Source organism: Rhodococcus sp. ARC_M12, from assembly GCF_022810385.1.
Classification (GTDB): domain Bacteria; phylum Actinomycetota; class Actinomycetes; order Mycobacteriales; family Mycobacteriaceae; genus Rhodococcoides; species Rhodococcoides navarretei.
Map to the genome: position 1 here is coordinate 115,344 of NZ_JALGQI010000001.1, position 57,671 is coordinate 173,014.

The 57,671-nt window shown below is 65.8% G+C and carries 54 protein-coding genes (2 of these 54 cut by a window edge); 12 read left to right on the forward strand and 42 right to left on the reverse strand.

Going from position 1 to position 57,671, the window contains the following annotated elements:
• The 5 genes in view from MTX35_RS00500 to MTX35_RS00520 are tightly spaced (at most 39 nt apart) and all read right to left on the reverse strand, a layout consistent with a single transcriptional unit that may run on beyond the window.
• On the reverse strand, nt 1-9 hold the start of the coding sequence (locus MTX35_RS00500; RefSeq protein WP_243593095.1) for a cysteine desulfurase. The gene continues 1,284 nt to the left of window position 1, outside the view; 9 of the gene's 1,293 nt are visible here — the first part of the coding sequence; the start codon lies at nt 7-9; the stop codon falls past the left edge of the window.
• A 2-nt stretch (nt 10-11) separates the two neighbouring features.
• On the reverse strand, nt 12-788 hold the full coding sequence (sufC, locus tag MTX35_RS00505; RefSeq protein ID WP_243593096.1) for a Fe-S cluster assembly ATPase SufC: 777 nt from the start codon (nt 786-788) through the stop codon (nt 12-14).
• 39 nt (nt 789-827) lie between these two features.
• On the reverse strand, nt 828-2,018 hold the full coding sequence (gene sufD / locus MTX35_RS00510; protein ID WP_243593590.1) for a Fe-S cluster assembly protein SufD: 1,191 nt from the start codon (nt 2,016-2,018) through the stop codon (nt 828-830).
• Between the two features lie 24 nt (nt 2,019-2,042).
• Nucleotides 2,043-3,488 (reverse strand): Fe-S cluster assembly protein SufB, encoded by a 1,446-nt coding sequence (gene sufB, locus MTX35_RS00515; protein WP_243593097.1) that lies wholly within the window; start codon nt 3,486-3,488, stop codon nt 2,043-2,045.
• Nucleotides 3,485-4,330 (reverse strand): metalloregulator ArsR/SmtB family transcription factor, encoded by an 846-nt coding sequence (locus tag MTX35_RS00520; protein ID WP_243593098.1) that lies wholly within the window; start codon nt 4,328-4,330, stop codon nt 3,485-3,487. Before MTX35_RS00520 ends, sufB begins: the two co-directional genes overlap by 4 nt.
• 236 nt (nt 4,331-4,566) lie before the next feature.
• Here MTX35_RS00520 and mptB point away from each other — a divergent pair, with 236 nt between their 5' ends.
• Genes mptB through MTX35_RS00540 form a run of 4 tightly spaced genes read left to right on the forward strand, consistent with a single transcriptional unit; the run spans nt 4,567 to nt 9,017 of the window.
• Nucleotides 4,567-6,219, forward strand: a complete 1,653-nt coding sequence (gene mptB / locus MTX35_RS00525) for a polyprenol phosphomannose-dependent alpha 1,6 mannosyltransferase MptB (RefSeq protein WP_243593591.1) — start codon at nt 4,567-4,569, stop codon at nt 6,217-6,219.
• Complete coding sequence (locus MTX35_RS00530) at nt 6,216-7,160, forward strand: ABC transporter ATP-binding protein (RefSeq protein WP_243593099.1); 945 nt, start codon at nt 6,216-6,218, stop codon at nt 7,158-7,160. The genes mptB and MTX35_RS00530 overlap by 4 nt, the downstream gene beginning before the upstream one ends.
• Nucleotides 7,157-7,957, forward strand: coding sequence for an ABC transporter permease (locus MTX35_RS00535; RefSeq protein WP_243593100.1), 801 nt, complete (start codon nt 7,157-7,159; stop codon nt 7,955-7,957). Before MTX35_RS00530 ends, MTX35_RS00535 begins: the two co-directional genes overlap by 4 nt.
• Before the next feature lie 55 nt (nt 7,958-8,012).
• Nucleotides 8,013-9,017 (forward strand): heme A synthase, encoded by a 1,005-nt coding sequence (locus MTX35_RS00540; RefSeq protein WP_243593101.1) that lies wholly within the window; start codon nt 8,013-8,015, stop codon nt 9,015-9,017.
• A gap of 139 nt (nt 9,018-9,156) precedes the next feature.
• Here the strand turns inward: MTX35_RS00540 and MTX35_RS00545 are convergent, their stop codons facing one another.
• Nucleotides 9,157-9,528, reverse strand: a complete 372-nt coding sequence (locus MTX35_RS00545) for a hypothetical protein (protein WP_243593102.1) — start codon at nt 9,526-9,528, stop codon at nt 9,157-9,159.
• A gap of 136 nt (nt 9,529-9,664) precedes the next feature.
• Here MTX35_RS00545 and MTX35_RS00550 point away from each other — a divergent pair, with 136 nt between their 5' ends.
• Nucleotides 9,665-10,630 (forward strand): quinone oxidoreductase, encoded by a 966-nt coding sequence (locus tag MTX35_RS00550; RefSeq protein ID WP_243593103.1) that lies wholly within the window; start codon nt 9,665-9,667, stop codon nt 10,628-10,630.
• 24 nt (nt 10,631-10,654) lie between these two features.
• Here the strand turns inward: MTX35_RS00550 and MTX35_RS00555 are convergent, their stop codons facing one another.
• Nucleotides 10,655-11,662, reverse strand: a complete 1,008-nt coding sequence (locus tag MTX35_RS00555; RefSeq protein WP_308198091.1) for a heme o synthase — start codon at nt 11,660-11,662, stop codon at nt 10,655-10,657.
• A 410-nt stretch (nt 11,663-12,072) separates the two neighbouring features.
• On the opposite strand from MTX35_RS00555, the gene tkt reads away from it, so the two are divergent.
• The 5 genes from tkt to pgl are packed head-to-tail and all read left to right on the forward strand — an operon-like array spanning nt 12,073 to nt 18,507.
• A complete protein-coding gene (gene tkt / locus MTX35_RS00560) occupies nt 12,073-14,172 on the forward strand; it encodes a transketolase (RefSeq protein WP_243593104.1) in 2,100 nt (699 codons plus the stop codon).
• 3 nt (nt 14,173-14,175) lie between these two features.
• Nucleotides 14,176-15,300 (forward strand): transaldolase, encoded by a 1,125-nt coding sequence (gene tal / locus MTX35_RS00565; protein WP_243593105.1) that lies wholly within the window; start codon nt 14,176-14,178, stop codon nt 15,298-15,300.
• Nucleotides 15,301-15,306: 6 nt separating this feature from the next.
• On the forward strand, nt 15,307-16,863 hold the full coding sequence (gene zwf, locus MTX35_RS00570) for a glucose-6-phosphate dehydrogenase (RefSeq protein WP_243593106.1): 1,557 nt from the start codon (nt 15,307-15,309) through the stop codon (nt 16,861-16,863).
• The gene (gene opcA, locus MTX35_RS00575) at nt 16,860-17,768 is read left to right on the forward strand and encodes a glucose-6-phosphate dehydrogenase assembly protein OpcA (protein WP_243593107.1); all 909 of its coding nucleotides are present in this window, start codon (nt 16,860-16,862) and stop codon (nt 17,766-17,768) included. Before zwf ends, opcA begins: the two co-directional genes overlap by 4 nt.
• Entirely contained in the window at nt 17,761-18,507 is a 747-nt protein-coding gene (gene pgl, locus MTX35_RS00580) for a 6-phosphogluconolactonase (protein WP_243593108.1), read from the forward strand. The genes opcA and pgl overlap by 8 nt, the downstream gene beginning before the upstream one ends.
• Nucleotides 18,508-18,723: 216 nt before the next feature.
• Here the strand turns inward: pgl and ppc are convergent, their stop codons facing one another.
• The 15 genes from ppc to rpe all read right to left on the reverse strand — a co-directional run bounded on the left by ppc (nt 18,724) and on the right by rpe (nt 34,849).
• On the reverse strand, nt 18,724-21,555 hold the full coding sequence (ppc, locus tag MTX35_RS00585; RefSeq protein ID WP_243593109.1) for a phosphoenolpyruvate carboxylase: 2,832 nt from the start codon (nt 21,553-21,555) through the stop codon (nt 18,724-18,726).
• Between the two features lie 51 nt (nt 21,556-21,606).
• Complete coding sequence (gene secG, locus MTX35_RS00590) at nt 21,607-21,840, reverse strand: preprotein translocase subunit SecG (RefSeq protein WP_032398009.1); 234 nt, start codon at nt 21,838-21,840, stop codon at nt 21,607-21,609.
• A gap of 119 nt (nt 21,841-21,959) precedes the next feature.
• The gene (tpiA, locus tag MTX35_RS00595; RefSeq protein WP_243593110.1) at nt 21,960-22,745 is read right to left on the reverse strand and encodes a triose-phosphate isomerase; all 786 of its coding nucleotides are present in this window, start codon (nt 22,743-22,745) and stop codon (nt 21,960-21,962) included.
• A gap of 3 nt (nt 22,746-22,748) precedes the next feature.
• Nucleotides 22,749-23,960 carry a phosphoglycerate kinase gene (gene pgk, locus MTX35_RS00600; protein WP_243593111.1) on the reverse strand — a complete coding sequence of 404 codons (1,212 nt, stop codon included), beginning with the start codon at nt 23,958-23,960 and terminating at the stop codon, nt 22,749-22,751.
• A gap of 5 nt (nt 23,961-23,965) precedes the next feature.
• Entirely contained in the window at nt 23,966-24,985 is a 1,020-nt protein-coding gene (gene gap / locus MTX35_RS00605; RefSeq protein ID WP_032365753.1) for a type I glyceraldehyde-3-phosphate dehydrogenase, read from the reverse strand.
• Between the two features lie 120 nt (nt 24,986-25,105).
• Nucleotides 25,106-26,089, reverse strand: coding sequence for a DNA-binding protein WhiA (gene whiA, locus MTX35_RS00610; protein WP_032398005.1), 984 nt, complete (start codon nt 26,087-26,089; stop codon nt 25,106-25,108).
• On the reverse strand, nt 26,080-27,105 hold the full coding sequence (yvcK, locus tag MTX35_RS00615; RefSeq protein ID WP_243593112.1) for a uridine diphosphate-N-acetylglucosamine-binding protein YvcK: 1,026 nt from the start codon (nt 27,103-27,105) through the stop codon (nt 26,080-26,082). The genes whiA and yvcK overlap by 10 nt, the downstream gene beginning before the upstream one ends.
• Nucleotides 27,102-27,968 carry an RNase adapter RapZ gene (gene rapZ / locus MTX35_RS00620; protein WP_243593593.1) on the reverse strand — a complete coding sequence of 289 codons (867 nt, stop codon included), beginning with the start codon at nt 27,966-27,968 and terminating at the stop codon, nt 27,102-27,104. Before rapZ ends, yvcK begins: the two co-directional genes overlap by 4 nt.
• Nucleotides 27,969-28,051: 83 nt before the next feature.
• Nucleotides 28,052-30,139 carry an excinuclease ABC subunit UvrC gene (gene uvrC / locus MTX35_RS00625; protein WP_243593113.1) on the reverse strand — a complete coding sequence of 696 codons (2,088 nt, stop codon included), beginning with the start codon at nt 30,137-30,139 and terminating at the stop codon, nt 28,052-28,054.
• A 70-nt stretch (nt 30,140-30,209) separates the two neighbouring features.
• Complete coding sequence (locus MTX35_RS00630; protein WP_243593594.1) at nt 30,210-30,668, reverse strand: PH domain-containing protein; 459 nt, start codon at nt 30,666-30,668, stop codon at nt 30,210-30,212.
• Nucleotides 30,669-30,697: 29 nt separating this feature from the next.
• Nucleotides 30,698-31,195, reverse strand: a complete 498-nt coding sequence (ribH, locus tag MTX35_RS00635) for a 6,7-dimethyl-8-ribityllumazine synthase (RefSeq protein ID WP_243593114.1) — start codon at nt 31,193-31,195, stop codon at nt 30,698-30,700.
• Nucleotides 31,192-32,445, reverse strand: a complete 1,254-nt coding sequence (locus MTX35_RS00640; protein ID WP_243593115.1) for a bifunctional 3,4-dihydroxy-2-butanone-4-phosphate synthase/GTP cyclohydrolase II — start codon at nt 32,443-32,445, stop codon at nt 31,192-31,194. The genes ribH and MTX35_RS00640 overlap by 4 nt, the downstream gene beginning before the upstream one ends.
• An 86-nt stretch (nt 32,446-32,531) precedes the next feature.
• A complete protein-coding gene (locus MTX35_RS00645) occupies nt 32,532-33,143 on the reverse strand; it encodes a riboflavin synthase (RefSeq protein ID WP_243593116.1) in 612 nt (203 codons plus the stop codon).
• Nucleotides 33,144-34,175 (reverse strand): bifunctional diaminohydroxyphosphoribosylaminopyrimidine deaminase/5-amino-6-(5-phosphoribosylamino)uracil reductase RibD, encoded by a 1,032-nt coding sequence (gene ribD / locus MTX35_RS00650; protein ID WP_374230207.1) that lies wholly within the window; start codon nt 34,173-34,175, stop codon nt 33,144-33,146. It lies immediately after the preceding gene.
• On the reverse strand, nt 34,175-34,849 hold the full coding sequence (rpe, locus tag MTX35_RS00655) for a ribulose-phosphate 3-epimerase (RefSeq protein WP_243593118.1): 675 nt from the start codon (nt 34,847-34,849) through the stop codon (nt 34,175-34,177). Before rpe ends, ribD begins: the two co-directional genes overlap by 1 nt.
• Nucleotides 34,850-34,885: 36 nt before the next feature.
• On the opposite strand from rpe, the gene MTX35_RS00660 reads away from it, so the two are divergent.
• A complete protein-coding gene (locus MTX35_RS00660; RefSeq protein ID WP_243593119.1) occupies nt 34,886-35,275 on the forward strand; it encodes an MmcQ/YjbR family DNA-binding protein in 390 nt (129 codons plus the stop codon).
• A gap of 17 nt (nt 35,276-35,292) precedes the next feature.
• Here the strand turns inward: MTX35_RS00660 and MTX35_RS00665 are convergent, their stop codons facing one another.
• The 3 genes from MTX35_RS00665 to MTX35_RS00675 form a co-directional block, all read right to left on the reverse strand.
• The gene (locus MTX35_RS00665; RefSeq protein WP_243593120.1) at nt 35,293-36,762 is read right to left on the reverse strand and encodes an RsmB/NOP family class I SAM-dependent RNA methyltransferase; all 1,470 of its coding nucleotides are present in this window, start codon (nt 36,760-36,762) and stop codon (nt 35,293-35,295) included.
• A complete protein-coding gene (gene fmt, locus MTX35_RS00670) occupies nt 36,759-37,682 on the reverse strand; it encodes a methionyl-tRNA formyltransferase (protein WP_094741971.1) in 924 nt (307 codons plus the stop codon). Before fmt ends, MTX35_RS00665 begins: the two co-directional genes overlap by 4 nt.
• An 87-nt stretch (nt 37,683-37,769) precedes the next feature.
• The gene (locus MTX35_RS00675; RefSeq protein ID WP_374230225.1) at nt 37,770-38,450 is read right to left on the reverse strand and encodes a PadR family transcriptional regulator; all 681 of its coding nucleotides are present in this window, start codon (nt 38,448-38,450) and stop codon (nt 37,770-37,772) included.
• 320 nt (nt 38,451-38,770) lie between these two features.
• On the opposite strand from MTX35_RS00675, the gene MTX35_RS00680 reads away from it, so the two are divergent.
• Nucleotides 38,771-40,480 (forward strand): GGDEF domain-containing protein, encoded by a 1,710-nt coding sequence (locus MTX35_RS00680; protein WP_243593121.1) that lies wholly within the window; start codon nt 38,771-38,773, stop codon nt 40,478-40,480.
• Here the strand turns inward: MTX35_RS00680 and MTX35_RS00685 are convergent.
• The 17 genes from MTX35_RS00685 to MTX35_RS00765 form a co-directional block, all read right to left on the reverse strand.
• A complete protein-coding gene (locus MTX35_RS00685; protein ID WP_243593122.1) occupies nt 40,396-41,247 on the reverse strand; it encodes a cyclase family protein in 852 nt (283 codons plus the stop codon). The genes MTX35_RS00680 and MTX35_RS00685 overlap by 85 nt on opposite strands.
• A gap of 80 nt (nt 41,248-41,327) precedes the next feature.
• Nucleotides 41,328-43,295, reverse strand: coding sequence for a primosomal protein N' (locus MTX35_RS00690; RefSeq protein WP_243593596.1), 1,968 nt, complete (start codon nt 43,293-43,295; stop codon nt 41,328-41,330).
• A 147-nt stretch (nt 43,296-43,442) separates the two neighbouring features.
• A complete protein-coding gene (gene metK / locus MTX35_RS00695) occupies nt 43,443-44,657 on the reverse strand; it encodes a methionine adenosyltransferase (RefSeq protein WP_243593123.1) in 1,215 nt (404 codons plus the stop codon).
• A 181-nt stretch (nt 44,658-44,838) separates the two neighbouring features.
• Nucleotides 44,839-46,089: a bifunctional phosphopantothenoylcysteine decarboxylase/phosphopantothenate--cysteine ligase CoaBC gene (gene coaBC, locus MTX35_RS00700; protein ID WP_243593124.1), complete on the reverse strand. Its 1,251-nt coding sequence runs from the start codon at nt 46,087-46,089 to the stop codon at nt 44,839-44,841.
• Between the two features lie 23 nt (nt 46,090-46,112).
• On the reverse strand, nt 46,113-46,418 hold the full coding sequence (gene rpoZ, locus MTX35_RS00705; RefSeq protein WP_032377808.1) for a DNA-directed RNA polymerase subunit omega: 306 nt from the start codon (nt 46,416-46,418) through the stop codon (nt 46,113-46,115).
• 72 nt (nt 46,419-46,490) lie between these two features.
• Complete coding sequence (gene gmk / locus MTX35_RS00710) at nt 46,491-47,102, reverse strand: guanylate kinase (RefSeq protein ID WP_243593125.1); 612 nt, start codon at nt 47,100-47,102, stop codon at nt 46,491-46,493.
• A gap of 5 nt (nt 47,103-47,107) precedes the next feature.
• Nucleotides 47,108-47,428, reverse strand: coding sequence for an integration host factor, actinobacterial type (gene mihF / locus MTX35_RS00715; protein WP_243593126.1), 321 nt, complete (start codon nt 47,426-47,428; stop codon nt 47,108-47,110).
• Between the two features lie 202 nt (nt 47,429-47,630).
• Nucleotides 47,631-48,458, reverse strand: a complete 828-nt coding sequence (gene pyrF / locus MTX35_RS00720; RefSeq protein WP_243593127.1) for an orotidine-5'-phosphate decarboxylase — start codon at nt 48,456-48,458, stop codon at nt 47,631-47,633.
• On the reverse strand, nt 48,455-51,796 hold the full coding sequence (gene carB / locus MTX35_RS00725; RefSeq protein ID WP_243593128.1) for a carbamoyl-phosphate synthase large subunit: 3,342 nt from the start codon (nt 51,794-51,796) through the stop codon (nt 48,455-48,457). Before carB ends, pyrF begins: the two co-directional genes overlap by 4 nt.
• Nucleotides 51,796-52,926: a glutamine-hydrolyzing carbamoyl-phosphate synthase small subunit gene (gene carA / locus MTX35_RS00730; RefSeq protein ID WP_243593129.1), complete on the reverse strand. Its 1,131-nt coding sequence runs from the start codon at nt 52,924-52,926 to the stop codon at nt 51,796-51,798. The genes carB and carA overlap by 1 nt, the downstream gene beginning before the upstream one ends.
• Complete coding sequence (locus MTX35_RS00735) at nt 52,923-53,429, reverse strand: transporter (protein WP_243593130.1); 507 nt, start codon at nt 53,427-53,429, stop codon at nt 52,923-52,925. Before MTX35_RS00735 ends, carA begins: the two co-directional genes overlap by 4 nt.
• 4 nt (nt 53,430-53,433) lie before the next feature.
• Nucleotides 53,434-54,750, reverse strand: coding sequence for a dihydroorotase (locus tag MTX35_RS00740; RefSeq protein WP_243593131.1), 1,317 nt, complete (start codon nt 54,748-54,750; stop codon nt 53,434-53,436).
• Nucleotides 54,747-55,694, reverse strand: a complete 948-nt coding sequence (locus MTX35_RS00745) for an aspartate carbamoyltransferase catalytic subunit (RefSeq protein WP_243593132.1) — start codon at nt 55,692-55,694, stop codon at nt 54,747-54,749. Before MTX35_RS00745 ends, MTX35_RS00740 begins: the two co-directional genes overlap by 4 nt.
• On the reverse strand, nt 55,691-56,278 hold the full coding sequence (gene pyrR / locus MTX35_RS00750; RefSeq protein WP_279395529.1) for a bifunctional pyr operon transcriptional regulator/uracil phosphoribosyltransferase PyrR: 588 nt from the start codon (nt 56,276-56,278) through the stop codon (nt 55,691-55,693). The genes MTX35_RS00745 and pyrR overlap by 4 nt, the downstream gene beginning before the upstream one ends.
• A gap of 116 nt (nt 56,279-56,394) precedes the next feature.
• Complete coding sequence (nusB, locus tag MTX35_RS00755) at nt 56,395-56,949, reverse strand: transcription antitermination factor NusB (protein ID WP_243593133.1); 555 nt, start codon at nt 56,947-56,949, stop codon at nt 56,395-56,397.
• Nucleotide 56,950: 1 nt separating this feature from the next.
• Complete coding sequence (efp, locus tag MTX35_RS00760; protein WP_008716608.1) at nt 56,951-57,514, reverse strand: elongation factor P; 564 nt, start codon at nt 57,512-57,514, stop codon at nt 56,951-56,953.
• A 76-nt stretch (nt 57,515-57,590) separates the two neighbouring features.
• On the reverse strand, nt 57,591-57,671 hold the end of the coding sequence (locus tag MTX35_RS00765; protein ID WP_243593134.1) for a Xaa-Pro peptidase family protein. The gene runs 1,023 nt beyond the window's last position; only the last 81 of its 1,104 coding nucleotides appear in the window; the start codon falls outside the window, past its right edge; the stop codon is at nt 57,591-57,593.

Sequence of the window (57,671 nt, forward strand, 5' to 3'; positions counted from 1 at the left end):
TGCAGCCATGCTCATGCTCCGGTGGTCGCGGCCTGCGTGTAGCCGACGTATCCGTTGGCTTCCAGCTCGTCGGCCAGCTCGGCACCGCCGGACTTGACGATTTCACCGTTGACGAAGACGTGGACGAAATCTGGCTTGATGTACCGCAGGATGCGGGTGTAGTGCGTGATCAGCAGCACTCCGCCCTCTTCGCGCTCCTTGTACTTGTTGACGCCCTCGGACACCACTCGCAGAGCGTCGACGTCGAGGCCGGAGTCGGTCTCGTCGAGGATGGCGATCTTCGGCTTGAGCAGTCCCAGCTGAAGAATCTCGTGACGCTTCTTCTCGCCTCCGGAGAAGCCTTCGTTGACGTTGCGCTCGAGGAAGTTGGCCTCGATTTCGAGCTCGCTCATGGCGGTCTTGGCTTCCTTGACCCAGTGCCGCAGCTTGGGGGCCTCACCGCGCACAGCGGTTGCGGCGGTACGCAGGAAGTTCGACATCGAGACGCCGGGCACCTCCACCGGGTACTGCATCGCCAGGAAGAGGCCGGCGCGGGCGCGCTCGTCGACGCTCATCTCGAGCACGTCTTCACCGTCGAGGGTGATGGTGCCGGAGGTCACCGTGTACTTCGGGTGGCCTGCGATGGCATACGACAAGGTGGACTTGCCGGAACCGTTGGGTCCCATGATCGCGTGCGTCTCGCCGGACTTCACGGTCAGATCGACACCCTTGAGGATGTTGATCGGCTCGGCGGACGAATCGGTGTTGGCGACGCTGACGTGCAGATCGCGGATTTCGAGTGTGGACATCACAGTTCCTTTGTGCAGTCGAGAAAAGTTCGGGTGGACCTACGCGCCGACGACGGCGAGTTCGGTCTCGATGGCGGCGTCGAGACGCTCGCGTACGGCGGGGACCGGAATCTTGTCGATGATCTCGTGGAAGAACCCGCGCACGACGAGTCGACGAGCGACTTCCTCCGAGATGCCACGAGCGCGGAGGTAGAACAGCTGCTCGTCGTCGAAACGGCCGGTGGCGCTGGCGTGGCCTGCTCCGACGATCTCGCCGGTCTCGATCTCGAGGTTGGGTACCGAGTCGGCGCGAGCGCCGTCGGTGAGCACCAGGTTGCGATTGAGCTCGTAGGTCTCGGTTCCCTCGGCCTCGGCTCGAATCAGCACGTCTCCGATCCACACGGTGTGCGCGTCGACGGTGCCGGGTCCGGTTTCGCCCTGCAGTGCGCCCTTGTACATCACATTGGACTTGCAGTGCGGTGCCGAATGGTCGACGAGCAGACGCTGCTCGAGGTGCTGACCGGCGTCGGCGAAGTACACACCGAGCATGTTCGCATCGCCGCCGGGGGCGCTGTAGCGCACGGTCGGGCTGATGCGCACCAGATCTCCACCGAGACTGACGTTGTAGTGCCGCAACACGGCGTCGCGTCCGAGCAGCGCATGATGCGCCGCGACGTGCACGGCGTCGGACTGCCAGTCCTGAATCAGCACGACGTGCAGCTGCGAGCTGTCACCGAGAACGAACTCGACGTTCTCGGCGTACGTGCCGCTGCCCCGCTGGTCGATCACGACGGTGGCGCGAGCGAACGTGCCGAGCCTGATCTGCACGTGCCCGTAGGCGACGTGGTCGACACCGGGGCCGTCGACGGTGATCTCGATCGGATCGGCCACCTCGACCTCGTTCGGCACGGAGACGATCGTGGCCTCGGTGAACGCCGAGAATGCCTGAGCGGCAATACGATCGGCCGGAACGCCGGCCTTGCCCAGTCGCTCGTCGTCACGGCCTACGGTCTCCACGACCACCGATTCCGGGGCCCCGACGGTGACCTGAGCGGCCCCGTCGGCGACGGCGGAACCGTCGTGCAAGCCGCGCAGCCGACGCAGCGGCGTGAAACGCCACAGCTCGTCACGACCGGACGGGACCTCGAACGCATTCACGTCGTAGGACGTGAACTGAGTGCCCTTGTTCTCGACCAGCTTCGACTTGTCTTCTTTGGCCGCTTCGGGGTTTTCGGATGCCACGGCACCCATCACTCCGGTGAGAGGGTTGTTCACTTATCCGACCGACCCTTCCATCTGCAGCTCGATGAGCCGGTTGAGCTCGAGCGCGTATTCCATCGGCAGTTCGCGAGCGATCGGCTCGACGAAGCCACGCACGACCATTGCCATGGCCTCGTCCTCGGTCAAGCCGCGGCTCATCAGGTAGAACAACTGATCGTCGCTGACCTTCGAGACGGTGGCCTCATGGCCCATCGATACGTCGTCCTCGCGGATGTCGACGTACGGGTACGTGTCGGAACGACTGATCGTGTCGACGAGCAACGCGTCGCACTTGACCGTCGAACGCGAGCCGTGCGCACCCTTGTTGATCTGGATCAGACCGCGGTAGGACGTGCGCCCACCGCCGCGGGCGACCGACTTGCTGACGATGTTCGAGGACGTGTGCGGCGCGAGGTGCAACATCTTCGAGCCGGTGTCCTGGTGCTGGTCCGGGCCTGCGAAGGCGACCGAGAGAACCTCGCCCTTGGCGTACTCACCGGTCATCCAGACGGCCGGGTACTTCATGGTGACCTTGGAGCCGATGTTGCCGTCGACCCACTCCATCGTTGCGCCTGCCTCTGCCTTGGCGCGCTTGGTGACGAGGTTGTAGACGTTGTTGGACCAGTTCTGGATGGTCGTGTAGCGGCAACGACCACCCTTCTTGACGATGATCTCGACCACGGCGGAGTGCAGCGAATCCGACTTGTAGATCGGTGCCGTGCAACCCTCGACGTAGTGCACGTAGGCACCCTCGTCGACGATGATCAGCGTCCGCTCGAACTGACCCATGTTCTCGGTGTTGATTCGGAAGTAGGCCTGCAGCGGGATGTCGACGTGGACGCCCGGCGGGATGTAGATGAAGGATCCACCGGACCACACCGCGGTGTTCAGTGCGGAGAACTTGTTGTCGCCTGCGGGGATGACGGTGCCGAAGTACTCGCGGAACAGCTCCGGCTGCTCCTTGAGGGCGGTGTCGGTGTCGAGGAACAACACTCCCTGAGCCTCCAGATCCTCACGGATCGAGTGGTAGACCACCTCGGACTCGTACTGAGCGGCGACACCGGAGACGAGGCGCTGCTTCTCCGCCTCGGGGATGCCGAGCTTGTCGTACGTGTTCTTGATGTCCTCCGGCAGGTCTTCCCACGTTGCAGCCTGCTTCTCACTGGACCGCACGAAGTACTTGATGTTGTCGAAATCGATGCCGTCGAGGTTGGAACCCCAGTTCGGCATCGGCTTGCGCTCGAACGTCTTGAGCGCCTTGAGGCGCGCCTCGAGCATCCACTCGGGCTCGCTTTTCTTCTGCGAGATGTCCCGGACGACAGCCTCGGAAAGGCCGCGCTTGGCACTTTCACCGGCTACGTCCGAGTCGGCCCAGCCGTATCCGTAGGTGCCGAGCGAGGCGATGGTCTCGTCCTGGGTCAGCGGCGCGGTGGGTGTCACCTGGTCTGGTGTGACGGTCATGCGGGCTCCTTCCGGAGGCGTGGGCGTTCTCCGACGCGTGGCTGCGCGTCGGGAGTCTTCTTGTCGGAACTATCGGTGTTCGAGTAACGCGTCGATGACAGCGGTACGTGTGTCGTACAAGCGCAATTACCGTTGGCGATGGTGGCCAAACGCTGTACGTGCGTGCCGAGGATCTCGGCGAACGCGGTCTGCTCGGCCTCGCACAGCTCCGGAAACTCGGAGGCGACGTGCGACACCGGGCAGTGGTGCTGGCAGATCTGCACACCGTTGCCCACCTGACGGGTGGTGGCAGAGAATCCCGCCGCGCTGAACGCGTCGGCGATTCGGTCCGCGGCATCCTCCACGTCGTGCGCATCGGATCCCGTCGCCGGCTCGACGTCGGCCACGATGGTGTTGACGCGCTGTCGGGCGAACGCCTCTATGGCCGCGTCTCCACCGATCATGCGTAGCTGCCGCATGGCAGCACCGGCGAGATCGTCGTAGGTGTGGCCGAGACGGTTGCGTCCGGCTGCGGTCAGCTGGAAATACTTGGCCGGCCGACCCCTACCCCGTTGCTGAGCACCTGCTGGGGTGGTGATGCGGGCCTCGCCCGCGTCGATGAGTGCGTCGAGGTGACGTCGGACACCCGCTGCGCTCAATCCCAGCCGTGTACCGATATCGGAGGCGGTGATGGGGCCCTCTTCGAGCAACAGAGTGACCACTGCGCTCCGCGTCTGCCCCTCGGGGGCGGAGGCAGGTCGCACCGACGGAACGCCTGCGCCGGCGGCCGAGGACACGACACTTCCCGGACGCACGAGCGAGCTTTCGGTTGTTTTCACAACACCAGTGTGACGGAATTGCATGACCCGGTCCAGCAAGGGTGCCCTTTGCCGACCATGCGGCCGGTACCGGTGCCGAGCCGTGAAGCGGAGTCGAGCACGGTGCGGGTCGTGCGCGAGTGCACCGCTACGCTCCCACTGTGCCATCGACAGACAGTGAGCCCAGTTCCCAGAGCTCACCTCTCGCGAGCGGTCCGGGTTCATCCTCGGGGTCCGGCACCTCGAAAGCCGCCTCCGCTGCGTTCGTCCGCCGATTCGTCCTGGCCCCCGCACGTCGCCTCATCGGCCTCGAACCCACGCCTCCCGGCGGTGGCGTCGCGACCCTGCACGGAGACGAGCAGGAGGCACCGGGGCTGAATCCGTCGGAGACGAACCAGCTTCGGAACATTCGCCGTTTCGGGGCCGCGGGTGCCTTGCTGATGGCGATCGGTGCCCTCGGCGCGGGCGCGCAGCCGGTGCTGCAGAATCCCGTCTTCGGCGTTCGACTACTGAGTCTGCCGTCCCGAATGGCCACCTCCGCGCTGACCGTCACGATGACCGGCACCGTCATCGTGGTCATCGCCTGGTTGCTCCTGGGCCGATTCGCTCTCGGACAGACGCGGTCCGGGGCCACTCCGCGTCGGCTCACCCGTTCCCAGATGGACCGCACATTGCTGCTGTGGATCCTGCCCTTGTGTGTCGCACCGCCGATGTTCTCGCGCGACGTCTACTCCTACCTGGCGCAGAGCGAGATCACGGCGCGCGGACTCGACCCCTACGAGGTCGGCCCTGCGACGGCCCTCGGCGTCGACAATGTGCTGACCCGAACCGTTCCCACGATCTGGCGCGATACGCCTGCGCCGTACGGTCCGCTGTTCTTGTGGATGGGCCGTGGAATCACGTACTTGACCGGCGAGAACATCGTCGCCGGCATCTTCCTCCATCGGCTGCTCGCGCTGGTGGGCGTGGCACTGATCGTCTGGGCACTGCCACGTCTCGCACGCCGATGCGGGGTCGCGTCCGTGACTGCACTCTGGCTCGGCGCCGCGAACCCGTTGCTGCTGTTCCACCTGGTTGCCGGTATCCACAACGAGGCTCTGATGATCGGGCTGATGCTCGCAGGCACCGAGTTCGCACTGCGTGCCGTGGAACGCGCGGGAGCGCTGCGAAAGACCGACATCGCATTCCTCATCGGCGGTGCCGCCCTGATCGCCCTGTCTTCGACCGTGAAGATCCCGTCTCTCATCGCACTGGGCTTCGTGGGAATGGCGCTGTCCAAGCGATGGGGTGGCACTCTCCGGTCCGTGGTGTACGTGGCGGTACTGCTCGGCACGGTCGTCATCGCCGTGCAGGTCGCCGTCAGTCTGAGCAGCGGGCTCGGCTTCGGCTGGATCAACACTCTGGGTACCGCGGGGGTGGTGCGCAGCTGGATGTCCATTCCGACGATTCTCGGGCTCGGCACCGGATTCGTCGGCGTGCTGCTCGGCCTCGGTGATCACACCACGGCTGTGTTGAGTCTCACTCGACCGATCGCTGCCGTCGTCGCGGGAATCATCGTCGTACGCATGCTGATCGCAGTTCTGCGCGGCCGCCTGCATCCGGTCGGCGCACTCGGAGTTGCGCTCGGGGCCGTCGTTCTGTTGTTCCCGGTGGTGCAACCCTGGTACCTGCTGTGGGCGGTGATTCCGCTGGCCGCGTGGGCCACGACTCCCTCGTTCCGGCGTCCTGCCATCGCCTTCTCGTCGTTGGTGAGCGTGATTCTCATGCCGAACGGTAGTGAGTATCAGCCGTTCCAGATAGTGCAGGCCGCAGTGATGACAATCCTGACGGTCGCGGTGCTGTACCTGTTCACGCGAAACCGGATGCCGTGGCCCACCCGCACCGGACCACCGGCACGCGAGCGCAGCGCCGACGAATACGCTGGGTCCTCGTGACCTCCGGGACGTCGAATACGACGCAACCTGTCGTGCAGTTGACCGACGTACGCAAGTCGTACGACGGCGTGACTGCCGTCGACGGTCTCAGCCTCGACATCGGTCCCGGCGAGGTTCTCGCACTGCTGGGCCCCAACGGTGCCGGGAAGACCACCACCGTCGAGATGTGCGAGGGATTCGTGGCACCCGACAGCGGCTCCGTTCGGGTACTCGGGCTGGACCCCATTGCGCAGTCGGCGCAGCTGAGGCCACGAATCGGCGTCATGCTCCAGGGCGGCGGCGCGTATCCAGGATCCAAGGCAGGCGAGATGCTCCAACTCGTCGCCTCGTACTCGGCCGACCCACTCGATCCGGCATGGCTGCTCGACTGCCTCGGTCTCACGTCGGCCGTCCGCACGCCGTACCGACGGCTCTCCGGCGGGCAACAGCAGCGGCTGGCTCTGGCCTGCGCCATCGTCGGGAGACCCGAGCTGGTGTTCCTCGACGAACCGACTGCAGGGCTCGACGCGCAGGCCCGACTTCTGGTGTGGGAACTGATCGACGCCTTGCGCCGCGACGGTGTCGGGGTACTGCTCACCACACATCTGATGGACGAGGCGGAGCAGCTGGCCGACCGGTTGACGATCATCGACAACGGCCGCGTCGTCGCCTCGGGTACCCCGTCGGAATTGACCAAGCAGGGCGCAGAGGGCCAACTGCGGTTCGCCGCTCCCCCGGGCCTCGAGCTGTCTCTGCTCGACGCGGCACTCCCCCCGGGTTACGTACCGTCGGAACCGACGCCGGGTTCCTATGTGGTCTCCGGCGTGATCGAGCCGCAGATTCTGGTGATCGTGACGTCCTGGTGTGCGCAGCAGGACGTGTTGGCCACCGAATTGCAGGTCGACCAGCGCCGCCTCGAGGACGTCTTCCTCGAGCTGACCGGCAGAGAATTGAGGAAGTGACCGTGCGCAGAGAAGCCCGGCTCGCCGACAACCGATTCGAGACAGGCCTGTTCGCGCCGCGCCCGCAGGCCGCGTCGGCTGCGCGCATGCTGCTCGCGCAGACCCGACTCGAACTGAAGTTGCTGCTGCGCAACGGCGAACAGTTGCTGCTGACGATGTTCATCCCGATCACACTGTTGATCGGCTTGACCCTGCTGCCCTTCGGCGAGCTCGGGGACGACCGAGTAGGCCGAGTGGTTCCGGCTGTGATGATGGTGGCCATCATGTCGACGGCGTTCACGGGGCAGGCGATCGCCGTCGGGTTCGATCGTCGCTACGGTGCCCTCAAGAGGCTCGGGGCAACACCGCTCCCTCGGTGGGGCATCATCGGCGGCAAATCCGCTGCAGTGGTGATCGTGGTGATTCTGCAGTCGGTTCTGCTCGGCTCGATCGGTGCCGCACTGGGCTGGCGTCCGAGCGCGACGGGCCTGTTGCTCGGCGCCGTCGTCATCGCGCTCGGAACCGTGACTTTCGCGTCGATGGGTCTGCTGCTCGGCGGCACCCTGCGGGCGGAGATCGTGTTGGCGCTGGCGAACATCGCCTGGTTCGTGATGCTGGGCATCGGCAGCGTGGTGTTCGTGGACGACCAGATTCCGCAGGGCCTGCAGAACGTGGCGCGCATCGTTCCGTCGGGCGCGCTGGGCGAGGCGTTGAGCCGAGGTGTCTCGTCGTCGTTCGACGTGTTCGGCGTCGTCGTACTGCTGGTCTGGGCTGCGGTGTGCAGCACGCTCGCCGTGCGCACGTTCAAGTTCACCTGAGCCACGCTCGCTACCCAACGACGCTGTGTAGTTGATCGGCGTTTACCATCGTGGAGTGCCCTCCCTCCTACGGAAGCTCTATGGCGTATTCCTGCGCGTCCTCGATCTCCTGCCACTGCCGTCGCTTCGAGTGCAGCGGGTGCTGGCATTCATCGCAATCCTGACCCAGGGTGGCATCGCGGTCACCGGTTCCGTCGTTCGCGTGACGGGATCCGGTCTCGGCTGTCCCACCTGGCCGCAGTGCTTCCCGGGTAGCTTCACTCCCGTCGGGGTGTCCGAGGTACCGGTCTTGCACCAGGCCGTCGAGTTCGGCAATCGTCTGCTCACCTTCGTCGTCGTTCTCTCGGCCGCCGCTGTCGTCATCGCCGTCACCAGGGCGCGGCGTCGTCGCGGAGTGCTGTTCTTCGCGTGGCTGATGCCACTCGGTACCGTCGTGCAGGCCGTGATCGGCGGATTCACCGTGCTGACCGGACTGCTGTGGTGGACGGTCGCCGTTCACCTCGTCGTGTCGATGGCGATGGTGTGGCTGGCCACGCTGCTGTACGCCAAGGTCGGTGAAAGCGATGCGCCATCGGAGTCGACGCCCACGGTGCCAGCTGCGCTGCGAGCGCTGACGGGGCTGTCCGGGATCGCGCTGGCAGGCGTACTGATCGCGGGCACCATGGTGACCGGGGCCGGGCCGCACGCGGGCGACAAGAGCATCGAAGAACCGGTACCGCGCCTCGGTATAGAGATCGTGACGCTGGTGCACGCACACTCTCAATTCCTGGTCGGCTACCTTGCCCTGCTGGTCGGTCTGGTATTCGCCCTGTATGCAGTTCGGGCTCCGAAGGCCGTCACGTTTCGACTCAATGTCCTGATCGTCCTGGTGCTCGCACAGTCTCTGATCGGACTGGTCCAGTACTTCACCGGGGTTCCGGCCGTACTCGTCGCCTTCCACGTGGCCGGTGCGGGCGCATGTACCGCCGCCACCGCAGCCGTGTGGGCGGCCTGCCGCACCCGTGGCCCGGCCGTATCCGAGAAGATCGAGACCGCCGAGGACGTCGCAGTTCGCTCGTGACGATCGGTCGAACTTCGAACAGGGTGGAGGGGCAGCCGACCTCCCCCTCAGATGGCCGACTGCCCCTCCACTGACTTCGACGCACCGAGTACCGAGATGGTTCCCGTCGAATCGAACAATTTTCTCGACTTTTCTCCGCTCAGACGATCGCCTGGTTGCGCGCCTTCGGGAACTTCTTCTGACCGGCTACCCAGCCGGCCATCTTCTCGTGGTGCCCGGGGGCCGGATTGACCGAACTGACCAGCTCGCGGTCCCATTCGGCCTCGGTCAACTCGTCCAGACCGTCGACGATCGCGCGGGCGATTGCAGTCGTCGGCACCACCTGGTCCCCCAGGACGCCGTCGGCACCGACCATGGTGAGCCGAGTCCCGGCCCGACCGACCGGCTGGATCACCACACTCGCGGAGTTGCCGTGATCGGCGAGGAAGCTCTTCACTGCCGCGAGCGTTCCCTTGGGAACGTCGTTCGACTCGTTCTTCTCGATGCCCGCACTGTCGATTTCGGTAGCCATGCCGTCACGATACCGAGGTCGCCCATCGCGCCCACAACGACCCGTCGAGTCGTTACTGATCGGTAACTTCGACTCCCCGCCCGCATCCACCGGATTTGTGCACTCGGGCGCGGCCGGTCCGTGTACAACGGTGTTCATGCGTGCCATTCGAGTAGAAAACATCGGCGGACCCGAGGTCATGAAAGTCGTCGACATTCCGATACCGACGCCAGGGCCCGGGCAGCTGCTGGTCCGCACCGACGCCATCGGCATCAACTACATCGACACGTACTTCCGACGCGGCCTGTACCCACGCGCGCTTCCGTACGTTCCCGGCGACGAGGGATCGGGGGTGATCGAACAGATCGGATCCGACGTCACCGGCTTGTCACCAGGCAACCGCGTCGCCTGGGCTGCGGCACCGAGTAGCTACGCCGAATACGTCCTGGTCGACGCCTCGGCGGCCATTGCGGTTCCCGACGGCGTTCCTGCCGATCGAGCCGCCTCAGCACTGCTGCAAGGGATGACTGCGCACTATCTGATCGAATCCACCTACGCGGCTCAGCAGGGCGACACCGTCCTGGTGCACGCAGGCGCAGGTGGCGTCGGACTGTTGTTGACGCAGATGGCGGTGGCGAAGGGCGTGAACGTGATCACCACGGTCTCCACGGATGCGAAGGCCGAGCGGTCGAGTCATGCCGGTGCAGCCCACGTGGTGCGCTACGAGGAGGACATCGCCGCGCGCGTGCGTGAAATCACCGACGGCGAGGGTGTGCATGCGGTGTACGACGGCGTCGGTGCCGACACGTTCGAGGCAAGTCTTGCGTCGCTTCGGATCAGAGGGACGCTCGCTCTGTTCGGTGCCGCGAGCGGTCCGGTGCCGCCCATGGATCCGCAGCGGTTGAACGGCGCAGGGTCTCTGTTTCTGACCAGGCCCACGCTTGCTCATCACATACGAGACCGGGCCGAGTTGGAATGGCGCGCCGGGGACGTCTTCGCGGCGATGTCGAGCGGCGCTCTGACGGTGGAGATCGGTGCGCGGTATGCGTTGGCGGACGCGGCGACTGCCCACACCGACCTGGAGTCACGGAGGACGACAGGGTCGATCGTGCTCGTTCCCTGACCGATCCGTCGGGTGGACGCTCGTTCAGGAGAGCAGCTGGGCGAGCGTCTGCCAGCCGAGAACCGAGTCGACGGCCAGGCCGCAGAACACCAGTGCCAGGTATTCGTTGGAGAGAATGAACAGCTTGAGCGGCTTGACCGGAGTTCCCGCTCGCACACCTGCGTACAGACGATGCGCCACCACGAGGAACCACACTCCCGAGGCCACGGCAACGGCCGCGTACACGACGCCCGAGCCCGGTGCCAGCGCCAACGTCGCGGCGACGGTGGCCCAGGCGTAGAGCACGATGTGCTTGGTGACCTTGGTTTCCGAGGCGACAGCAGGCAGCATCGGCACATTGGCGGCCTGGTAGTCCTCCTTGTACCGAAGCATGAGGGCCCAGGTATGCGGTGGCGTCCACAGGAAGATCACCAGGAACATCACCAGTGCCTGCCACCCGATCGTGCCGGTCACGGCGGACCAGCCGATCATCACCGGCATACATCCGGCCGCGCCGCCCCACACCACGTTCTGCGACGTGCGCCGTTTGAGCACGAGGGTGTAGACGAAGATGTAGAAGCAGATCGTCACGACGGCGAGCACACCGCTGAGCAGATTCGTGGTGGCCCACAGCCAGAAGAACGAGAACACGCCCAGTACGAGCCCGAATATCAGGGCATGCGAGACAGGCATGGCACCACGGGCGAGGGGGCGCTTCTCGGTGCGCTTCATCACCTTGTCGATGTCCGCGTCGACCACCATGTTCAGGGTGTTGGCGCTGGCCGCGGCCAGCATTCCCCCGAAGAGCGTGGTGAGGATCAGCCACGGATCGACGTTCCCGCGGTCTGCGAGCAGCATCGCGGGAATGGTCGTGACGAGAAGAAGTTCGATGACCCTGGGCTTCGTCAGCGCAACGTACGCAAGAAAGAGTGCGAACGCTCTGCGCGGGGCGGACGTCGCCGGTGCGGCCTGGGCGGCAGCGCCTTCGTCGCCTGCTCCGAATCCGGGGCCGCCGGCGAAACCGTGTCCGCCCGACTGCTGCCCAATTCGCACTGCGTCTCCTTGCACGACTGTCGTTCTCTGGCGCTGGGCCACTTGCTCACGTGCCACCGGCACGCGGATCGATCTCCATGGCGACACCTGGACGCCGGAGCCCACGCGTGATCGTCCGCATCAACTGCCGCGTGAGCCGGCGAACGTGCGCCTACTACAACCGATGGTAGACGGCGGGGTTTGCACCGCCAATTCGCAGGGCACCCAAAGTGCGGAATGTGGCGCCTACGAGTCGCCCGCGCGCAATCGCCCGGGGGAAGGCACGACAGTAGGGTCGGACAGAACTAGGCTGGTGGAGGACGTCCTTCGGCACCGGCTGCGTGCGCGCTCCACCAAGGCGCGTGGCAGTCGCCGCCGAGCGACGATTCCTCGGAGCCACAACTCGAACGAATGTCAGGAGATTTCTGCTCGTGTCGATCACAGACGATATTGACGTCCTCACCACGGCGCACCACCCGAGCGACTGGACGGACCTGGACACCCGAGCGGTCGACACCGTTCGTGTTCTGGCAGCGGACGCAGTGCAGAAGGTCGGCAACGGCCACCCCGGAACCGCGATGAGCCTTGCTCCCCTCGCCTACACCCTCTTCCAGCGCACCATGCGCCACGATCCGACCGATACGCACTGGATCGGCCGCGACCGATTCGTGCTCTCGTGCGGCCACTCGAGCCTGACGCTGTACCTGCAGCTCTACTTGGGCGGTTTCGGACTCGAACTCGCCGACATCGAGGCACTGCGCACCTACAAGTCCAAGACTCCCGGACACCCGGAGTTCCGTCACACCGACGGCGTCGAGATCACCACCGGCCCGCTCGGTCAGGGTCTGGCCTCCGCTGTGGGCATGGCAATGGCGGCGCGCCGCGAGCGCGGATTGTTCGATCCCGAGCCCGCTCTCGGCGACAGCCCGTTCGATCACTTCATCTACGTCGTCGCTTCCGACGGCGACATCGAAGAAGGCGTCACGTCCGAGGCGTCGTCGCTGGCAGGTACTCAGCAGCTCGGCAACCTGATCCTGTTCTACGACGACAACAAGATCTCCATCGAGCACTCCACCGACATCGCCCTGTCCGAGAACACGGCCGCTCGCTACGAGGCCTACGGCTGGCACGTGCAGGTGGTCGAGGGTGGCGAGAACGTCACCGCCATCGAAGAGGCCATCGAGGCCGCGAAGGCCGTCACCGACAAACCGTCGATCATCGTGCTGCGCACCATCATCGGTTTCCCGGCTCCCACCATGATGAACACCGGTGCAGTCCACGGTGCCGCACTGGGCGATGAGGAGATCGCCAAGGTCAAGCAGGCACTCGATTTCGACCCCGCCAAGACGTTCGAGGTCACCGACGAGGTCATCGGCCACACCCGCAAACTGCAGGAACGCGGCCGCAAGGCGCACGCCGACTGGACCGTCGAATTCGAGGCCTGGGCCGCGCGCGAGCCCGAGCGCAAGAAGCTGCTGGATCGACTGACTCAGGGCACGTTGCCCGAGAACTGGACCGACGTTCTGCCCACCTGGGAGCCCGGCAGCAAGGCCGTCGCCACGCGTGCGGCGTCGGGCGAGGTCCTCAACGCCGTCGGACCCGTTCTCCCGGAACTGTGGGGCGGCTCGGCCGACCTCGCCGGCAGCAACAACACGACGATCAAGGGTGCGAAGTCCTTCGGCCCCACGTCGATCTCCACCGACGATTGGGACGCCGAGCCGTACGGCCGCACGCTGCACTTCGGCATCCGTGAGCACGCGATGGGTGCCATCCTGTCCGGCATCGTCATGCACGGCCCCACCCGCGCGTACGGCGGAACGTTCATGCAGTTCAGCGACTACATGCGGCCGGCAGTGCGACTCGCGTCGTTGATGGACATCGACCCCATCTACGTGTGGACACACGATTCCGTCGGCCTCGGTGAGGACGGCCCGACGCACCAGCCGGTCGAGCACCTCGCGGCGCTGCGGGCCATCCCCAACCTGTCGGTGGTGCGCCCCGGCGACGCCAACGAGACCGCGTTCGCATGGCAGGCCGTGCTGGCCAAGTCCAGCAGCAGCGGACCCGTCGGCCTCGCGCTGACGCGTCAGGGCATCCCGATTCTCGAGGGCACCAGCTTCGAGGGCGTGTCGAAGGGCGGATACATCCTCGTCGAGTCGTCCAAGGCGACCCCGGACGTAGTACTGATCGGCACCGGTTCCGAGTTGCAGTACGCGGTCGAGGCGCAGAAGCAGCTGGAGGATCAGGGCATCGCCGCCCGCGTGGTCTCGATGCCGTGTGTCGAGTGGTTCGAGAGCCAGGACCAGAACTACCGCGACCAGGTGATCCCACCCACCGTCAAGGCACGAGTGTCGATCGAAGCCGGCATCGCAATGCCGTGGTGGAAGATCGTCGGCGGCTTCGGCGAGATCATCTCGCTCGAGCACTACGGCGAATCTGCCGACGCTGCAACACTTTTCCGCGAGTTCGGCTTCACCGCCGAGGCCGTCACCGCAGCCGCTCAGCGCTCCATCACCAACGTGAAGGGATAGTCCATGACCCAGAACAAGAATCTCGCAGAGCTCTCCACCGCCGGTATCTCGGTATGGCTGGACGACCTGTCCCGTGATCGCATCCGCTCGGGCAACTTGAAGGACCTCATCGACACCAAGAGTGTCGTGGGCGTGACGACCAACCCGTCGATCTTCCAGGCGGCGCTGAGCAAGGGCGATGCGTACAACGAGCAGGTCACCAAGCTCGCCGGCGAAGGTGCCGACGTCGAGACCACGATCCGCACGGTCACGACCGACGACGTCCGCGAAGCGTGCGACATCCTGATGCCGCAGTACGAGGCAAGTGCAGGCGTCGACGGACGGGTGTCGATCGAGGTCGATCCCCGCATGGCACACGACGCCGACAAGACGTACGAGCAGGCCGTCGAGCTGTGGAAGATCGTCGACCGCCCGAACCTGCTCATCAAGATTCCGGCCACCGAAGCCGGAATTCCGGCCATCGCCAAGGTGATCGGCGAGGGCATCAGCGTTAACGTCACGCTCATCTTTTCCGTCGAGCGCTACGAACTGGTGATGAACGCCTACCTCGACGGTCTGGAGAAGGCGCGCGCAGCCGGTCACGACCTCGACAAGATCCACTCCGTGGCGTCGTTCTTCGTCTCCCGGGTGGACAGCGAGATCGATTCCCGACTCGACGCGATCGGCACCCCCGACGCCGAGGCACTCAAGGGAAAAGCTGCTCTGGCCAATGCTCGTCTCGCGTACGTCGCGTACCAGCAGATCTTCGAGGTCGCTCCCCGGTTCCGCGAGCTCGTCGGCAGTGGCGCGCGTCCACAGCGGCCCCTGTGGGCCTCGACCGGCGTCAAGTCCGACGCCTACCCGGACACCATGTACGTCACCGAGCTCGTCTCACCGAACACGGTGAACACGATGCCGGAGAAGACCATGGACGCAGTTGCCGATCACGGCGAGATCGTCGGCGACACCGTCTCGGGCAAGGGACCGGAATCACAGGAGATCTTCGACCGGATCTCGGCTCTCGGAATCGACATCTCGGACGTCTTCGTGACGTTGGAGAACGAGGGCGTGCAGAAGTTCGAGGCGGCCTGGAACGAGTTGCTCGACGCCACCGGCGAGCAGCTTCGCCAAGCAGGTCAGAAGAGCTGACCGACTGTGCCCACCGCAGAAACCGAACCTCTCCACTCCGCGGACTGGCTCAATCCTCTCCGCGACGCACGAGACAAACGACTCCCCCGCATTGCGGGCCCGTGCAGCATGGTCATCTTCGGGGTGACCGGCGATCTCGCGCGTAAGAAGCTCATGCCTGCGGTGTACGACCTGGCGAACCGGGGGCTCCTACCCCCCGGTTTCGCCCTGGTCGGATTTGCCCGGCGGGAATGGCAGAACCAGGACTTCGCCAAGATCGTGCACGACTCCGTGCGCGATCACGCACGAACACCGTTCAGCGAGGAGGTGTGGAACACCCTCGCCGAGGGTTTCCGCTTCGTCCAGGGCACGTTCGACGACGACGCGGCGTTCGACGAGCTGTCCCGAACGCTGACCGAGCTCGACGAGACCCGTGGCACCGGCGGCAATCACGCCTTCTATCTGTCCATCCCGCCCAGCGCGTTCCCCGTCGTCCTCGAGCAGCTGTCTCGCTCCGGTCTGGCACAGAGCAACGACGGCAATTGGCGACGCGTCGTCATCGAGAAGCCGTTCGGACACGACCTGCAGAGCGCGAAAGAGCTCAATGCGGTCGTGAACCGAGTGTTCCCCGAGGACACCGTGTTTCGCATCGACCACTATCTCGGCAAGGAGACGGTGCAGAACATCCTGGCACTGCGCTTCGCCAACCAGTTGTTCGATCCGATCTGGAACGCACACTATGTCGACCACGTTCAGATCACGATGGCCGAGGACATCGGATTGGGCGGTCGCGCAGGGTATTACGACGGCATCGGAGCGGCACGCGACGTCATCCAGAATCACCTTCTGCAGCTGCTCGCCATCACTGCGATGGAGGAGCCGGTCAGCTTCAACCCCAAGGAGCTGCAGTCGGAGAAGATCAAGGTGCTCTCGGCAACCAAGCTCGCCGAACCACTCGATCGCACCTCCGCTCGCGGTCAGTACTCCGCAGGGTGGCAGGGCAGCCAGAAAGTGAAGGGGCTCAAGGAAGAGGAGGGTTTCGACTCCGAGTCCAACACGGAAACCTACGCTGCCATCACCCTCGAGGTGGATACGCGACGGTGGGGTGGAGTTCCGTTCTATCTTCGTACCGGCAAGGCACTCGGGCGTCGAGTCACCGAGATCGCGATGGTGTTCAAACGTGCTCCACATCTGCCCTTCGATGCCACGATGACCGAAGAACTCGGTCAGAATGCGCTGGTGATCCGAGTCCAGCCCGACGAGGGCGTGACGATGCGGTTCGGTTCGAAGGTGCCGGGATCGAGCATGCAAGTGCGCGACGTCAGCATGGACTTCAGCTACGGCCAGGCGTTCACCGAATCCTCGCCGGAGGCATACGAGCGACTCATCCTCGACGTGTTGCTCGGCGAGCCCTCGCTGTTCCCGGTCAACGCGGAGGTCGAACTGTCGTGGAAGATCCTCGACCCGATCCTCGACTTCTGGGCGTCGGGTGGCACTGCGGAACCGTACGAAGCCGGCACCTGGGGTCCTTCCTCGGGTGACGAGATGATGCACCGCACCGGACGCGAATGGAGAAGGCCGTGATTGTCGATATCCCCGCCACGACGACGGCCGAGGTCGGCAAGAAGTTGGTGGAGGTTCGCGAGGCAGGTGGCGCGGTGACGATCGGCCGTGTCCTGACACTGATCGTTGCCAGTCGCGATCCGGCCAAGGCCGAGCGAGCGATCGACGCAGCGAACGAGGCGAGCCGCGAGCATCCGTGCCGCGTCATCGTCCTCATTCACGGCGATCGGTCGGCCGAGTCGCGCCTCGACGCCCAGATTCGCGTCGGCGGTGACGCGGGTGCGTCGGAGGTCGTCGTGTTGCGCCTGAACGGCGAGCTCGCTGATCACGAGCACAGCGTGGTCATTCCGTTCCTGCTTCCCGACACCCCGATCGTGGCATGGTGGCCCGACGAGGCACCTGCAGTTCCGGCGAAGGATCCGCTGGGCCGCTTGGCAATTCGGCGAATCACCGATGCCACCAATTCCCCCGACACGACCGCGACCATCAAGGGGCGGTTGAGCAGCTACACCGAGGGTGACACCGACCTTTCGTGGAGCCGCATCACCTACTGGCGCGGTCTGTTGGCCACTGCCCTCGACCAGGCTCCGTACGAGGCGGTCGTCTCGGCGACGGTATCGGGACTGGCCGAGGAGCCGGCACTCGACATCCTGGCCGGTTGGCTGGCCGCCAAACTGGACGTGCCGGTGTATCGCCGAGCGGGTGAACTGAAGGTGGAGCTGATCAGAGAGAACAGCAGCATCTCGTTGACGCGTCCGCAGACCGGCAAGACCGCCACGTTGCGGCGCACCGGGCAGCCCGACGCCGAGGTGGCACTCGCCCGACGCAACACCCGCGAGTGCCTGGCCGAGGAACTGCGCCGACTCGACACGGACGAGATCTACGAACTGGCCCTGCACGGACTGTCGAAAGTGAGCTATGAGTAAGACATCGGTCCTTCAGTACCTGGACTCGCAGGCGTTGGTCGACGCCGCCCGGTCTCGATTTGTGGAGGTCGTCACGGCCGCGCAGGCCGAGCGAGGCTCGGCCTCGGTGGTGCTCACCGGAGGTGGCACGGGTATCGCCCTGTTGGAGGCGCTTCGCCAGGATTCCGGATCCATCGACTGGGCCGCCGTCGACATCTACTTCGGCGACGAGCGATTCCTGCCCTCGGGTGATTCCGAACGCAACGAGGTTCAGGCTTCGGAGGCACTGTTCGATCACGTCGACGTGCATCCGGATCGCATCTTCCGGATGGCCGCGTCCGACGGACCTCACGGAAGCGATCCCGAGGTGGCCGCGGCGGCGTATGCGCAGACCCTGCATTCCGGATCCGAGAGCGAGCCGACGCCCACTTTCGACATCCACCTGCTGGGAATGGGCGGCGAGGGGCACATCAATTCGCTGTTCCCCCACACCGATGCAGTCCGGGAACAGCATCGGTTCGTCGTGGCGGTCGAGGACTCCCCCAAGCCTCCGCCCGTGCGAATCACATTGACGCTGCCCGCCGTTCGCCGCGCACAGCACGTGTGGCTGCTCGTATCGGGAGCGAACAAGGCCGATGCCGTTGCCGCGGCGGTCGGCGGGGCCGATCCCGACGACATCCCGTCGGCCGGCGCGCTGGGCACCGAATCGACTGTCTGGTTCCTCGATGCCGGCGCAGCGTCCAAGCTGGACACTGTCTGATCTACCCGCTCAGCTGGGTTCCGCGGCGTCGGGGTCACATCTCGGCCGATTGCCCTCGTACTCGCTGACGCCCCAGGCACGTCCTGTCGTCGAGTTACGGATCCGCCTACCGTTCGCGCGGTAGGCGGATCCGTCTCGCCAGGCATCGGTGTCGTTGCTGCACTGCCTCATACCTCGTTGGACGCGACCGACCGCCGACCGGTTCCTCACCCGTCGCTAGCCGCTGTTGCGCAGCGCAGTCGCCAGACCGTTCATCGTCAACAGGATTCCACGCTTGACGCGCTCGTCGTCGTCACCGCTGCGGTAACGGCGCAGCATCTCGACCTGCATCTGATTGAGTGGTTCGAGGTACGGGAACCGGTTGTGCACGGAGCGCTCCAGGGACGGGTTGTCTTCGAGCAGTCGACTGTGGCCGGTGATCTTCAGGTACATCCGCACCGTCGTGGCGTGCTCTGCCTCGATCATGCCGAAGATCCGGGCCCGCAGATCGGCGTCCGGAACCAACTCGGCGTAGCGCGCCGCGATACCCAGGTCCGACTTGGCCATGACCTGCGCGAGGTTGGACAGCACCGTCTGGAAGAACGGCCACTTTCGATAGAGGTCGGTCAGCACCTCGAGCTTGGAATCGTCGTCGCCGACCCACTCCTCGAACGCCGAACCGGTGCCGTACCACCCGGGCAGCATGACGCGGCACTGACTCCACGACATCACCCACGGGATGGCACGCAGGTCGTACACCGAGTTCGTCGGCTTCCTCGATGCCGGACGGGAGCCGATGTTCAGCTCGCCGACCTCCGCCACCGGCGTCGACGTGCGGAAGTATTCGACGAAACCGGGCTCCTCGTGCACCAGCCGGCCGTATGCCGCGCGGGCTTTCGCCGCGAGGTCGTCCAGGACGTCGTATGCGGCTTCTGCGCCGTCCCCGAGGCCCTCGACGTCCAGCAAAGTCGATTCGAGGGTTCCCGCCACCAGGGACTCGAGGTTGCGGCGCGCCATGGACGGCTCGGCGTACTTCGCCGCGATGATCTCACCCTGTTCGGTCAGACGCAGGGATCCCTGCACCACGCCGGGCGGCTGGGCCAGGATCGCGTCGTAGCTGGGGCCGCCGCCGCGGCCGACCGTGCCACCGCGACCATGGAAGAGTCGCAGTCGAATTCCCGTCTTGCGCGATGCTTCGAGCAGGTCCAACTCGGCACGGTAGAGCGCCCAGTTCGCAGCGAGGTACCCACCGTCCTTGTTCGAGTCCGAATATCCGAGCATGACTTCCTGATTCATGCCGCGCCCGGCCACCAGCGCGCGGTAGATCGGAACGTCGAGCGTGGCGAGCAGCGTCGCCGCACCCTGCTGAAGGTCCTCGATGGTCTCGAACAGCGGAACCACGCCGACGGTCGACGTGGGTGAGGAGCCGTCGGTGCCAGGGTCGAAGATGCCTGCTTCCTTGAGCAGCAACGCCGCTTCGAGCATGTCGCTGACCGACTGACACATACTGATGATGTAGTTCTGGATGGTGTCGGGGCCCAGGTGATCGATAGCCTCCTTGGCCGCCCTGACGATGCCCAGTTCCTTGGTGGCGAGCTCACTGAGCTGCGCGTTGGGGCCGACGAGCGGCCGCCTGGTCGCGAGTTCCTGCGACAGCACCGAGACCCGCTCGTCCTCTTCGAGGGACATGTAGTCGGAGTGAACACCGGCCCACGCCAGCAGCTCGGCGACCACTTCCTCGTGGGTCTCGGAGTTCTGCCGCATGTCCAATGCCTGCAGATGGAAGCCGAACGTCTCGACCGACTGTCGGAGCCGCAGCAGACGATCGTCGGCGATCAAGGCATCTCCGTCGGCGCGTAGAGCACGGTCGATGATGTCGAGGTCGTCGAGAATGGCCTGTGGACCGTCGTACTGCTGCGCCCCGAGGTCGATCCCGGAGACCGGCACGGCGTCGAGTACCGCCTCGGCAGTGGCCGTGAGACGGGCCCGGATGCCGACGACAGCGACGCGATACGGTTCGTCCGATCGGCGATCGTCCGGCTCGGCCGATGCGCCGGCCAGAGCTGCGAGATCCTCGGTGACGTCCACCAGGCGCGCGGACATCGAGAGTTCCTTCTCCAGCCCGACCAGCTCGTCCAGGTAGTGCTCGAACGCGACGTACCCCGCCTGATGTGTCGCGGTGTGGACCACGTCCGCGGTGACGTTCGGGTTACCGTCGCGGTCACCGCCGATCCACGAGCCAGGGCGCAGAATGGGACGCGGCAGCAGGTCGTCCTCGGGCCACCGCGCGCGCAGAGCGGCGCGCACATCCGCGTTGAGGGCGGGCATGACGTCGAACAGGGAGGACTCGAAGTATCGGAGTCCGACCTCGATCTCGTCCTGAATCCGCAAGCGCGACAACCGAATCAGAGCCGTCTCCCACAGAGTCAGCACCTGCCTGCGGATCTGCACGTCGATGGCGGCCAGTTCCTTCGCGGCACTGGCGGCCTTGCCCTCGCGAGCGGCAGTGGCGACATCGCGGCGGCGCATCAGTTCGGTGATCTTCGATTGGACATCGAACACGGTCCGGCGACGCGTCTCGGTGGGGTGTGCGGTGATCACCGGAGCCACCAGCGCGTCCGTCAGTGCCGCGGCCACCTGCTCGCGCGACGGTGCTGCCGAATCGATCTTGAGCCAGGTGGCGTCGAGACTGCTGTCCTGCGGCGGATCCTCGCGGTCGAGGTGAATCGCGCGTCGGCGCTCGCGGTGCAGGTCCTCGGCAAGATTGGCCAGCAATGAGAAGTGACTGAATGCTCGAATGAGTGGAACTGCTCGAGCCACTTCGACGTCGGTGTAGCGACCGACCGAATCGTCTCGCTCGATCTCGGATCTGCGTACCGCGAAGGACTCGACGCGTGCCGCCTCGATCAGGTCGAATACGTCGTCGCCTTCGTGCTCACGGATGATCTCACCCAGGATGCCGCCGAGATAGCGGATGTCCTCACGGAGTGGCTCGGTCAACTCCCGACCCTGAGCTGTCGGTGGAACGAAGGCTGGGGATCCGACTGAGTCGTAGGAGGATTCGCTCATCCACTCAGTATCGTCGCTTCGCGACCAACTCGCACTCGGAGCCGAGGTGGATCAGGTGTACTTGATCTCCAGACCGATACCGAGGATGGCGATGAGCCAGATGATGCCGGTGAAGACGGTGAGGCGATCGAGATTCTTCTCCACGACCGTGGAACCGGAGAGGCTGGACTGCACTCCGCCACCGAACAGGCTGGACAATCCGCCACCCTTGCCGCGATGCAGCAGGATCAGCAAGATCAGTGCCAGGCTGGTGATGACCAGCAGAATATCCAGAAACAGATCCATGTCCACCTCAAACTCGATTCGATGCCTTCAGCAGCCTACCTGGCCCCGCGAACGGCTTCGGACACCCCGCCGAAGCGAGGTGTCCGAAACCAGGTCTGTCCAGCGGTGCCGATGACCGATCAGGGCAAGGGGCCGCCTGCGGCGATGGCAGACAACGTGGCGAACTCGTCTGCCTTGAGCGAAGCGCCACCGACCAGTGCGCCGTCGACGTCGGGCTGACCGACGATCTCGCCGACGTTCTTCGCGTTCACCGAACCGCCGTACAGCACGCGCACTCCGGCGGCGACCTCGTCGGAGGACAGCGCCTTCAGTTCCTCGCGAATTGCACCGCACACTTCCTGAGCGTCCGACGCCGACGCGACCCGGCCGGTGCCGATCGCCCACACCGGCTCGTAGGCGATGACGATCTTGGAGATATCGTCGGCCGACAGTCCGCTGAGCGAACCACGCAGCTGGGTGACGTTGTAGGCCACGTGCTCGCCGGCCTCCCGGATGTTCAGACCCTCGCCGATGCACACGATCGGAGTGAGGCCGTTCTTCAGGGCCGCCTTCGTCTTGGCGAGTACGACGGCGTCGTCCTCGCTGTGCAGCGTGCGTCGTTCGGAGTGACCGACGACGACGAAGGTGCACCCCAGCTTGGCCAGCATCGATCCGCTGATCTCGCCGGTGAAAGCACCCTTGTCCTCGGACGAGACGTCCTGTGCACCGTAGGTGAGGAGGAGTTTGTCGCCCTCGACCAGAGTCTGCACGCTGCGGATGTCGGTGAACGGCGGGATCACCGTCACGTCGACCTTGTCGAAGTACTTCTCGGGCAACGAGAACGCGATCTTCTGCACCAGCGAGATGGCCTCGAGGTGATTGAGGTTCATCTTCCAGTTGCCCGCGATGAGCGGCTTACGTGCCATGCGTTACGCCTCCAGGACGGATAGGCCGGGGAGCTGCTTGCCTTCGAGGTATTCGAGGGATGCACCACCGCCGGTGGAGATGTGCGAGAAGCCGTCGTCGGGCAGTCCGAGGGTGCGCACGGCAGCCGCGGAATCGCCGCCGCCGACGACGCTGAACGCGCCCTTCTCGGTGGCTCCGATGATCGCTTCGGCAATGCCCTTGGTTCCGGCCGCGAACTTGTCGAACTCGAACACTCCGGCCGGTCCGTTCCAGAAGACGGTCTTGGCATTCGAGAGGACGACGGCGAAACGACTGACCGAGTCCGGCCCTATGTCCAGGCCCATCCAGCCGTCCGGAATCTCGGACGCCTTGACGGTCTTCGCCTCGGCGTCTGCAGCGAACTTGTCCCCGACGACGATGTCGACGGGCAGGTGGATCACGTCGCCGAAACGCTCGAGCAGGTCCTTGCAGACTCCGATCTGATCCTCCTGAAGGAGCGAGTTTCCGACCGAATAACCTTGTGCCGCAAGGAAAGTGAAGGCCATTCCGCCTCCGATGACGAGGGTGTCGACCTTGGGAGCCAATGCCTCGATGACGCCGAGCTTGTCCGAGACCTTGGAGCCGCCGAGCACCACCGCATACGGACGCGCAGCGTCCTCGGTGAGCTTGGCCAGCACCTCGACCTCGGCCGCGACGAGGGTGCCCGCGTAGTGGGGCAGCAACTGCGCCACGTCGTAGACCGACGCCTGCTTGCGGTGCACGACGCCGAATCCGTCGGAGACGAACGCCGCGTCGTCGCCGGCCAACGCAACGAGCTCACGTGCCAGAGCAGCTCGCTCGGACTCGTCCTTGCTGGTCTCACGGGGATCGAAGCGAATGTTCTCGAGCAGCAGCACGTCGCCGTCGGTCAGACCCTCGGCGCGAGCCTCGGCATCTTGGCCCACCACGTCGCCCGCGAGCTGAACATGGCGTCCGAGCAGCTCCCCGAGCTTCGCTGCCACCGGAGCCAGGCTGTACTTCGCGTCGGGCTTGCCGTCGGGACGACCGAGATGCGCGGTGACGATGACCTTGGCACCGGCCTCGACCAGGGCCCGAAGAGTCGGGATCGACGCCTGGATACGGCCGGGATCGGTGATCGTGCCGTCCTCGAGCGGGACGTTGAAGTCCGATCGCACGAGTACGCCACGGCCTTCGACACCGGCATCGAGCAGATCCTGCAGTGTCTTGACAGCCATCGGTGTCAGAGGGACTTGCCGACGAGACCGATGAGGTCGGCGAGGCGGTTGGAGTAGCCCCACTCGTTGTCGTACCAGGAGACGATCTTGACCTGGTCGTCGATGACCTTCGTCAGCGGCGCGTCGAAGATCGACGAGTGCGGGTCGGTGACGATGTCCGAGGACACGATCGGGTCGGTGTTGTACTTCAGAATGCCCTTGAGGGGACCCTCGGCAGCTGCCTTCATCGCGGCGTTGATGTCGTCGGCGCTGGCCTTCTTCTTCAACAGTGCGGTGAGGTCGGTGACCGAGCCGGTGGGGATCGGTACCCGGAGCGCGTAGCCGTCGAGCTTGCCGAGCAGCTGCGGGAGGACCAGGCCGATGGCCTTGGCCGCGCCGGTGCCGGTGGGCACCACGTTGAGAGCTGCAGCGCGGGCGCGACGCAGATCGCTGTGCGGGCCGTCCTGGAGGTTCTGATCCTGCGTGTACGCATGGATGGTGGTCATGAGACCGGAGACGATGCCGAACTCGTCGTCGAGAACCTTGGCGATGGGGCCGAGGCAGTTGGTGGTGCACGACGCGTTGGAGATGATGTTCTGGCTGCCGTCGTACTTGTCGTCGTTGACGCCCATCACGATGGTGATGTCCTCGCCCTTGGCGGGCGCGGAGATGATGACCTTCTTGGCGCCGGCATCGATGTGGCCCTGAGCCTTCGCAGCGTCGGTGAAGATGCCGGTGGACTCGACGACGACGTCGACGCCCAGGTCACCCCACGGAAGTGCGGACGGGCCCTCGCGCAGCGACAGTGCCTTGATCTTCTGGCCGCCGACGACGATGGTGTCCTCGCCCTCGAGCGAGACGTCGTGCGGCAAGCGGCCCAGGATCGAGTCGTACTTGAGCAGGTGTGCGAGCGATGCGTTGTCGGTCAGGTCGTTGACAGCAACGATTTCGATGTCGGTGGTACCGAGCGCCTTCTGCGCGTCGACAGCCCTGAAGAAGTTACGCCCGATGCGGCCGAAGCCGTTGACGCCTACCCGGATCGTCACTGTTCGCTCCTAAAAGTTGTGAAAACAGATGTCTGATTGTGCCGGCGTGCGGGGTGCCACACGCGGTACCCACCCTAGTGTGCGCGCAGGCAGAGCGCGCGCATCACGTCGTCGGGGCGATCATGCCTCGTCGAGCAGCTCGGCGGTGACCGCGGACTCGGTGTCGGGAATCCCGGTCTCCTTGGCCTTGCGGTCGGCCATGGACAGCAGGCGTCGAATTCGACCTGCCACGGCGTCCTTGGTCATCGGCGGATCGGCCAACTGGCCGAGCTCCTCCAACGACGCCTGCCGATGTTGGACTCGGAGCGAGCCTGCGGCGGCCAGATGATCCGGCACGTCGTCGCCGAGAATGTGCAGGGCCCGCTCGACACGCGCTGCGGCCGCGACTGCCGCTCTGGCCGAGCGACGCAGGTTGGCGTCGTCGAAGTTGGCGAGTCGATTCGCGGTGGCTCTGACTTCGCGTCGCATGCGTCGTTCTTCCCAGATCAGCCGGGTGTCCTGTGCTCCCATTCGGGTGAGCAGGGCTCCGATCGCTTCGCCGTCGCGAACGACCACTCGATCGGTGCCGCGGACTTCACGAGCCTTGGCGGCCACCCCGAGGCGCCGAGCGGCTCCGACCAGCGCGAGTGCTGCCTCCGGTCCGGGGCAGCTGATCTCGAGGGCCGAGGATCGACCCGGTTCGGTGAGCGAACCGTGTGCCAGGAACGCGCCACGCCATGCGGCCTCGGAGTCCCCGACCGTGCCGCCGACGACCTGAGCGGGCAGGCCCCGAACCGGACGACCGCGCAGATCCAACAGGCCGGTCTGCCGGGCCAGCGCCTCGCCGTCCTTGGCCACCCGGACCACGTAGCGAGAGGTCTTGCGGAGCCCGCCTGCACCGAGCATGTGCACGTCGGAGGAGTAGCCGTACAGCTCGAAGATCTCGCGACGCAGTCGTCTCGCGATGGACCCGAGGTCCACCTCGGCCTCGACCACCACCCGGCCCGCCACGATGTGCAGTCCACCGGCGAATCGCAGGAGTGCGGACACCTCGGCCTTGCGGCAACTGACCTGACTGACGGTGAGCCTGCTCAGCTCGTCCTTGACCTCCGCTGTCATGGCCACGAAGTGATCCCCTCTCTGCGCGCGGCGGTCGGTTCGGTGCCGTCGGTGGACGACACGATGGAACCGAGAGCCGCAGCAAGCTTGCCGTAATGATGTGCGTGGGTGCCGTTTTCGGCAACGTCGACGTAGACGACCTCGGCACCGAGCCGGGCTGCGGCCCGCGCTACGTGCTCGCGGTTGCTGCCTTCCGGGACCGAGGCGGAATCGACCAATACGTAGTCGATTCCCAAATCAGGTGCGTGTTGGGAGAGTACGTGGACATGCCGCTCGGCGGAGAATCCGGTGGTCTCCCCCAGCTCGGGTGCCAGGTTCAGCACGAGTACCTTCGGCGCGCTCGTGCGAGCCAGCGCGGTGAGCTGATCTGGCACCAGTACGTGCGGGATCACGCTCGAAAACCACGATCCCGGTCCGAGCACCACCAGGTCGGCCCTCTCGATGGCCGCGAGTGCATCCGCGGACGCGGGCGGTTCGGGTGGAAGCAGTCGCACGCGGCGAACCTTGCCCGGAGTCGTGGCCACTGCCACCTGACCCCGGATGACGCGGCTCACCCGAGGGTCGTCCTCCAGACCGGAGACGTCCGCCTCGATGTCGAGTGCGATGGGCGACATCGGCAGCACTCGTCCGTCGATTCCGAGCATCCGCACCATCTCGTCCAGTGCAGCGATCGGGTCGCCCAACACCTCGGTGAGGCCGGCGAGGATGAGGTTGCCCACAGAATGTCCGGCCAACGCACCCGTGCCACCGAAGCGGTGCTGCAGCACGTCGGTCCACAACTGCGTTCGGTCGTCTGAGCGCGCCAGTGCGGCCAACGCCATGCGCAGGTCCCCGGGCGGAATGACGCCGAGTTCGGCCCGCAGCCGTCCCGAGGATCCACCGTCGTCGGCGACGGTGACGATGGCAGTGACGTCGTGTGCGAGCAACCGGGCCGCCGAGAGCGTGGCGTACAGCCCGTGACCGCCTCCGAGGGCGACGATCCTGGGGCCGGCCCCCGATGCCGTGGTGTGATCCTGGCTCATTCGCGACCCAGATCCCGATGCAGCACACGCACCGACACATCACCCTGCTCGGCGAGTAACCCGGCCAGTGCCTCGGTCATCGCGACACTTCGATGCTTCCCTCCGGTGCAGCCCACGGCCACCGTCATGTATCTCTTGCCTTCCCGCACGTACCCCTCGATCGTCAGATTCAGCAGGTGCGTGTACGTCTGCAGATAGTCGTGTGCCCCGTCCTGCCCCAGCACGTAGTCGCGAACGTCCGCATCCTGACCGCTGTGTTCGCGCAACTCGGGAACCCAGTGCGGATTGGGCAGAAATCGCACGTCGCAGACCAGGTCGGCGTCCATCGGCAGGCCGTATTTGAACCCGAAGGACTGCACGGTGACGCCGACGCCGGTGGTGTCGGCGTCACCGAACACCGTCTCGATCTTGCGGCGCAGCTGATGCACCGACAGCGATGTGGTGTCCACCGTGAGATCGGCCGCTGCCTTGACCTGGGCGAGCCGCAACCGTTCGGCGGTGATGCCCTCGGTCAACGTTCCGTCCTGACCGTCGTTCTGTAGTGGATGGCTACGCCGGTTGGACTCGAACCGACGGATCAGCACGGCGTCCGACGCGTCGAGGAAGAGCACGCGATTACGCACGCCCTTGGAGTCCAGTTCCTTCACCACCCACCCCAGATCGCCGGTGAACAGCCGGCTGCGGACGTCCATCACCAGTGCAAGTCGCTCGATTCGGGGCTTGGACTCCAGTCCGAGATCGACCATCTTGGAGATGAGCTCAGGAGGCAGGTTGTCGGCCACGTACCAGCCGAGGTCCTCGAGGATCTTGGCTGCGGTGCGCAGTCCTGCACCGGAAACTCCCGTCACCAACGCGACTTCGATCTCGTCGTGCCCGGACCCTGCCTCGAAGGGCTGCTCTAGGTTCTCTTCGGACGGTGGATGTCCCTGTGTCTGGTGTTCGCTCACTACGAAGCCTGTCCCGCCGATTCCACACGCGGTGCGATCGCATGTTCCGCCGTGTTCTCGCCCGATGTCGTTGCAGTTGCGCTGCCATCATCGCCTACATCGGCGCCGTCCGTGTCGGAACCAAGGGCGGCCAGCACCGACGTGGCCGTCGTCTCGCCGATTCCCGGAACCTCCATGATCTCCGCAACCGTCGCACGCTTGAGGTTGGCGACCGAACCGAAGTGGGCGACCAGTGCGGTGCGCCGCGACTCGCCGAGTCCGCGAACCGAATCCAGCGCCGAGGCCGTCATCCGCCGCGATCGCTTGCTGCGATGGAACGTGATCGCGAAGCGGTGCGCCTCGTCGCGAACTCGTTGCAGGAGATACAACGATTCGCTCGTGCGAGGCAGGATGACCGGATCCTCCTCGCCCGGAACCCACACCTCCTCCAGCCGTTTCGCCAGACCGACCACCGCAACGTCGGTGACACCGAGTTCGTCCAGTACCGCCGCGGCGGCGGCGACCTGAGGAGCACCGCCGTCGACGACGAACAGGTTCGGTGGGTACGCGAATTTACGCGGTCTTCCGGTCTGTGGATCCAACGCCGCTTCGGGGGCCAGGTCGCCTCCGGACCCGGTCGAACCATCGGCGGAATGTCGCAGGAATCGACGTCGAGTCACCTCGGCGATGCTGGCGACATCGTCGGAATGCCCGTCGCCTGCCGCTTCCTTGATCGCGTAGTGGCGGTAGTCGCTCTTGCGGGGCAACCCGTCCTCGAAGACGACGAGCGAGGCCACCACATCGGTTCCCTGAACGTGGGAGATGTCGATGCATTCGATGCGCAGCGGTGCCGAATCGAGATCGAGCGCTTCCTGAATGCCTTGCAGGGCTGCGGATCTCGACGTGAAATCGCCCGCGCGCTTGAGCTTGTGCTGCTGCAGCGCCTCTTTCGCGTTGCGTTCGACGGTCTCGGCCAACGCTTTCTTGTCACCGCGCTGAGGAACCCGAAGGGTCACGTTCGACCCCCTCAGTTCACTGAGCCAGATCTGTACCTCGTCGGCGTTGTCCGGCAGGACCGGAACCAACACTTCTCGCGGAACGGCATTCGAACCACCGTCGTTGCCGCCCGGTGCCTGTGCGGACAGGGCAGCCTGCTCGCCGTAGAACTGCGTCAGAAACTGTTCGACCAGAGCGGGGAGATCGGCCTCGTCCTGGCGTTCGATCACCTCTCCTGCCTTTTCCACCACCCAGCCCCGTTGCCCGCGAACCCGGCCGCCTCGGACGTGGAAGACCTGAACGGCAGCTTCCAGGGCATCGGTGGCGAAGGCGACGAGATCGGCGTCGGTGCCGTCACCGAGCACCACCGCCTGCTTCTCCAATGCCCGACGCAGCGCACCGACGTCGTCTCGCAGACGCGCGGCGGTCTCGAAATCGAGGTCCTCGGATGCCGACTGCATCTTCTTCTCGAGCTGCCGCACGAGCTTGTCCGTCTTTCCGGCCAAGAAGTCGCAGAAGTCCTCGACGGTGGCGCGATGCTCGTCGGCGCTGACCCGGCCGACGCACGGTGCCGAGCACTTGTCGATGTAACCCAGCAGGCAGGGTCTGCCGATCTGATTGTGCCGCTTGAACACTCCGGTCGAGCACGTGCGCGCGGGGAACACTCGCAGCAGTAGATCAAGCGTCTCGCGGATGGCCCACGCATGCGCGTAGGGACCGAAATAGCGCACACCCTTCCGTCTGGGTCCGCGGTAGACGAACAACCGCGGGTATTCCTCGTTCATCGTCACCGCGAGCATCGGATAGCTCTTGTCGTCGCGGTAGCGGACGTTGAACCGAGGATCGAACTCCTTGATCCAGTTGTACTCGAGCTGCAGCGCCTCGACTTCGGTGGTCACCACAGTCCACTCCACCGATGCTGCGGTGGTGACCATCTGGCGAGTACGCGGATGCAGCGAGGCTATGTCTGCGAAATAGGAATTGAGCCGACTGCGGAGGCTTTTGGCCTTTCCCACGTAGACGACACGGCCGTGCGGATCGCGAAATTTGTACACCCCCGGCTCCACCGGGATGGTTCCGGTGGCCGGGCGGTAGGTAGCGGGGTCGGACACGGCATCCACGTTAGCCGTCGGGTCCGACGTTCTCCGCATCCGCAGCTCAGCCGTGGTGCAGCGGTCCGACTCAGTCCTGATCGACCGCGATGTCCGGAACGGAGTCAGCGGGTGCGTATCTGCGTTCGAGGGTACGGAACTGTCGTACCGCCGCGACCGCATGGTCACGATCATTGGACTGGATGGCCATCACGTTGATGAACTCGTCGTCGGGAATGTCGATCCTGGCCCACATCGCTCCGTCCGGGAAAGACAGGCCCCGCACCAGATCCCACTCGATCAAACGCTCCGACAACAGGTTTCGCACCGCAACGCCGGCCGGCCCGACGCGAATGCGCGGGCGCGTCAGCACGAGCGCCAGGCTTCCCAGAAGAAGTCCGAGTCCCGCCATCGCGAGCTGGTCGGCGGTTCTGAAGTACACCCCGGTCGGCGACACTCGCAACAGGACGGCGACGGTCGTGTGCGCCACCACGAGCAGCACCGCTGTCGCGATGGCGTAGCGGGCCGACTTACGCGACTTCACGACCATGTCCCACTCGGCGGACGGTGTGTTGCCGGTCACGTGAACTCCTGATTCGTCCAGGGCTGACGCAGGTGCTTGAGCGTCAGAGCCGTGTCGATCGCGGCAGCCGTGGCTTGCGCGCCCTTGTCCTCGAACGAACCGGGCAACCCCGCTCGATCGAGAGCCTGCTGCTCGTCGTTCGTGGTGAGCACTCCGTTGGTGACCGGGGTGCCCTCGTCCAGCGACACACGCGTGAGTCCGGCCGTCACGGCGTCGCACACATACTCGAAATGCGGTGTGCCCCCGCGAATGACGACGCCGAGAGCGACGACGGCGTCGTGGTTTCGGGCCAGTTCCTGCGCGACGACGGGCAGTTCGATGGCTCCGGCAACACGGATGACCGTGACGTCCTGAATCCCGGCCGACTCGGCCTTGCGGAGCGCACCGTCGAGCAGCGCCTGCGAGATCTTCTGGTGCCACTGACCGGCGACGATCGCCAGTTTGAGATCACTCGCGCCTGCGAGCTGCAGGGTGGGTTCGCCTTCGCCGCTCATGGGTTGACCCCGTTCTCGTACTCCTCGAGCCCGGTGAGGTCGTGGCCCATGCGGTCGCGCTTGGTGCGCAGGTAGGTAAGGTTCTCCGCGTTGGCGCGCAGCGGCATCGGAACTCGCTCGGTGACGTGCAATCCGTAGCCGTCGAGTCCCACTCGCTTGGCGGGGTTGTTCGTCAGCAGCCGCATCGAGGAGACACCGAGATCGACGAGGATCTGGGCTCCGATCCCGTAGTCCCGGGAGTCGGCGGGGAGTCCGAGCTGCAGGTTGGCATCGACGGTGTCGGAGCCTGCGTCCTGGAGTTGGTAGGCCTGCAGCTTGTGCAGCAGACCGATGCCGCGACCTTCGTGACCGCGCATGTAGAGCACGATGCCTCGCTCCTCGGCGGCCACCATTTCCAGGGCCGCGTCCAATTGCGGTCCGCAGTCGCAGCGCAGTGATCCGAACACGTCGCCGGTCAAGCATTCGGAGTGCACTCGAACGAGCACGTCGCTGCCATCTCCGTCGGGCCCGGCGATGTCGCCGCGGACGAGCGCTACGTGTTCGACCTCGTCGTAGATGCTCTGGTAGCCGACGGCGCGGAACGTGCCGTGGCCGGTGGGGATTCGGGCGTCGGCGACGCGGACCACGTGCTTCTCGTGCTTGCGACGCCAGGCGATGAGGTCGGCGATGGAGATGAGGGCGAGGTCGTGTTCGTCGGCGAAGACACGCAGTTCGTCGGTCTGGGCCATCGCCCCCTCGTCCTTCTGGCTGACGATCTCGCAGATGACGCCTGCGGGCCGCAGGTCGGCCATCCGGGCAAGGTCGACGGCAGCCTCGGTGTGGCCTGGGCGACGCAGCACTCCGCCGTCCTTGGCGCGCAACGGTACGACGTGGCCGGGCCGGGTGAAGTCGTTCGCGCCGGTGTCGGGGTCTGCGAGCAGCCGCATCGTGGCTGCTCGGTCGGAGGCCGAGATACCGGTGCCGATGCCTTCGCGGGCGTCGACGGTGACGGTGTAGGCGGTGCCGTGCTTGTCCTGGTTGGTAGCGAACATAGGCGGCAGGCCGAGCCGGTCGCAGTCCTCGCCGGACAGCGGAACGCAGAGGTAACCCGAGGTGTAGCGGACCATGAAGGCGACCAGCTCCGGGGTGGCCTTCTCCGCGGCGAAGATGAGGTCGCCTTCGTTCTCGCGGTCCTCGTCGTCGACGACCACCACTGCTTTGCCCGCAGCGATGTCCGCAACTGCGCGCTCGATACTGTCGAACCTGGTCACCACGGTGTGCTCCATACGTCTCGGGCCTGGCTCAGCGCCCTGTAAATTCTCCGATGCACCATCGATTGCGTGCACGTCAACACTACTTACTGCGCGTCGATACTCTGCAGCCGCTCCACGTACTTGGCGATGACGTCGACTTCGAGGTTGACGGGCGATCCGACCTCTGCCGTGCCGAGAGTGGTCAGGTCGAGGGTCGTCGGGATCAGAGAGATCTCGAACCAATGCGATCCGTCGTCGACGCCGAGTCCGGAGACGGTGAGCGAGACTCCGTCGACGGTGATCGAGCCCTTCTCGACCACGTAGCGCGCGACCGAGGTGGGCAGTGCGATGCGCACGACGGTCCAGTTCTCGGACGGGGATCGGCCGATGATGGTCCCGGTGCCGTCCACATGACCCTGCACGAGATGCCCGCCGAGGCGGCTGCCGAGCGCGGCCGCACGCTCGAGGTTGACGCGACTGCCCACGTCGAGGGCACCGAGGCTCGAGCGGTTCAGCGTTTCCTGCATGACGTCGGCGGTGAATCCGCCGTCGGGCAGCACCTCGACCACGGTCAGGCAGACCCCGTTCACCGCGATGGAGTCGCCGTGCCCGGCGTCCGAGGTCACCACCGGACCGCGAACGGTGAACCGCGCGGCGTCGGGCAGTTCGTCCTTGGCGACGATCTCGCCGAGCTCTTCGACAATTCCGGTGAACATCTACTTCGCTCCTTCGGGCACGACGCCGATCAGAATGTCGTTGCCGATCATGGTGACTGTCTCCGTGCGGAACCGAATTGCATCGGCAATTGTTCCGATGCCCGCATTCTCCACCGCTGCGGGTCCGCTGCCCAACACCGCCGGTGCGACGTACGCCACGATCCGGTCGACCAGGCCCGCAGCGAGGAATGCCCCGGCCAGCGTCGGACCGCCTTCGATCTGGATGTCGGTGTGCTCGCGCAGCGCCTCGACGACGGCGGCCGGATCGTGTGTGTCGAGAAACACCGTCGGAGCGTCGGACCCACGGATTGCCGCGGTCGACGGTATCGGCCGCGATCCGACGACGACGCGAACCGGCTGATGCGCTGCCAACGTGCCGTCGGGACGTCGCGCGGTCAGTCGCGGGTCGTCGGCCAGCACGGTGCCGGTTCCGACGACGATGGCGTCGAGCTTGGCTCGCTCGGCGTGCACGTGCGCCCGGGCCTGGGGTCCGGTGATCCACTGGCTCGTGCCGTCCGCTGCGGCACTGCGACCGTCGAGAGTGGCGGCGTACTTCCACGTCACGTGCGGTCGCCCGGTGCGTTGCTTGTGCAACCAGGCTCGCAGTGGCCCCTGCCGCACCTCGGTCTCGCCGATCCCCTGTTCGACGCGAATGCCGGCCGCGCGCAGGGTGTCCCCGCCGCCCGAGGCGAGCGGGTTCGGATCGGCGACGGCGTGCACGACCGAGGCGATGCCCGCGTCGATCAGCGCTCGGGAGCACGGTCCGGTGCGGCCGGTGTGGTTGCAGGGTTCGAGGGTGACCACCGCGGTGCCGCCGCGAGCGCGGTCCCCGGCCTCGGCCAGGGCGACGATCTCGGCGTGCGGACCGCCGGGCGGACGCGTGGAACCGATGCCGACCACCACGCCGTCTGCATCCAGGATCACCGCACCGACCGCGGGATTGGGACTACTGATACCCCGGGCGGACTCGGATGCCTCGACGGCGAGGGCCATGGCGTCCGCGAGGGACATTGCTGCGCCCCGGCCGTTCATTACGACAGGTGGTGTGATGCGTGGGCGGCTCTGTCGCGGAGGTCGCGCACGGCGGCAGCGGGGTCGGCGGTGTTGTAGACGGCCGAGCCGGCGACGAAGCAGTCGATGCCGGCCTCTGCGGCCTGCTCGATCGTGTCGGAGTTGATGCCGCCGTCGATCTCGACGATCAGTCGAAGATCGCCGGAATCGACCAGTGCCCTCACTGCTTTCGCCTTCGAGAGCACCTCCGGCATGAACGACTGTCCGCCGAAGCCCGGCTCGACGCTCATCACCAGCAGCGTGTCGAAGTCGCGCAGGATCTCGAGGTACGGCTCGATGGGTGTTCCCGGCTTGACCGACAGGCCTGCCTTGGCTCCGGCTGCGCGGATGTCGCGGGCCACGGCGGACGGGTCGTCGGTCGCCTCGGCGTGGAAGGTGACGTTGTACGCGCCTGCTTCGGCGTACGGCGGGGCCCAGCGCGCCGGATCCTCGATCATCAGGTGGCAGTCGAGGGGGATGTTCGTCGCCTTGAGCAGGCTCTCGACGACCGGCAGCCCCAGGGTGAGGTTGGGAACGAAGTGCGCGTCCATGACGTCGACGTGCAGCCAGTCGGCTCCGGACACGGCGTCGGCTTCGGCAGCCAGACGCGCGAAGTCTGCGGACAGGATCGAGGGGGCAATCATCGGGGAAACCACGATTGACGAGCCTAGTCGAGCCGGTATCGTTCGCCCATGACCACCATCGATTCCGCGACGGCGGTGATCGCCGATCTTCCCGAGGTCACCGAGAGTGTCCGGTACGGAAACCCGGCGTGGTCGGTGGGCAAGAACGTGTTCGCATGGATTCGACCGTTCAGCAAGGCCGACCTGAAGCGATTCGGCAGCGAGACTCCGCCCAGCGGTCCGATCCTCGCGGTTCGCACGGCTGATCTGCACGAGAAGGAAGCGATCCTCGCCGCACACCCAAGGGCGTGCTTCACCATTTCGCATTTCGACGGATTCGCCGCCGTCCTGGTCGACCTCGACAACACCGACGACGACGAACTGCGGGAGCTGATCATCGACGGGTGGCTGGTCCACGCCCCGAAGAACGTGGCCGAGACCTTTCTGGCCGGCAACTGATCACATCGACTTCCTGATCACATCGGTTTGCGCAGCGCCGCCATGAACATCGCATCCGTGCCGTGGCGGTGCGGCCACAGTTGCACGGACGTACCGTCGCCGAGTTGCGGCACTCCTGGGACTAGCTCGCGGGTATCGAGCTGGTCGACGCCGTAGCGACGGACCGCGTCGGCGACGACGGCGGTGGTCTCGGACAGGTGCGGCGAACACGTCGAGTACAGCACCACTCCGCCGGGGCGTACCAGCTCGATCGCCGCGGCCAGCAGTTCCTTCTGCAACGTCACCAGGGCCGCCACATCGGAGGGTTGGCGGCGCCACCGTGCCTCGGGCCTGCGGCGCAGGGCACCGAGTCCGGTGCACGGTGCGTCGACGAGCACTCGGTCGTAGCCGCTGTCGAGTCCGGACGCTCGACCGTCGACGGTGTGCACCGTCACCGGAAGGTCCTTGGTCGTCTTGGACACCAGATCTGCTCGGTGCGGCGTCGGTTCGACGGCATCGACGGTGGCGCCGTCGATTTCGGCGATGGCACCGAGCAAGGCGGCCTTGCCACCGGGGCCGGCGCACAGGTCCAACCATCGGCCGTTGTCCTCGCCGAGCAACGGTGCCAACGTCAGCGCGCGTCCGACGAGTTGACTGCCCTCGTCCTGAACTCCGGCCAGTCCGTCACGGACGGCATCGAGCTTGCCGGGATCTCCGCCGTCGAGGTGCACGGCGTACGGCGAATACGGACCTTCCTCTCCCCCGGTGATCAACGCCAGTTCTTCGGCGGAGATCTCACCGGGCCGGGCCACCAGGTGCACCGAGGGACGCGCGTCATCGGCCTCGAGGACGGCGGCCAGTTCACCGGCGTCGGCACCGAGTGCATCGGCGAATGCCTGCGCGATCCATTTGGGATGGGCGTACTCGAACGCGAGGTGGCCGACGGGATCGACCGCCGCCTCGGGTGCTAGCTCGTTCACCCACTGCTCGGCCGTCCGCTCGGACACGCGCCGCAGCACCGCATTGACGAAACCTGCTTTGCCGGTACCGAATTCGGACCGGGCGAGGTCCACCGACGTGGCGACGGCCGCGTGGGGGGCAACGCGAGTCCGCAGCAGCTGGTAGGAGCCGAGCCGCAGAATGTCGAGTAGCGGCCCGTCGATCTCGGCGGCGGGCCGACCGGCTGCATGGGCGATCACCGCGTCGAGCACGCCACGCGCCCGGGACGCACCGTAGGCGAGTTCGGTGGCCAGCGCGGCGTCGCGCGAATCCAACTTGCGCTCGCGCAGCAGTCCGGGGAGCACCAGGTTGGCGTACGCATCCCGTTCACGCACGGCCTTCAACACGTCCCGGGCCGCTCGGCGGGCCGGGTCGATCGCGTCGACGGCACGGGGTCCGGCACCCTGCGGGGGTCGGTTCCCCTTGGGACCGCGCGCACCGGGCGACTTCTTGGTTGTCTTTCGGGCTGGACTCGACTCGCGCTTTCGAGGCCTGTCGGGTTCTGTCATCGCGCTACCGCCGTATCGTCCAGCCGAGCGCCTCGCGCCCAGTCGAGTGCTTTCATGAGCTTCTTGCCCTGCGGTTGAACATCGCCGAGAACGACTGCGGTCGTGCCTGTTCCGATGTGCACGCCGGACTTGCGCACCGCTATCTCGCCCGGGGCCAACGTGTCCTCGGAGCGCGTCGTCGGGGCGATCTTGACGCGGAGTTCACCGATCGTCGTCCATGCGCCCGGTGCGGGGGTGACCGATCTGATGTGTCGGTCGACGAATGCTGCAGATCGAGTCCAGTCGATGCGGGCGGCGTCGACGCTCACCTTGCTCGCGTAGGAGATTCCGTCCTCGGGCTGCGGGTGCGCGGATGCCGTCCCGTCCTCGATCGCGTCGAGGGTGGCAGCGAGTAGGTCTGCTCCGCTCGACGCCAGTCGGGTGAGCAGGTCCCCTGTCGTATCGGTTGCGCGTACCCGCTCGGTGACGACGCCGAGTACCGGGCCGGTGTCCATTCCCGCGTCGAGCAGGAAGGTGGAGGCACCGGTGATCTCGTCGCCTGCGGCGATGGCCGCCTGCACCGGTGCGGCACCTCGCCATGCGGGCAACAACGAAAAGTGCAGATTGATCCAGCCGAAGCGAGGGATGTCGAGCACCGGCTGCGGCAGCAGTGCACCGTATGCGACGACCGGACACACGTCGGGTGCGAGTTCGGTGAGCTGCGAGACGAAATCCGGATCCGAGGGCTTCGCGGGTGTGAACACCGGGATTCCGTGCTCGTCGGCCAGCTGCCCGACCGGTGACCGCATCGTCTTGCGCCCCCTACCGGCAGCGGCGTCGGGCCGAGTCACCACCGCGATCACCTCGTGGCGTTCGGACTCCAGCAGTCGCCGCAGCGACGGGACTGCGGGCTCCGGTGTACCGGCAAAGACGACGCGCACTCGAGCAACTCCCTGGGATGGACGAAAGGATCTCGGGTGTCCATCCTAGGGAGTCGCGAGCGCTGCGGACGATTCCGCACCTGTCGATCACGTCGCGTCGGGATCTCGATCGGTCGGACCGTCGTCGGCAAGGATCCGGTACAGCGACCTGCGTGCTTCGGTGAGAATCTCGGCAGCCTGTTCGACCTGCTTCGGCGTGCCGACTCCGGCGACCTGCCCGGCTGCGCCCATCAACTGTCCGATGAGTGCCCGAAGATCCCGGGCATCGACACCGACGGACTCCGCCACGTCGTCCCACGGGCTGCCCAGGTCGGCGCGATGAGCATCGACGTGTGTTCTCCCTTCGTCGGTCAGCGCAGCCGTCTTGCGGCCGGCCACCTTGTCGATCAGGACCAGACCCTCGTCTTCGAGTTGCGACAGGGCCGGATAGATGGAGCCCGGACTCGGCTTCCAGGTGCCGTTGCTCTTCTCGGCGATCTGCTGGATCAGTTCGTATCCGTGCATCGGACGTTCCTCGAGCAAGAGCAGGATTGCAGCGCGCACGTCCCCGCGACGCCCTCGCCCTCCCCGACCCCGGCCTCGACCGAAATCTGCATTGGGTCCGAAACCGCCGGGCCCGAAGCCGGTGCGCATACCTTCTCGTCCTCGTCCGAACGGGCCACTGTCCCGGTGTCCACTGCGTTCGCCGTGCCCTCTCCTTCCGCGGCCTCGCTCTCGCGGACCCTGATCGTCCGACGGGCCGCGATCGTCACTCTGCGCGACCCACATCTCGAACGGCGCTCCTCGCATGTGTCGACGTGCGCCTGCGCGACGTCCGAATTCGTGTGCGAATCCTTCGAATGCGTAGTTCATGTCGTACTCCTTCGATCGATTGATAGTCGACGATATATCGGCAATAGATCTTTGGCAAGGCCTAGAGGTAACCTCCCAGTTTCCGCATCCGAGGAACGCGTCGTGGATCGCTCTCGCTCGTTAGAATTGCGCGGTCGGTACGAGCTCTCGTTGACCGCACCGGAATCCAGCGGCCGGCTCGACAGGGCCCGCTCACGAACGAGGGGGGCCGTGTGGCCGGATCGACGAGACGACGCGTGACCGTCGTGCTCGGCTGCGTCCTCGCCATCGTTCTACTGGCCGGCTCCAATGTTCTCGGCCAGCGAGTCTCCGTGCTGATCGACGACGTCGCACAGCTCGCGGGTGGTATCACCGCGACGATCGTGTGCTGGCGGACCGCGTCCACGAGGACGGGCACCGAACGGCAGTGGCGCGTTCTGATGGCCGCAGGAATGGCGTGCTGGAGTGCAGGCATGGCGGTCTGGGCCTTCTATCGATCCGCTCTCGACATGCCGCTGCCGACTGCATCGATCGCCGACGTCGGGTTCTTTCTCTTCCCGATCTTCGCCGTGCCCGCGTTGCTCGCCTTCGTCGGTCTGTCGCCCCGACGGGCTGCCGCAGGTGCACGCCACGTCTGGGTGATGTCGCTGCTCGACGGGGCCGTCGTCGTCGGGTCCCTGTTCGTTCTCTCCTGGGCCACCGTGCTCGGTGCGGTCGCGCACTCGTCGGAATACGAATCGATCGAGTTCCTCGTGGCGATCATGTACCCCATCACCGACCTGGTCCTCGTGGCCATGATCGTGCTGCTCGTCGTGATCCCGAAGATCGCGGCGCGATACCGGACGCAGCTCACCCTGCTCGGTGCCGGGATCCTGATGATGGCGATATCCGACAGCATCTACGCGTACCTCGTTGCCACCGGTGCGGACTTCATGCCGGTTCTGACCGACGGCGGATTCATCGCAGGCACTGCACTCATCGCTCTCGCGGCCGCCGCCCCGAGGACCGTCGACGACACCCCATCGACGCCCGGCTCGTCGAAATACGGCTCGTCGCGGTACGGATCGGAGCCCACTGCACGTGTGTACGCCGAGACCGTGACCGGTGAAAGAACGCAGCTGCTGTTGCCGTACGGGCTCATGGGTGCAGTAGGGATCGTGTTGGCGATACTGCGTGTGCAGACCGGGGACCTGGATTCGACCGTCATCGTTCTCGGAGTTGCAGTGGTGCTGGTCTCACTCGTTCGCCAGGTGATCACCCTGGTTCAGAACGACAATCTGCTCCGGACCCTGACTCGGGCACAGGCCGAGCTGACGTATCGCGCGCACCACGACGGGCTGACCGGCCTGCTCAACCGGTCATCGTTCGACGAACACCTTCGAGAGGCGGTGAACGACGCCCGAGCGGGCGGGGGCTGCGCCGTCCTACTGCTGATCGACCTCGACGACTTCAAGAGCGTCAACGACAGATTCGGCCACGCCGGCGGTGATCGACTACTGGTCGAACTTGCCCGCCGCCTCGACCGATGTGTGGTCGAGGGTGTGGTGGCGCGCTTCGGCGGTGACGAGTTCACCGCCCTGGTCTACGCCGACCTCGATACCGGTCGCGCGACGGCTGTCCGCATTGCCGAGGCGATGCGGACAACACACGAGATCGACGGCCATTCGGTGTCGGTCGGCGTGTGCGTGGGCGTGGTGCAGATCGGTCGACCAGACCGCACACCCCCCGACTCCACGACCGTGGCCGGCTCCGACACCGCCGACGAGGACGAGCTGATGCGGCTGGCCGATCGCGCGATGTACACGGCCAAACGCGAGGGCAAGGCCGGAATCTACGCCTACGACACCGCGGGCACACTCAGCGCGGTGCCGAGCGGCTCCGATCACGCGACTCGTGGGACCAAACCGAAAATGGTTGCAGGCGAGCCGGATCCGGCTCGGTTGATCGGGCCACCGACCAGAACGTAGGCGCCGGTGGTCGGGATCGACTCCAGATTGGTCAGGTTCTCCAGGCTTATCCGACGCCGGTCGTAGAGCTTGACGGACACCGGGTAGGTGTCGTCGTTGCCCAGATCGGGCCCGAAGGTGTCGGTGCCGAGGGCACCTCTGTCGGCGAGCCTGCCCGTGTCGATCAACCACTGCGCCGCCTCCGCGGAGAACCCGGGTTGGTGCGTCACACCGTCCGCGTCCGCGTTGGCATACGCATCGGTCCCCCAGCGTGACTCCCAGCCGGTCCACAGAATGACAGCCGCCCCTGGCGGAATGGTTCCGTTGACTGCTTCCCAGTTCTGCAGGTCTGCCACGGTCACGGCGTAGTCGGCGTCGTCCGCCGCCCGATCACGAATGTCGATCTTCACCGCAGGCAGAAACAGATCCTCCGGATCGAGCTGGTCGGCGGTCAACCCACCTTCCTGGAAGTGCGCCGGCGCTCCCCAGTGCGTACCGGTGTGTTCGCCCTCCTTGACGTACTGGAGGTAGAAGCCGTCGTCCGCGACGGTGAACGCCGTCTCGAGCGAGAATTCGGGATCGCCGGGAAAGATCGGGGTGAGCGCCGGATCGTTGATGTGCGACAGCGACACGATCCGTAGCAGTCGGTCCAACGGAACGGCCGGTGTCGTCGGCTGCGCCGAGCCGGTACCGGGCAGGGCGTCGGCGGCGGTGGGCGCGACCAGACGGGCCCCGATCACCATTGCCAAACCTGTTGTCACACGGCGAAGAAGCTGTCTTCTCTTCATGTCCCCCGACCCATCTCTCGTCGGCGCCCCGTGCACCGCACCGAGGCAACCCTAGGCCACGGCGAGCCCCGACGGCAGTGTCAGCCGATTCGAATCGGGTCTATCTGAACCCGCACTCCAGCGCCGAGTTTCTTGGCACTACGAGCTGCCTGCGCAGTGGACAGTGCTCGCGCCAACGCCGCCCCGGTGCTCCGCGGGACGCGTATCAACAGCCGCTGCACATCACCGGAAAGCACGTCCTCACCGCTGCTCGCGGGAGCCCGTTGGCCGTCCGGCAGATCGACAGGTCCCAGAATCTCCACTGCCTCGGGCAGATCCGCGCTCTCCACCAGCGCGGTAATCGCATCGGTGGTTCCGTCGATCGCCGCGACGTGCACGGCGGGCGGGAACCGCACCTCGACGCGTTCGTCCAGCTGACTTCTGGCGTGCCACAGCGGATCCCAGCGAACCAGCGCCTGCACCGTGGGTATCTCGGACTCGGCAACGACCACCACGCGGCCACCTGCCGCACCCGGGCGGACCAAGGCGGCGGCCGTCATCCACCGACGCAGTGTCTCCTCTGCCGCGCGCAGGTCTGCCCGGCCGAGCAGAGCCCAGCCGTCCAACAAGAGGGCAGCGCCGTACCCACCGTCGACCGTCGGCTCGGCACCGACGGTCGACACGACGAGACCGGCACCCGGCTCGACGGCGTCGAGCACGGCGGCACCCCCCGAGTTGTGTACCGGTACGCCGGGAAATGCCCGTCCGAGTTCCTCGGCGGTGCGGCCCGCTCCGATCACGACCGCACGCAGGTTGCGTGATCCGCAGACCGTGCACCGATGTGCGGTGTCGGCGATTCCACACCACGAGCACGTCGGACTGCCGGCTCCGTCGCTGCCCGGGGCGGACGGCAGGGCCAGCGGCCCGTTGCACCGGCGACACCGCGCCGGGTGCCGACACTTGGCACACGCCAGTGACGGTACGTATCCGCCGCGCGGAACTTGAACCAGCACAGGCGAATCCGCCTTCAGTGCGGCTCGCGCCGCCTCGAACGCAATCGCAGGTAGCCGCGCGACCCGGGCTGCCGGATCCCGCGCGAGCGCATGGTCCGAGTCCGCCAGGGCCACCACGTGGGGTTGACGCTCACGAATCAATTCGCGCGGAGCCACCAGGTCGTGTGCCCACCCGGAATCGACGAGTGCCTCTGCCTCTGCAGTTCGCGCATGTCCGCCGATGACGACCGCTGCCCCGGATACGTGAGCTCGAAGCAACGCCACTTCTCTGGCGTGCGGATACGGCGACCGAGGCTCGGCAAAACTGTCGTCACCGTCGTCCCAGACGGCAATCATGCCAAGAGTGGACACCGGAGCGAACACGGCGCTGCGTGTCCCCACCACGACGACCGGCCCCGATCGCAGACCACGCAACCATTGCCGATACCGCTTCGCCGGGCCCAGTCCGGCCGACAGCGCCACCACCCGGTCGGCACCGAGCAGGGCCACACAGGCCGTCTCCAGTCGATCGAGGTCTCGCTGATCGGGTACCACCACCACCGCGGAACGACCGCCCGTGACGGTCACGGCGGCGGCCTCTGCCAGCCGCACCGGCCATCGCTCACCGGGCAACGCCTGCCATACCGCTCGCGGTACGCGTCCCGATGCCAACGCATCGAGGAAGTTCGAGCCGTGGGTGTAGGCCGACCAGGCTGCTCGGTCGATGTCGGGCTCGACCGGCGGCTCGACGACAGGTGTCTGTTCCGCCTCGACTCGGGCATGGCGAGCCGGGATCGCCAGACGCAGCACATCCGCTCTGGTCCCGGCGTACCGATCGGCGACCGCCTCGGCCAGATCCGCGATCTCCGGGGTCAGAACTCGCTCCGCCGACACCACCCGATCCAGCCAGCCGAGCTTGCCGGAGTGTTCGGTCTCGGCCAGTCTGGCCAGCACGAAACCGTCGACCAGTCGTCCCGCGAACCGCACCCGAACTCGGACACCGGGCTGAGCATCGCTGCTCACCTCCTCGGGAACGAGGTAGTCGAATTCGCGGTCGAGATGCGGCAGCGGCAACATCGGGAGAATGCGCGCGATCGGAAGATCCGACGCCGCCACCCGCGCTACGCCTGCCACCGCACCTCCTCCTCGATTCTCACCCCACACTCGATGTCGGAGCACCGAGCCGGTGCGAGCAGGGTACGTGCAGAACGGTCGAAGCCGAACTCAGAGTCCGGCGGCCTCGCGAAGCTTGCCGGCACGATCGGTGGACTCCCACGGCAGATCGATGTCGGTACGGCCGAAGTGGCCGTACGCCGCCGTCTGAGCGTAGATCGGCCGCAGCAGATCCAGATCACGAATGATGGCACCGGGACGAAGGTCGAACACCTCGCTGATCGCCGCCTGGATACGCGCGGGATCGGTCTTCTCGGTGCCGAATGTCTCCACGAACAAACCGACCGGCGCGGCCTTGCCGATGGCGTACGCCACCTGTACTTCGATGCGGTCCGCGAGCCCAGCTGCAACAGCGTTCTTGGCGACCCAGCGCATCGCGTAGGCAGCGCTGCGATCGACCTTGGACGGATCCTTGCCGGAGAACGCTCCACCGCCGTGCCGTGCCATACCGCCGTAGGTGTCGACGATGATCTTCCGGCCGGTGAGACCGGCATCACCCATCGGGCCACCGAGCACGAACTTTCCGGTGGGGTTGACCAACAGTCGCACATCGGACGTGTCCAGTGTCGGCACGTTCAACTCGGCGAGCACCGAGCTGAGCACCTTTTCCCGAATGTCGGGAGTGAGCAGATTGTCGAGATCGATATCGGCGGCATGCTGCGTCGAGATCACCACGGTGTCGAGGCGTACGGCGTCGTCGCCGTCGTACTCGATCGTCACCTGCGTCTTGCCGTCCGGACGCAGATACGGCAGTACACCGCTCTTGCGTACCTCGGTCAGCCGCCGGGAAAGCCTGTGCGCCAAAGCGATCGGCAACGGCATCAGCTCGGGAGTATCGGTGTTGGCGTATCCGAACATCAACCCCTGATCCCCCGCACCCTGACGATCGATTTCGTCGTCGGAGAGCCCCTCGACCCGAGCCTCGTGCGAATGATCCACGCCCTGAGCAATTTCCGGAGACTGCGCACCGATGGCGACGTTCACCCCGCACGAGTTTCCGTCGAACCCCTTGGCGGACGAGTCGTACCCGATCTCGAGTACCTTCTCGCGCACGATCTTCGGGATGTCGGCCCATGCGGTGGTGTTGACCTCACCCGCAACATGCACCTGCCCGGTGGTGACCAACGTCTCCACAGCAACTCGGGCGCGCGGATCCTCGGTCAGCAGGGCATCGAGAATCGAATCGCTGATGGCATCACAGATCTTGTCGGGGTGACCCTCTGTGACGGACTCACTGGTGAAAAGCCGGCTACCGGACTTGCTCACGGACTTCCTCTCGACGCATGTTGCTGCCCGACCCGACGCCTCGCGCCGGTCGGGCACTCCACGAAAATTGACGTTCCCTCGGTGTTATCGCCCCTGCCGGAGCCAGGCAAACCTCTACGGCACTACACGTGGTGCTCAGCACGGTATCCGGTGCGACATCGATCGCGCACCCTCGGCACGGTCACGGACTCGAACTCGATAGAGGACCGCGCGCGTCGAGCAGCTGCGCAACCGAGTCCAGTACGCGGCTCGCCAGGAGAGCTTTGGAGCCCTCTCCGAGTGCAGCTTCGGAACCGTCGGAACCGAGCAGCCAGCCGTCGTTGTGGTCGACCTCGAATGCCTTGCCATCACCGACCGCATTGACCACGAGCAGATCGCAGCCCTTGCGCTCCAGTTTGGCCCGCGCGTACGTCAGGACGTCTCCGTCCGCGTCACCCGTCTCGGCGGCGAACCCGACGATGACCGTGGACGATTCGAGCTCACCGTCACGGCGGGCCGCGACGAGGCCGGCAAGGATGTCGTCGTTGCGCACCAGGGGGATCGACGACGGTTCGTTGGACCCCTTCTTGATCTTGCTTCCCGCGACGGACTCCGGGCGGAAGTCGGCGACTGCGGCCGCCATCACCACCGCATCGACTCCGACGGCCAGCTTCCGAACGGCGTCCTGCATGTCCGAGGCAGTCTTGACGTGCACCACGTCGACGGCGGCCGGAACGTCCAGATCGCTGGTGTACCCGGCAACCAGCGTCACGTGGGCACCGCGCTGGGCGGCCACTCGCGCGAGTGCGTATCCCTGCTTGCCGGAGCTTCGATTACCCAGGAAACGGACCGGATCGAGTGGCTCACGAGTGCCGCCTGCAGACACCAGCACATGGCGACCTTCGAGATCCCGAGGAAGCGCATCCGCTCGCTCGGTCACCAGCATCGAGAGTGCAAAGATCTCGTCCGGCTCCGGTAGCCGGCCCGAACCGGTGTCGCGGCCGGTCAGACGACCCGATGCGGGTTCGATGACGTGCGTGCCGCGGGAGCGAAGCGTCGCGACGTTGGCAACTGTAGCGGGGTGTTCCCACATCTCGGTGTGCATCGCCGGCGCCAGGACCACCGGGCACCGTGCGGTGAGCAGCGTGGCGGTCAGCAGATCATCTGCCCGGCCGCCTGCGATGCGGGCCATGAGGTCCGCGGTGGCGGGCGCGACGACGACCAGGTCCGCCTCCTGGCCCAGGCGCACATGCGGCACTTCCGGCACGTCCGCGAAGACGCCGGTGTGGACCGGAAGGCCGGACAGCGCCTCGAATGTTGCGCGCCCGACGAACTCCAGCGCGGACGCGGTCGGGATCACCCGAACCTGGTGCCCGCTCTCGGTGAACATACGGATGAGCGAACAACTCTTGTAGGCGGCGATACCTCCGCCGACTCCGACGACAACGTGCAAGTCAGATGTCCTCTGTGAGGTTCTTATTCGCCTTCGGTGTGCTCGAGGAGGTCGGCATGGATCTCACGCAGAGCGATGGACAACGGCTTCTCCTGCAGACCCGGCTCGACCAGAGGACCCACGTATTCGAGGATGCCGTCACCGAGCTGGTTGTAGTAGTCGTTGATCTGGCGCGCACGCTTGGCTGCGTAGATCACGAGAGCGTACTTGGACGACGTGCGGGCGAGCAGCTCGTCGATGGGTGGATTGGTGATGCCGAGCGGCGTGTCGTAGGCCGGCAGAGCGCTGCGTCCGTCGAAGTCGGAAACGGCCGCTGAAATGCTGCTCACTGATGATCTCCTGAAATTGCATCGTTGGTGCTACGAACTAGCTGGTCGGGGCCTCGTGCGCCGTGAAACTGGTCAGCTGTTGCCGACCGACGACCTACCGACCAATAAGGATACCAACTGTTCGCACGAATGGTCGACATCGGTATTGACAACCACCGTGTCGAACTCGTTCTGGGCGGCCAATTCCACCCGTGCGGTCTCCAACCTCCGCTCGGTGGCAGCGCTCTCCTCGGTCGCGCGCCCGACCAATCGAGAGACCAGGTCGTCCCACGTCGGTGGCGCCATGAACACCAACAGGGCCTCGGGCTTGGACACCCGCACGGCCCGAGCACCGGCCAGATCGAGCTCGAGCAGCACCGGGCTCCCCGCCTCCAAGGCGGCCTCCACGGGTGCGGCCGGAGTACCGGACCGCTGCAGACCACCGTGAATACTCGCCCACTCGAGCAGCTCGTCGTCGGCGATCATTCGATCGAACTCGTCGGCCGACACGAAGTGGTAATCCTGACCGTCCACCTCGCCCGGCCGGGGTGACCGCGTCGTGACCGACACGCTGAAGACCAGCTCCGGCAATGCCGAGCGCACGAGCCGAACGACACTGGACTTGCCGACGCCGGAGGGGCCGGACAACACCACCAACCGGCCGCGCTTCTGTTCCGGGGCCGATGCCGCCGCCGCGTCACTCACTGTCGTCAGGCTTCGAAGTCGAACTTCGTCAACAGCGCCTTGCGCTGCCGATCCCCGAGACCGCGCAGTCGACGGGTGGGTGCGATCTCCAATTCGGTCATCAGTTCCGCGGCCTTGACCTTGCCCACCTTCGGCAGGGCCTCCAGCAAGGCGGACACCTTCATCTTTCCGAGAATCTCGTCCGTCTCGGCATCCTTGAGCACCTGCTGGAGATCGGTGCCGCCGCGCTTGAGACGCTCCTTGAGCTCGGCGCGCGCTTTCCGCGCGATAGCTGCCTTCTCGAGGGCAGCCGCGCGCTGCTCGGGGGTCAACTGGGGAAGGGCCACTGTCGGTTCCTCCGTCTTCTCGTTCTGGGCGGTACGACACACACGATCACTGTCGGTACGTCGACCATCGGTGTTTCACTGCCTCGGTCGTCGGCACTCTGCGAGGGCGACCAGCACCGTTCGTCGGCAGCGCTAGCGACCGTACCGACGACTCGCGTTCACCGCTAACTCGCCCCCGAGTGCCGGAGCGCCACAGCATCGTCTATGCGAGACCGGCTTCGATCTCGTCGCGCAACCGCGTGGCCGCGTCGCGCAATGCCGTCACCGATGGGCCGGCAGCCAGGACACCCCGAGAGGAGTTGGGCAGCAACAGCTCACGCGCATCGCGGAAGATCTCCGCGAGATCGGCAACCGTCGCTCCCTGCGCTCCCAGACCCGGCGCGAGGATCGGACCGGTGTAGTTCGACAGATCGAGACCATGATCACGAGTGGCACCGACCACCAAGCCCACTGTGTCGGCATCGACGCGATTACGCGTCGCCGCCGCGTCGACGATCGACTGAGCCACCGACCCGCCGGTCGACGTCGCAGCCTGTTGCAGCGCAGAGCCCTCCGCATTCGAGGTTCGAGCCAGCACGAACAGACCTCGCCGGTGTCGCGCCGCTCGATCGACGGTCTCCCCCAGCGAATCGAAGCCCAGGTACGGCGACACCGTGACAGCATCCGACGACAACGGAGAATCGGGTTCCAGCCAGGCCTGTGCGTACGCATCCATCGTGGTGCCGATGTCGCCGCGCTTCGCATCGGCGATCACCAGGGTTCCCGCATCCCGAAGCACACCGACAGTGCGTTCGAGCACCGCGTACCCGGCCGATCCGTACGCCTCGAAGAACGCCACCTGTGGCTTGACGATCGCCACCTCACCGACGAATGCCTCGACGCACAGCTCGGCGAACACTTCGAGACCGTCTGCCGAGCGTGGCAGGTCCCAGGCCTCCAGCAGGGCCGGATGCGGATCGATACCGACACAGAGCCGACCGCGCGCACTCACCGCAGAACGCAACCGATCCGACCAACTGCGATGACTCACGGCAGAACCAGGCCTTCCTTCAGCCCGGCATGCAGATCCTGCAACGAGCGAACACCGATGCCTCCCGCGATACCGGCTTCGATGCCCTGCACCGCTGCCGACGCGCCCTGCACGGTGGTGATGCACGGAATGTTCTGTGCCACCGCTGCGCTACGGATCTCGTACCCGTCGACTCGGGGGCCGGAGTTGCCGTACGGGGTGTTGATCACCATGGCGATGTCGCCGGCGAGTATCCGGTCGACGATGGTCCGCTCTCCCTCCGGTACGTCCTCACCGGACTGCTTGTACACCTGCTCGCATGTGATTCCGTTGCGCCGCAACACATCTGCGGTGCCTTCGGTGGCCAGAATGGTGAAGCCGAGATCAGCGAGTCGCTTCACCGGGAAGATCAGCGACCGCTTGTCCTTGTTGGCCACCGATACGAACACTGCGCCGCCCGTAGGCAACGATCCGTATGCGGCGGTCTGGCTCTTGGCGAAGGCGGTACCGAAGTCGAAGTCGATTCCCATCACCTCACCGGTGGACTTCATTTCCGGGCTGAGCAGAGTGTCCACTCCGGTGCCGTCCGCGCGACGGAACCTGTTGAACGGCAACACCGCTTCCTTGACGGCGATGGGGGCTCCGGCGGGGACGGTGCCACCGTCTCCGGTCTCGGGCAGGATGCCTGCGGTTCGCAGCTCGGCGATGCTCTCGCCCAGCATCACTCGTGCGCATGCCTTCGCGAGCTGCACTGCGGTCGCCTTGGAGACGAACGGAACGGTGCGGCTCGCACGAGGGTTGGCTTCGAGGACGTACAGGATGTCGTCCTTGAGTGCGTACTGCACGTTGAGCAAGCCACGCACGCCGATGCCCTTCGCGAGAGCCTCGGTGGACCGACGAACGTTCTCGATGTCGGTCTTGCCGAGCGTGATCGGCGGCAATGCGCACGCAGAGTCACCGGAGTGGATACCGGCCTCCTCGATGTGTTCCATGATGCCGCCGATGTAGACCTCGGTGCCGTCGCACAACGCGTCGACGTCGATCTCGACAGCATCTTCGAGGAACCGGTCGACCAGTACCGGACGGTCGTCCGAGATCTCCGTCGCGTTGGAGATGTACGTCGCGAGCGAGGCCTCGTCGTACACGATCTCCATGCCGCGTCCGCCGAGCACGTAGGACGGACGCACCAGCACCGGGTAACCGATCCCTGCGGCGATCTCGCGGGCTCCGTCGAACGTCGTCGCGGTGCCGTATTTCGCAGCGGGCAGTCCGGCTGCGTCGAGCACCTTGCCGAACTCGCCGCGGTCCTCAGCGAGATCGATGGCCTCGGGCGATGTTCCGACGATAGGAACGCCTGCGGCCTTCAGTCGTTTGGCCAGGCCGAGTGGAGTCTGGCCGCCGAGCTGGACGATGACACCTCGCACCGTGCCCGACGCGGCCTCCGCCCGATACACCTCCAGCACGTCCTCGAAGGTCAGTGGCTCGAAGTACAGGCGGTCGGCGGTGTCGTAGTCGGTGGAGACGGTTTCGGGGTTGCAGTTCACCATCACCGTCTCGTACCCGGCCTCGGACAGCGTCTGCGCCGCGTGCACGCAGCTGTAGTCGAATTCGATGCCCTGGCCGATGCGGTTGGGACCCGAGCCGAGGATCAGTACCTTGGGGCGGTCCGGCTGCGGGGCGACCTCGGATTCGGCGTTCGGGTCGAGCTCGTAGGTGCCGTAGTGGTACGGCGTCTTGGCCTCGAACTCGGCAGCGCAGGTGTCGACCGTCTTGTAGACCGGATGCACACCGAGTTCGTCGCGTAGCGCCCGCACGCCGTCCTCACCGTCGAGTTCGGGGCGCAGAGCCGCGATCTGGCGGTCGGACAGACCGTGGTACTTCGCCTGACGCAGCAGCGCCTCGTCGAATTCGGCGGCCTCGCGCACCTGGACGCCGAGTTCGTGGATCTGCTGGAACTGATCGAGGAACCACGGGTCGATCTTGGTCGCCGCGAAGAGCTGCTCGAGCGTGGCACCCATCGCGAACGCCTTCTCGATTCCGTACATCCGACCGTCCTGAGGAACGGACAGGTCCGCCAACAGAGCGTCCAGGCTCTCTGTCTCGACCTCGGGGCCGGTCCAGTACCCCGCGCGCTTGGTTTCGAGCGAGCGCATCACCTTGCCGAATGCCTCGGTGAAGTTGCGGCCGATCGACATCGCCTCACCGACGGATTTCATCGTCGTGGTCAGCGTGCCGTCGGCACCGGGGAACTTCTCGAACGCGAACCGCGGTGCCTTGACGACCACGTAGTCCAGGGTCGGCTCGAAGCACGCCGGGGTCTCGCGGGTGATGTCGTTGACGATCTCGTCGAGGGTGTAGCCGATGGCCAGCTTCGCGGCCATCTTGGCGATCGGGTAGCCCGTCGCCTTGGACGCCAGAGCCGACGAGCGTGACACTCGCGGGTTCATCTCGATGACGACCAGTCGGCCGTCGGTCGGATCCATCGCGAACTGGATGTTGCAGCCGCCGGTGTCGACGCCCACCTCACGCAGGATGTCGATGGAGAGGTCGCGCATCTTCTGGTACTCGCGGTCGGTCAGCGTCATCGCGGGCGCAACGGTGACCGAGTCACCGGTGTGCACGCCGACCGGGTCCACGTTCTCGATGGAACAGACGATGACCACGTTGTCGCGGCCGTCGCGCATGAGCTCGAGCTCGTATTCCTTCCAGCCGAGTATGGACTCCTCGATGAGGACGTTCGCCGTCGGTGACGCGGCCAGGCCGCCGCCTGCGATTCGGGTCAGATCCTGGTCGTTGTAGGCCAGACCGGATCCGAGACCGCCCATGGTGAACGACGGCCGCACGACGACAGGGAAGCCGAGTTCGGCGACGGTCTCGCGCACTTCGTCCATCGTGTAGCAGACGGCCGACTTGGCGGATTCGCCACCGACCTTGGCGACGATGTCCTTGAACTTCTGTCGATCCTCGCCGCGCTGGATCGCGTCGAAGTCGGCACCGATCAGTTCGACGCCGTACTTGGTGAGAATGCCCTGATCGTGCAGAGCGACAGCAGCATTGAGAGCCGTCTGTCCGCCCAGGGTCGCGAGCACGGCCTGGATGGGGTGGCCCTGCTCGGCCTCGCGAGCGAAGATCTTCTCGATGAACTCCGCGGTGATGGGCTCGACGTAGGTGGCGTCGGCGAACTCGGGGTCGGTCATGATCGTCGCGGGGTTGGAGTTCACGAGGCTGACGCGAAGCCCTTCCTCGCGCAGCACTCGGCAGGCCTGGGTGCCGGAGTAGTCGAACTCACAGGCCTGACCGATGACGATCGGGCCGGATCCGATGACCAGGACGTGGTTCAGGTCGGTGCGGCGTGGCATTACTTCTTCTCCTGAAGGACGCTGGTGAAACGGTCGAAGAGGTAGGCGGCGTCGTGTGGACCGGCCGCGGCCTCGGGGTGGTACTGCACGGAGAAGGCACTCCCGCCGATCAGCTCGACGCCCTCGACGGTGCCGTCGTTGGCGCAGGTGTGGCTGATCCGAGCCCGGCCGAAGTCGGTGTCGAACTCCTCGCCCGCTTCGCCTTCGAGTGCGAATCCGTGGTTCTGCGCGGTGATCGCGATACGGCCGGTGGTGTGCTCGATGACCGGGATGTTCATGCCGCGGTGGCCGAACTTCATCTTGTAGGTGCCACGTCCGAGCGCTCGCCCGAAGATCTGGTTGCCGAAGCAGATACCGAACAACGGCAGCTCGCGTTCGAGTACCTGCCTGGTCAGAGCGACACTGGTGTCGGCCGTGGCCGGGTCACCAGGTCCGTTGGACAGGAACACACCGTCCGGGTTCAATTCCAGAACCTGCTCGATGCTGGTGTTCGACGGCACCACGTGCACGCGGATACCGCGCTCGGCGAACATCCGCGGAGTGTTGGTCTTGATGCCGAGATCGACTGCGACGACGGTGAATCGAGCATCGCCGGTCGGCTCGATGATGTAGCCGGCTCCGGTGGTCACTTCACCGGCGAGATCGGCACCGAGCATCGACGGCTGACCGACCACCTGCTGGAGCATCTCGTCCGAGGTGCCGAGTGCGTCGCCCGAGAACACTCCCGCTCGCATCGAGCCGCGCGTGCGCAGGTGCCGTACCAGGGCACGCGTGTCGATTCCGGCGATGCCCACGACATTCTGGGCCTCGAGCTGATCCTGCAGAGTTCCGGTCGAGCGCCAGCTCGAGGTGCGGCGCGCCGGATCTCGGACCACGTATCCAGCGACCCAGATCTTGTTGGGATCCTGGGCGCTGGCGGCTTCACCGTCCTCTTGGTTCCAACCGGTGTTACCGATCTGCGGCGCAGTCGCGACGACGATCTGTCGGTGGTAGCTCGGGTCGGTCAGTGTCTCCTGGTACCCCGTCATTCCGGTGCAGAACACGGCCTCGCCGAGGGTGCGCCCCTGTGCGCCGAATGTGGTGCCGCGGAATGTCCGGCCGTCCTCCAGAACAAGAACTGCGCTGCTCACGCGGTTTCCTCCTTGGTTTCTCCGGTGGAACTCGCTGTCCACACCGGGTAGATCTGCTTGTCGTCGGCCCGGAAGCCGGTGTCTATCTCGGTCCCCGTCGGGAGCTCCCAGCGAATGACCAGAAGTCCGTCCTTGGTCATGACCTTGCCCGCCAACCCGCGTTCGGTGCGGATCGCGCGAATCGACTCCGCCGGGATCCAGATGGGAGATTCACCGTCTCGATCGAGCAGGATGCCCTTCTCGTGTCGCGACAGCTCACCCGTGGCGCGGTGGCCGATGTCGCCGACGGCGATGCGGTCCTGCCAGCTCGGCGCGATGGTGCTGCCGACGTACAGGCCGGTGCTCGGCTCGATGTGGGTGGCACCCAGGTCCTGGGGCACAGTCGGGAAGTCACCGATTCGGTCTTCCTGGCGCTTCTGCCGTCCTCGCCAACCCCAGAAGATCAGCCCGATCATCAGCGCCCAGAACAGGATGAATCCGATGACGATGAGAACTCTGTCCACGGCTCTACTCTCCCGCTCTGTTCGCCACGACTCCGCCGCGGACGGTGATTCGTCCGCGCAGCACCGTCGTGGTGACCTTCGAGGAGAAGGTCATGTCCTCGAACGGCGTGTTGTGCGCGACGCTGGCCAGCTTCTTGCCCGAGACCGTCCAGCTGGCATTCGGATCCACCAGCGTGAGATTGGCGATCTCGCCGACCTCGATGGGCCGCCCCTGATCGGACAATCCGACGATCTGGGCCGGCCGCTCGCTCATCACCCGCGCGACGCCGCGCCAATCGAGCAGTCCCGGGGTCACCATCGTGTCGACGATGATGGCCAGTGCGGTCTCGAGCCCGAGCATCCCGGGACGGGCGATCGAGAACTCACAGCACTTGTCCTGCTCGGCGTGCGGAGCGTGATCGGTTGCCACACAATCGATGACACCGTCGGCCAGACCCTTGCGCAGGGCGTCGACATCGGACTTCTCGCGCAGCGGCGGGTTCACCTTGTTGATCGCGTCGTACGTCTCGAGCCGCGAATCGTCGAGCAGCAGGTGATGAGGGGTGACCTCGGCGGTGATCGAAATACCCTGTCCGCGAGCCCATTTCATCAACTCGACGGTGCCCGCGGTGGACGCATGGCAGATGTGCACCCGCGCACCCGCGTCCCGGGCGAGCAGGGCGTCCCGTGCCACGATCGACTCCTCGGCCGCGCGCGGCCAACCGGCCAGTCCGAGCCGAGCCGCAGTGGGACCCTCGTGCGCGACGGCACCGACAGTGAGCCTGGGCTCCTCGGCGTGCTGAGCGATGAGCACACCGAGGGAACTCGAGTACTCCAGCGCCCGACGCATGATCAGTGGATCGTCGACGCAGTGGCCGTCGTCGGAGAACATCTTCACCCGGCCGATTCCCGCTGCTATCGTGGCCATCTCGGCGAGCTGCTTGCCCTTCAAGCCGACGGTGATCGCACCGACCGGGTGGACGTCGACGAGACCGACTTCCTGTCCCCGACGCCAGACATGATCGGTGACCACTACCGAGTCGGCAACCGGATCGGTGTTCGCCATCGCGAACACCGCGGTGTAGCCACCCAAAGCGGCTGCTGCCGAACCGGATTCGATCGTTTCGGTGTCCTCGCGGCCGGGCTCGCGCAGGTGCGTGTGCATGTCGACGAATCCGGGCAGCAGGATCTGGCCGCGCGCATCGACGATCTCGGCACCGTCGGCGTCGAGGTCCGAGCCGATTCCGACGATCTCCTCGCCGGTGATCAGAACGTCGGTTTCAGGACCCTCCCCGTACAGCAATACCCCGCGGAGTAAGACGGAGGTTGCGGGTGCGTTCATGACGCACCCCCGTCCGAACCGACCAGCAATCGGAACAGCACCGCCATCCGCACGTGAACTCCATTCGTAACCTGTTGCAATACTGCAGTTTTCGGAGAATCGGCCACCGAGGACGCGATCTCCATCCCGCGCAGCATCGGACCCGGGTGCAGTACGACGGCGTGCTCGGGCAGCAGGTCGAGCCGGCGCTGCGAAAGTCCGTACGTGATCGAGTACTCGCGAGCGGAGGGGAAGAACCCGCCGTTCATGCGCTCGGCCTGCACTCTGAGCATCAGTACCGCATCCAGCCCGGGCAGTTCGGCGTCGATATCGTGCGAGACCCGCACCGGCCAGCCGGCCACTCCGACGGGCAGCAGGGTCGGTGGCGCGATCAGCACCACCTCGGCTCCGAGAGTGGCCAGCAGGATCGCATTCGAGCGCGCCACCCGGCTGTGCAGGATGTCGCCGACGATCGCGATCCGACGGCCGGCGATGTCTCCGAGTCGTTGACGAACCGTCAGGGCGTCGAGCAAGGCCTGGGTTGGGTGTTCGTGCGTGCCGTCGCCCGCGTTGATCACCGCGGGACCCCCACCAGCGCCTTGGTCGGCGGTCCACTGAGCGATTTGGTGTGCGGCACCGGATGCCGGGTGTCGGACGATGAGCGCATCGGCTCCGGCAGCGCGCAGCGTCATCGCGGTGTCGCGGAGCGATTCCCCCTTCGACACCGACGAGCTACTGGCACTGACGTTGATGACGTCGGCGCTCATCCACTTACCCGCCACCTCGAACGAGACGCGGGTACGCGTCGAGTTCTCGAAGAACACCGTCATGATGGTGCGTCCGCGCAGTGTCGGGAGTTTCTTGACTTCGCGGCCGAGTAGCGCCTGCTCGAATCGTTCCGCTTCGTCCAGAAGCTCGGTGGCCGATTCGGCCGTCAGGTCGGCGACCGAGAGCAGGTGCTTCATCGAGCGGACCCTCCCTCGGACAAGGTGACCCCGTCGCGGCCGTCGTGTTCGGAGAGCAGCACCGACACGTCCTCGGTGCGCGCAGTGGGGACGTTCTTACCGACGTAGTCCGCGCGAAGCGGCAGCTCGCGGTGGCCGCGGTCGATCAGAACAGCGAGTTGCACGGCGCGGGGCCGTCCGAGGTCGCGTAGGGCGTCGAGCGCGGACCGTACGGTTCGCCCCGAGAACAGCACGTCGTCCACCAATACGACCAGTGCGTCGTCGACACCGCCTGCGGGAACCGACGTGCGTTCGAGCGGACGGTGCGGCTTGTTCCGCAAATCGTCGCGGTAGAGGGTGATGTCGAGGGAACCGAGCGGGGGACGCACGCCCGAGAATGCCTCGATACGTTCGACGAGTCGCTCCGCCAACGTGGTCCCTCGGGTGGGAATGCCGAGCAGGACCACGCGCGCCGAGTCTGCAGCATCGAGGGCCGTCTTCTCGATGATCTGATGGGCCATGCGGGAGATGGTGCGTCCCACATCGGCCGAGGACAGCAATTCTCGAACGGCAGGGTTCGCGGGCGAGCTTTCGGGCGCAGGCAAACTACGACCTCCTTCTCCGCCTCTCTGGACGGATCGTTAAAGGATGTCTGACAACAACTGCGTAGAGCCTAGCAACGCTCTGCGAACCATGACCAGCAGGCCCGCAGAGCGTTCGGTCACTGTTCGGCGTCGACCGGCGTCTCGTCGGTGGCTTCGGCCTGGGTACGGCTGGAAACCGCCGCTGCCGCCGCGCGTACCTGAGGCGCGACCAGAACGATCTGACCGAGCACACCGTTGACGAATCCGGGCGAATCGTCGGTGGACAGCTGCTTTGCCAGCTCGACGGCTTCGTCGACGGCGACGACGGGTGGCACGTCGGTGGCGTGGAACAGCTCCCACACCGCGACGCGAAGGATGGCTCTGTCGACCGCAGGCAGTCGGGTCAGCGTCCAGTCCTTGAGGTGATCGGCGATCACTCCGTCGAGGCGATCGAGATTCTCGGCCACACCCTCGATCAGCGTCCTGGTGTAGTCACTGACGGGAGCGATCGTGTCGTCGCCGCGCGCGAGTTCGATGCGTTCGGTGGTCAGGTTGACCGGGTCGACGTTGCGCGCCTCCGCCTCGAACAGAAAGTCCACTGCGCGCTTGCGCGCCTTGTGTCGCGCACCGAGCTTCTTCGCGCCGGGGGCACCGTTCTGCGAGGCGGAGGATGTCGGCTTCTTCGATGACACGTTAGGAGTTCACACGCCCGAGGTAGTTTCCGTCACGCGAATCGACCTTGAGCTTGTCGCCGGTGTTGATGAACAGCGGCACCGAGATCTCGGCTCCGGTCTCGAGGGTCGCCGGCTTGGTGCCGCCGGTGGAGCGATCGCCCTGCAGGCCGGGATCGGTGTGCTTGACCTCGAGCTCGACCGTGACGGGAAGCTCGACGTACAGCGGGACGCCCTCGTGCATGGCGACCTGAACCCGGAGATTCTCGAGCAGGAAGCGTGCGCCGTCACCGACAGTGGCCTCACCGATCGGGAGCTGGTCGTAGGTGTCGGCGTCCATGAACACGTAATCGCTACCGTCGTGGTAGAGGTACGTCATGTCGCGGCGGTCGACCGTAGCGGTCTCGACCTTCACACCGGCGTTGAACGTCTTGTCGACGACCTTGCCCGAGAGCACGTTCTTGAGCTTGGTCCGCACGAATGCCGGTCCTTTGCCGGGCTTGACGTGCTGGAATTCGATGATCGACCACAGCTGGTTCTCCAGGTTGAGAACCAGTCCGTTCTTGAAATCGCTGGTGGAAGCCACTTGCTTCGCGTCTCCTCAATCGTTTGTGCGCGTGACGCGCCGTCGGTCACGTGCGGGATTCGCTCCCGCCCGCGCGCTAGACGGACGTGAGTTCCTTGCTTGTCAGGGTGAGCAGTTCCGGACCCCCGTCGCGAACGACGAGTGTGTCCTCGATCCG

Coding starts and splice junctions, on each gene's coding strand:
- carB (WP_243593128.1), bottom strand. CDS start 51,796: ATGCCACGCCGCACCGACCTGAACCACGTCCTGGTCATCGGATCCGGC.
- MTX35_RS00550 (WP_243593103.1), top strand. CDS start 9,665: ATGCGTGCCATTCGAGTAGAAAACATCGGCGGACCCGAGGTCATGAAA.
- MTX35_RS00685 (WP_243593122.1), bottom strand. CDS start 41,247: ATGAAGAGAAGACAGCTTCTTCGCCGTGTGACAACAGGTTTGGCAATG.
- MTX35_RS00740 (WP_243593131.1), bottom strand. CDS start 54,750: ATGAACGCACCCGCAACCTCCGTCTTACTCCGCGGGGTATTGCTGTAC.
- MTX35_RS00665 (WP_243593120.1), bottom strand. CDS start 36,762: ATGACAGAACCCGACAGGCCTCGAAAGCGCGAGTCGAGTCCAGCCCGA.
- ribD (WP_374230207.1), bottom strand. CDS start 34,175: ATGAACGGCCGGGGCGCAGCAATGTCCCTCGCGGACGCCATGGCCCTC.
- secG (WP_032398009.1), bottom strand. CDS start 21,840: ATGGATCTGTTTCTGGATATTCTGCTGGTCATCACCAGCCTGGCACTG.
- MTX35_RS00645 (WP_243593116.1), bottom strand. CDS start 33,143: ATGTTCACCGGAATTGTCGAAGAGCTCGGCGAGATCGTCGCCAAGGAC.
- ribH (WP_243593114.1), bottom strand. CDS start 31,195: ATGAGCGGCGAAGGCGAACCCACCCTGCAGCTCGCAGGCGCGAGTGAT.
- MTX35_RS00630 (WP_243593594.1), bottom strand. CDS start 30,668: ATGGTCGTGAAGTCGCGTAAGTCGGCCCGCTACGCCATCGCGACAGCG.
- yvcK (WP_243593112.1), bottom strand. CDS start 27,105: ATGAGCCAGGATCACACCACGGCATCGGGGGCCGGCCCCAGGATCGTC.
- pgl (WP_243593108.1), top strand. CDS start 17,761: ATGAGTAAGACATCGGTCCTTCAGTACCTGGACTCGCAGGCGTTGGTC.
- MTX35_RS00675 (WP_374230225.1), bottom strand. CDS start 38,450: ATGTGGGTCGCGCAGAGTGACGATCGCGGCCCGTCGGACGATCAGGGT.
- sufD (WP_243593590.1), bottom strand. CDS start 2,018: ATGGGTGCCGTGGCATCCGAAAACCCCGAAGCGGCCAAAGAAGACAAG.
- MTX35_RS00745 (WP_243593132.1), bottom strand. CDS start 55,694: ATGAAGCACCTGCTCTCGGTCGCCGACCTGACGGCCGAATCGGCCACC.
- MTX35_RS00520 (WP_243593098.1), bottom strand. CDS start 4,330: ATGCAATTCCGTCACACTGGTGTTGTGAAAACAACCGAAAGCTCGCTC.
- ppc (WP_243593109.1), bottom strand. CDS start 21,555: ATGAGCGAATCCTCCTACGACTCAGTCGGATCCCCAGCCTTCGTTCCA.
- sufC (WP_243593096.1), bottom strand. CDS start 788: ATGTCCACACTCGAAATCCGCGATCTGCACGTCAGCGTCGCCAACACC.
- tal (WP_243593105.1), top strand. CDS start 14,176: ATGACCCAGAACAAGAATCTCGCAGAGCTCTCCACCGCCGGTATCTCG.
- MTX35_RS00690 (WP_243593596.1), bottom strand. CDS start 43,295: ATGTTGCCGCTGCCGCATCTCGACCGCGAATTCGACTACCTCGTTCCC.
- MTX35_RS00545 (WP_243593102.1), bottom strand. CDS start 9,528: ATGGCTACCGAAATCGACAGTGCGGGCATCGAGAAGAACGAGTCGAAC.
- MTX35_RS00660 (WP_243593119.1), top strand. CDS start 34,886: ATGACCACCATCGATTCCGCGACGGCGGTGATCGCCGATCTTCCCGAG.
- sufB (WP_243593097.1), bottom strand. CDS start 3,488: ATGACCGTCACACCAGACCAGGTGACACCCACCGCGCCGCTGACCCAG.
- tpiA (WP_243593110.1), bottom strand. CDS start 22,745: ATGGCACGTAAGCCGCTCATCGCGGGCAACTGGAAGATGAACCTCAAT.
- pgk (WP_243593111.1), bottom strand. CDS start 23,960: ATGGCTGTCAAGACACTGCAGGATCTGCTCGATGCCGGTGTCGAAGGC.